The organism is Streptomyces sp. NK08204 (genome assembly GCF_020400585.1).
Classification (GTDB): domain Bacteria; phylum Actinomycetota; class Actinomycetes; order Streptomycetales; family Streptomycetaceae; genus Streptomyces.
In genome coordinates this window covers 115344-172798 of the sequence record NZ_JAINVF010000013.1, presented here as the reverse complement: position 1 = coordinate 172798, position 57455 = coordinate 115344, and the positions used below count along the sequence as shown (strand labels likewise).

Genomic DNA, 57455 nt, shown 5'->3' with positions numbered 1-57455 from the left:
CGACGCCGCCCGTGGTCGCCGGGTGGGGGCGGGAGTGGGTGGGGGCCGGCATGGTCGCCTCCGTGCGTCTTCGAGTGGTCCGTGACCGCCGTGACCGCCTGGCGCGGTCACCACTCGAAGCTACGGAAGACGGGGCCGCCAACCCATCCGGACATCCACCCACTTGACCCTGAGCCTGGCCCCCTAGGGGATGGGGGGCCAGCCCCACCATCCACCGCTGAGGCGGCCGGCGGGGTCACGGTGACGCGAGCGTCGCGATGACGGCGATGATCACGAAGATGGCCAGGAACGCGCCGAAGACGAGCAGCATCTTCTTCTGGCTGTTCTGCGGGTTCGGGTCGAGCACGGGCATGCCGCCCAGTCTCGCACCCTTCGCCCGCGCCGTGTCCGTCGGGGTCGGGCGGTCAGCGTGTCGCCGCCTCGTCCTCCACCGTGCGGTTCCGGCCGGCCAGGAAGCCCACCGCCATCTGCGGCACCATCAGCCCCGCCATGAGGGCGATGGGCAGCCCCCAGCCGCCGCTGTGCTGGTAGAGCACGCCCACCAGCAGCGGGCCGGGAATGGAGATCAGGTAGCCGGTGCTCTGCGCGAACGCGGAGAGCTGAGCCACGCCCGGCCCGCTGCTCGCCCGCATGCCGACCATCGTCAGGGCGAGCGGGAAGGCGCAGTTGGAGACGCCGAGCAGCAGGGCCCAGACCCAGGCGCCGGCGACCGGCGCGACGTACAGGCCGGCGTATCCGGCCAGGCCGCACACGCCCAGGGCCAGCGCGATCGGGCCCTGGTGGGGCAGCCGGGTGGCCAGGCGCGGAATGACGAAGGCCAGCGGCACGCCCATCACCATGGTGACGGCGAGCAGCAGTCCTGCCGTACCCGCCGGGACCCCGGCGTCCCGGAAGATCTGCGCCATCCAGCCCATGGTGACGTAGGCGCCGGTTGCCTGGAGGCCGAAGAAGACGGCGAGCGCCCACGCGGTCCGGCTGCGGGTGAGGCGCAAGGGGGCCCGCCGGTCCCGCTCGCCGCCGGGGTGCACCGGCGCGTGGACGGGGGCGGGAGCCGTGCCCCGGTCCCGTACCAGCGGCAGCCACGGCAGTACCGCGGCGACCGCGAGCGCGCCCCACACGGCGAGTCCTGCCCGCCAGCCGCCGCCCAGCGCGTCGGTCATGGGCACGGTGGCCGCGGCGGCGAGAGAGGTCCCGGTGGCGAGGGCCATCGAGTACAGGCCGGTCATGGGACCGACCTTCTCCGGGAACCAGCGCTTGACGACGACCGGCATCAGCACGTTGCTGACGGCGATGCCCATCAGCGCCAGCGCCGTGGCGGCGAGGAACCCGGCCGCGCTTCCGGCGTAGGGACGTATCAGCAGGCCCGCGGCGACGGCGCCCATACCGGCGCACAGGACGGCTGCCGGGCCGAAGCGACGGGCCAGGCGGGGGGCGGTGGCGCCGAAGAGGGCGAAGCAGAGCGGGGGCACTGAGGTGAGCAGACCGGCCACGCTGCCGCTCATGCCGAGCCCGTCGCGGACCTCTTCGAGGAGCGCGCCGAGGCTCGTGATGGCGGGGCGCAGATTCAGCGCGGCCAGCACGATGCCGGCGACGACCAGACGTGCCGCCCACGCGTGCGTGGGGGCCGTCGTCCGCGCCTTCGCCGCCTGCACCCCAGCTGCCCGGTCTCCCGCCTCCCGGTCGTCTTGCGTCTGACGATCGTCTTGCGTCTGACGATCGTCTTGTGTCTGACGATCGTCTTGTGTCTGACGATCGTTTTCCGTCTGCCGGTCTTCCGAGTTCCCGCCTTCCGTTGCCGTGTCGGTCGTCGTTGCCCGGGCTCCCTCGCTCACCATGGGCCTATCATAGAATCATGGGATGATTGGTCGTCCATCCCCAGGTGCAGCCCACCGGGGACTGTCGTGCGAAGGTGTGCCATGCCCCTGAGCCACCCGCGTCGTTCGGCGCTGTCCGAGCAGGTCATCACCGAACTGCGCAACCAGATCGCCTCCGGTGAGTGGCCGGTCGGCTCGCGCATCCCGACCGAGCCCGAGCTGGTCGAGCAGCTCGGCGTGGCCCGCAACACCGTCCGCGAGGCGGTCCGCGCCCTCGCGCACAACGGCCTGCTGGACATCCGGCAGGGATCCGGCACCTACGTCGTGGCGACGAGCGAACTGGCCGGCGTGATGCACCGGCGGTTCGCCGACGCCGACCCGCGGCACATCGCCGAGCTGCGTTCGACGCTGGAGTCCGCGGCGGCGAAGCTGGCCGCCGAGCGGCGCACCGAGAAGGACCTCAAACAGCTGGACGCGCTGCTGCTGCGGCGGGAGGAGGCCTGGCAGAGCGGGGAGGCGGAGGCCTTCGTGACGGCCGACGCGACCTTCCACCTGGCCGTGGTGGCCGCCTCCCACAACGACGTCATGACGGCGATGTACGCCGATCTCGGCGAGGTGCTGCGGGACTGGCTGCGCGCCGACGTCGGCGGGGAGCTGACCCCCGGGACGCACATGGACCACACCCGGCTGATGGAGGCGATCCGCGCGGGGGACGCGGAGACCGCCGCCCTGGAGGCCGCGAGCTATCCGTTCCTGTGCCGTCCGGACCGGTTCAGCGCCGCCTCTGGTGACTGACCCAGGCCGAGCCGACCTCCTGCCAGCACCGCCCGGTCAGCCGTACGGTCAGGGCGGGTCCGGCGTCCACGGGCGCGCTGTCGGTGTCGATGTCCCACCAGCGGGCGCACTCGATGTGCAGGCGTACGCGATCGGTGTCGACATAGGGATTGTGGCAGTAGGCCACCACGTGGGAGCCGCGGACGGCGGTACGGCAGGCGGCGCCGAACAGGTCGGGCGCGGACGGTTTGCCGTCGCCCACGCGCACGTGGGGCAGCGCGTCGTACGGCAGGCTCAGCACGAGGGCTACGGCCACGGTCACCGAGGCCAGGCTGCGGGACAGGCGCACAAGGGGACCTCCTCGCCCGGGCTACGGAGGGATGCGCGATGTGAACGCGTAATCCAGAGTGCGCCGTTGGGGTCCCGCCCCGCCCGGCTGACTACTCCGAACGAGTGACGCCCCGCTCCCCGCGCGGGCGGGAAACGGGGCGTCCGAGTCGTGCGGTTACGCGCCGATGGCGTGCAGACCGCCGTCGACGTGGATGATCTCGCCGGTGGTCTTCGGGAACCAGTCGCTCAGCAGGGCGACGATGCCCCGGCCGGCCGGCTCCGGGTCCTTCAGGTCCCACTCGAGCGGGGAGCGGCTGTCCCAGACCGAGGCCAGCGCGCTGAAGCCCGGGATGGACTTGGCGGCCATGGAGCCGAGCGGGCCCGCCGAGATCAGGTTGCAGCGGATGTTCTGCTTGCCGAGGTCGCGGGCGATGTAGCGGCTGGTGGCCTCCAGGGCGGCCTTGGCCGGGCCCATCCAGTCGTACTGCGGCCAGGCGAACTGCGCGTCGAAGGTGAGGCCGACGACGGAGCCGCCGTTCTGCATCAGCGGCAGGCAGGCCATGGTGAGCGACTTCAGGGAGTACGCCGACACGTGCATGGCGGTGGCGACCGACTCGAACGGCGTGTTCAGGAAGTTGCCGCCGAGCGCGTCCTGCGGGGCGAAGCCGATGGAGTGGACGACGCCGTCGAGGCCGCCCAGCTCCTCGCCGACGATGTCGGCCAGGCGGGCGAGGTGCTCGTCGTTGGTGACGTCCAGCTCGATGACCTTGGTGGGCTTCGGCAGCTTCTTGGCGATGCGCTCGGTCAGCGTGGGCCGCGGGAAGGCGGTGAGGATGATCTCGGCGCCCTGCTCCTGGGCGAGCTTCGCGGCGTGGAAGGCGATGGAGGACTCCGTCAGCACACCCGTGATCAGGATGCGCTTGCCCTCGAGGATTCCGCTCATGGTGATCAGTGACCCATTCCCAGTCCGCCGTCAACGGGGATGACGGCTCCAGTGATGTACGAAGCGTCGTCCGAGGCGAGGAACCGCACCGCCGCGGCGATCTCCTCCGGCTGCGCGTAACGGCCGAGCGGCACCTGGGACACGATGCCCGCGCGCTGCTCCTCGGTGAGCACGCGCGTCATGTCGGTGTCGACAAAGCCGGGCGCGACGACGTTGAAGGTGATGTTGCGCGAGCCCAGCTCACGGGCGAGGGAGCGCGCGAAGCCGACGAGGGCGGCCTTGGATGCGGCGTAGTTCGCCTGGCCCGCCGAGCCGAGCAGGCCGACGACGGAGGAGATCAGCACGACACGGCCCTTCTTGGCGCGCAGCATGCCGCGGTTGGCGCGCTTGACGACGCGGAAGGTGCCGGTGAGGTTGGTGTCGATGACCGAGGTGAAGTCCTCCTCGGACATGCGCATCAGGAGCTGGTCCTTGGTGATGCCGGCGTTGGCGACCAGGACCTCGACCGGACCATGCTGGTCCTCGATCTCCTTGTAGGCCTGCTCCACCTGCTCGGGGTCGGTGATGTCGCACCTGACGGCGAGGCACCCCGATTCCGTGAGGGCCGCCGGCGGCTCACCCGAGCGGTACGTGATCGCGACCTTGTCGCCGGCGTCGGCGAAAGCGCGGGCGATGGCGAGGCCGATGCCCCGGTTGCCTCCGGTGACGAGAACCGAGCGGCTCAACGGATCACCCTTTCGATAGCGGTCTGCAGATGTCCGACAACCCGCCCGAACAGCTTCCGAACAGCTTCAGGACAGGCGGCTTCATCGAAAACCTATCGGTAGCGCCGCGCTCACGGGCAAGCGGGCACCGACAGTGGCTCGCGGCCGTCACTGTCGGGTTCCTACAGTCGCCCTCGTATCCTTCCGGCGTTCACGCCGACGCAGGATTTCCGCAGCACTTCTTGTACTTGCGCTCCGAGCCGCACCAGCAGGGGCCGTTGCGGGGTGGGGGCCATGCGGTCGCCCGGCCGGTGAGGGAGAGCTCGGCCGCGTACGCGGACCGCAGGTCCGAGGCGTCGGGGGATCCGCCCATGCTCTCGGCGAACGCCTCCGCCTCGCTCACGGTCGCCCGGCCGACCGCCAGCCGCGGTTCACCCTCCTGCGAAAGGTCCCGCAAGGTCCGTTCGACCTGCCGCAGGTGCTCGGCGTGGTCGTCGCCGTAGACGTCGGCCGCCTTCGGCCAGCGCTCCAGCAATGCGGTGAACTCCTGTCGGGGCCAGTACAGGACGCACGCCGTCCGCAGCGCGGGTCGGCCGGCCTGGCCCCGGCCGGCCGGGCCGACGGCCGCCAGCCGGTCGGCCAGCTCGCCGAGCTCGTCCTCGAACGCTTCGGAACCCTGCTCGTCCAGCCGCTTGACCCAGAGCGGATCATGCAGTTCGTCCAGCGGCCGTACCCGGCCGGGAACGGAGGACGAACGCCGTTCATGCAGGGTGTCCGCCACCGCGTCCCAGTCGTCGTGCGGCTCGCCGAGCAGCCGCCGTACCCGGTGGCGGCCGACGAGGAGCATCTCGACGTCGTAGTGCTGCGGGTCCGCCTCCACCCGCTCCACCGTCACCGGCGCACCCACGCCGAGCGCATGCGTGACACCGGCCGTGTACCACTCGGCGGCCGTGGCCGTCTCGTCGAACGCTTCGACGGCCTCTGCGACGAAGTTCCAGGCCCCCGCGTGCCGGGGGTGACGCCTGCGGAACGCGGCAGCCGCCTCGCGGGCTTCCTCTGCCCGCCCGGCATCCCACAGCAGGCCGATCCGGAAGGCGTCCACCAGGTCCGGTTCCGCGCACCCCCCGCTCCCCGGGTCCAGCAGCCGCTCGTACACGGCGATCGCACGGTCGTACTCGCCCGCGTCGCCCCAGGCGTCGGCGGCCTCCAGGAGCAGTTCCTCGCGGTCCTCCGGATGGTGTGCCGCCAGCTCCTCGCATTCCTGGGCCTGCTGGACGCAGGTGACCGGGGACGGAGGGCTGCTCGAACGGAATGCGGAGGGCCGCTGATTCTTTCGCGGCCTGTTGCTGTTCTTGCCGCTCCTGCGGGCCGTGCGGCGCTTACTGGACATAGCACCACCGTAGTGCGGCCGTGGCCGGCTTCGCCGGTGATCCGACGGAGATCACCGGCGCGGGTCCGTGCCCCGCCGCTCAGTCGTCTGCCCGCGCAGGACGGCAGCGGCGTGCAGGGCTCGGACAGCGAATGAGCGGCCGGACTCAGTCCAGGCCGACCGGTGTGATCGGCGTGACAGGGGTGTCGTCCGGGGCGTTGGTCTGCACGAGCAGTAGGTCGCCGACCGTCGCGTCACGGCCGAGACCGAGGCTGGAGACCGGGACCGCTCCTGGGGCCTTGGCTGTACCGACGGGCTGGAGGTGCAGCTCGCCCTCTGCGCCTTGGAAGGCGAGCACCGCCCAGACCTCGTCGTGGCCGATCCGGGACACGACACTGCTCAGTCGGTCGGGTAGGACCGCACACACCACGGTGAGCCTTTGCTGCTCCGTCCGCGGGATCGCCGCGATGCGCTCCAGCACGCCGGGGAGGGCCAACGTGCCCTCCAACAGCCGCTGGACGGTCTCGCGCTCGTGGTCCCGGCCGTCCCCGGCACCGGCTGCGGTGAAGTTGACCAGGGGAAGGCCGTCATCCAGGGTCCGCTGCCACTTGGGCAGCATGAAGTCGATCGTCAGGGCCTCGTCGCGGGTGGGTGTGTGCACACCGTCGCCCTCGCCGAACTGGGCGAGCCACGCGTTGACATCTCCCCAACGCCACACCGGTGAACGTCCCGCGATCCCCTCCGGGTCCGGGAAGGGCAGTTTGTCCTGCCGCCGCTCGCCGCTCACCCACTGCTGCACGTTCTGCCGCGAGCGCCCGGCGCGCTCCGCGATGTCGGAGACGCCGACGAGGTCGGGGTCGATGCGCAGCAGGCGCAGGCCAGGAAGGGATTTCCGTAGCCGGACGACGATGCGGTGGGCGGCGTCGATCGCGTCGGCCCCGCTTTCGGCGACGTCCAGAAAGTGTCGGCCGCGATGGCGTGTCAGTAACCCGTCGAAGACGTCGTGGACGATTCCGACCGCATAGTCGTCGTCCACACTGATCCCGTCCACGACGAAGTGGAACTCGTACTCCATGACGCCCCAGCCCCCCATGCGCGTGTCCTGTCGCTCCTGGTTCCTGTATTCCTGCGCCTTTCACTCCAGGGAACGCCCCCCTGGCGCTAGCTTCGCCGAGGCCCGCACTGTTGTCAATTGACAACGCGAGGTCTCACCCGGCGGCACCGCCACGCAGGGCCGCCCGGGGGTCGTCCGGAGGCAACGGGCACCGCTTCGCCTGGCGCTGGATACGTCGGGCCGCCTGGCCGGGGTTCTTCGGCGTACCCCCGACGCGGATCACCGTGCAGTGGTCCGGGCACGGGCAGTACAGCGTGCCCCAGTGGGCCTCCGACCTGAGCACCCATCCGTCGGCGACGAGCCGCTTGAGGACCTCTCTGATCTCCTTGTCCGAATGGTCCGCCGCAGCGATCTCGCGTCCGACCACGTACGCCTCCACAAGCCGTTCGCCTGTCGAAGAGTTGACCGTCAACTCCAAGTAGCCGACAAGCCTACTCGGCACCGCTGACAACCGCCGAAGTCCAACTCGCTTGTGTCAGCGCGCTGTTGCGGAGGTGATCGTCAACCATGCCCGAACGGGAGAGGGGGCCCCGACAGCGTGCACTCCGCCCACACGGTCTTGCCCGGCCCCGTGCGCTCGTCGACGCCCCAGCGCGCGGCGACGGCTTCCACGAGGAGCAGGCCCCTGCCACCGTCGCCGTCCTCGGGGTCCGGCGCCGCCGGGGGCGCCGGCCGCCCCGGGTGGGTGTCGGCCACCTCGATCCGCACGACACCGGCGGCGCGGTCGCAGCGCAGCTTCAGCTCGAAGTCCCGCCCGGGGACGCGCCCGTGCAGAACGGCGTTGGCGCTGAGTTCGGCGACGACGAGGGCGACGGCTTCGCAGACCGGGCTGCCGTACGGCACGCCCCACAGGTCCAACTGGTGTACGGCCAGCCGGCGTGCGAGCCGGGCCCCGCGCCGCGTGGCGGAGAACCGCTGGACGAACACACTTACGGTAACGGCCTCTTGGGTGTGCGGTGTTGGCATGCCGCCCAGCGTTCCGATTCCTCCGACCCCGCCAACAGGCACGACACCCATACAGACGCGCTTGTACCAGTGCACACTCTGGACTGGGCGGGTAACTCGGCGTGACGCCGGGCGGGTGGGGTGGGTTGAGCGGGGACCGGCGAGAACGTGGGCAAGGAGGCGCGCGGTGATGACAGCGGAGCACGGCGGAGGCGGCGGCACGAACACCGAACCCGAACTCTCCGACAGCCTCAAGACCTTCGGCGCGGTCCTGAAGGCATTACGGGAGGCATCCGGGCTGACCCAGGAGGAGTTCGCCCTGCGGGTACGGTACTCCGCCGCCTACGTCGCCAAGATCGAGCAGGGCAAACGGTTCCCGCCGGCCGATCTGCCCACGCGGACGGAGGAGGTGCTGGGGCCGACCGCCGTGAAGGTCCTCAGCGCCGCTGCGAGGAGCCTGACGAGGAGGGCGGGGCTGGCTTCGTGGTTCCGGCAGTGGGCGGGGATCGAGGAGGAGGCGATCTCGCTCTACGCGTATGAATGCCGGGCGGTTCCGGGGTTGTTGCAGCCGGAGGGTTACATTCGGGCGATCTTCGACCGGCAGATTCCTCCTCTGTCGGAGGAACAGTTCGAGCGGCAAGTGGCTGCCCGGCAAGAGCGGCAGCGGCTCTTGGACGAGCGCCCGAACACGGCGTTCTCCTTCCTCATCGAGCAGGCTGTTCTGGAACGTCGGCTCGGGGGTCTCGAGGTGACGCGGGAAGTCATCAACAACCTCTTGGAGCAAGGCACCCGACGCAATGTAGAGATCCTTGTCATGCCTCTCCGGCAGGAGGATCACTCGGGCGTCGATGGGCAGATGTACCTCGCTGAACGCGACAACCACCAGTGGGTTGGGTACGTCGAGGGACACGACAGCAGCACTCTGCTCACCCACCCCAAATTGGTCAGTTCCATGCTTCAGCGCTATGGGAAGATGCGGTCACAGGCCCTGAGTCATATGGCCACTGTGGATCTGCTGGGAAAGATGCAAGGAGCGCTATGAGCACCGAGCTGGCCTGGTTCAAGAGCAGTTACAGCGGCAGTGGTGGCGGCAACTGCGTCGAGGTCGCCGTGCGCCCCGAGGCCGTCCACATCCGCGACTCCAAGGACACGGAGATCCGTCCTCTCGTCGTCACACCGGCCGCCTGGTCGGCGTTCACGGCGCTCGCCGTCAGCTCGTCGCTGGACGGCTGAGCAAGCTTCGTAGGCCATGGCACGGGCGGGTGCGGGAGTTGTTCCCGGCGCCCGCCCCCGCTGCGTCGTGCCCCGTCGACGCCCGACCGCACCGCGTCGAGGGAAATCCCGCATGTACGCAGGGTGTGCGGCGTGTTTGACTTCCGTATCGCCGATTCGGACGGTCCGAGCACCCGGACCTGGTGGCAACAGCGAAGGGAAACCCACCCGTGCCCCATGAAATCGATCAGTCGTTCTTGGCATTGCCCCTGAGGGCCCTGGCCGATGCCGCGCTGGCCCGTGCGCGGGCACTGGGGGTCGAGCACGCGGACTTCCGGTTCGAGCGGGTGCGCAGTGCCTCCTGGCGGCTCAGGGACGCCAAGCCCGCCGGATCGTCCGACACCACCGACCTCGGCTACGCGGTCCGGGTCGTGCACGGCGGTACATGGGGCTTCGCGTCCGGGGTGGATCTGACCCTGGACGCCGCCGCCAAGGTCGCCTCGCAGGCCGTGGCGATGGCGAAGCTCTCCGCCCAGGTGCTCAAGGCCGCCGGGTCGGACGAGCGCGTGGAGCTGGCCGCCGAGCCGGTGCACGCCGACAGGACGTGGGTCTCGTCGTACGAGGTCGACCCCTTCTCGGTGCCCGACGAGGAGAAGGTCGCGCTGCTGGCTCAGTGGAGCGCGCGGCTGCTGGCGGCACAGGGTGTCAGCCACGTGGACGCCTCGCTGCTCACCGTGCACGAGAACAAGTTCTACGCCGACACCGCCGGGACCGTGACCACCCAGCAGCGGGTGCGGCTGCATCCCGAGCTGACGGCCGTGTCCGTGGACGAGTCCAGCGGCGAGTTCGACTCCATGCGGACCATCGCGCCGCCGGTCGGACGCGGCTGGGAGTACCTGACCGGCACCGGCTGGGACTGGGACGCCGAGCTGGAGCGGATCCCGGAGCTGCTCGCCGAGAAGATGCGCGCGCCGAGCGTGGAGCCGGGTCTGTACGACCTGGTCGTCGACCCGTCCAACCTGTGGCTGACGATCCACGAGTCCATCGGGCACGCCACCGAGCTGGACCGCGCCCTCGGCTACGAGGCCGCCTACGCCGGCACCTCGTTCGCCACCTTCGACCAGCTGGGCAAGCTGAAGTACGGCTCCGAGCTGATGAACGTCACCGGTGACCGCACCGCCGAGCACGGCCTCGCGACGATCGGGTACGACGACGAGGGCGTCGAGGCCCAGTCCTGGGACCTGGTGAAGGACGGCACGCTCGTCGGCTACCAGCTGGACCGCAGGATCGCGAAGCTGACCGGGTTCGACCGGTCCAACGGCTGCGCGTACGCCGACTCCCCCGCCCATGTGCCGGTGCAGCGCATGGCGAACGTCTCGCTGCAGCCGGATCCGGCCGGCCTGTCCACGGAGGATCTGATCGGGGGCGTCGACCGGGGCATCTACGTCGTCGGCGACCGGTCCTGGTCGATCGACATGCAGCGCTACAACTTCCAGTTCACCGGCCAGCGCTTCTTCAGGATCGAGAACGGGCGGATCACCGGGCAGCTCAGGGACGTCGCCTACCAGGCCACGACCACCGACTTCTGGGGTTCCATGGCGGCCGTCGGCGGCCCGCAGACCTATGTCCTCGGCGGTGCCTTCAACTGCGGCAAGGCCCAGCCAGGACAGGTGGCCGCCGTGTCGCACGGGTGCCCCTCGGCCCTCTTCGAGGGCGTCAACATTCTGAACACCACCCAGGAGGCCGGCCGATGAGCGCCCGCACCAACAAGCCGCACGAGGTCGTCGAGCAGGCTCTCGCGCTGTCCCGGGCCGACGGCTGTGTCGTCATCGCCGACGAGCACTCCACCGCCAACCTGCGCTGGGCGGGCAACGCGCTCACCACGAACGGTGTGACGAGGGGCCGTACGCTCACGGTGATCGCGACCGTGGACGGCAAGGAGGGCACGGCCTCGGGGGTGGTGTCCCGGTCGGCCGTCACGGCGGACGAGCTGGAGCCCCTAGTGCGCGCCGCCGAGGCCGCCGCGCGCGGGGCCGGCCCTGCCGAGGACGCACAGCCGCTGGTCACCGGCGTGCCGCAGTCGCCGGACTTCACCGACGCGCCCGCCGAGACCTCCTCGGCCGTCTTCGCCGACTTCGCCCCAGCGCTCGGCGAGGCCTTCGCACGTGCGCGTGCGGGCGGCCGGGAACTGTACGGTTTCGCCAACCACGAGCTGGTGTCCACGTATGTGGGTACGTCCACGGGCCTGCGCCTGCGGCACGACCAGCCGACGGGCACGCTGGAGCTGAACGCCAAGTCCCCGGACCGTACCCGCTCGGCGTGGGCCGGCCGGGTCACGCGGGACTTCAAGGACGTCGACCCGGGTGCGCTGGACGCGGAGCTGGCCGTGCGCCTGGGCTGGGCCGAGCGGCGCGTGGAGCTGCCCGCGGGCCGGTACGAGACGCTGCTGCCGCCCGCGGCCGTCGCGGACCTGCTGATCTACCAGCTGTGGTCGGCGTCGGGCCGGGACGCGGCCGAGGGCCGGACGGTGTTCTCCCGTCCGGGCGGCGGCACACGCGTGGGCGAGAAGCTCTCCGAGCTGCCGCTGACGCTGCGCAGCGACCCCGATGAGCCCGGTCTGGAGTGCCCGCCGTTCGTGATCGCGCACTCCTCGGGCGGCGACCAGTCGGTGTTCGACAACGGGCTGCCCGCACACCCCACCGAGTGGATCAGCCGGGGTGAGCTGCAGCACCTGACGACCACCCGGCACAGCGCGGGCCTGACCGGGCTGCCCGTCGCCCCGGCGCCCGGGAACCTGATCCTGGACGGCGGCCAGGACCGCTCCCTGGAGGAGATGGTCGCGAGCACCGAGCGCGGGCTGCTGCTCACCTGCCTGTGGTACATCCGCGAGGTCGACCCGGCGACCCTGCTGCTCACGGGCCTGACCCGGGACGGCGTCTACCTCGTGGAGAACGGCGAGGTGACCGGCCAGGTGAACAACTTCCGGTTCAACGAGTCGCCGGTCGACCTGCTGGGGCGGGCCACGGAGGCCGGGCGGACGGAGAAGACGCTGCCGCGCGAGTGGAGCGACTGGTTCACCCGGACCGCGATGCCCGCGCTGCGCATCCCCGATTTCAATATGAGCTCTGTCAGCCAGGGCGTATAACCTCGTAGTCGGCTGTCACCCGACCGCCTTGGGATCATTGAGGAGACACGAGAACCGTGACGGACATCGTCGACGAGCTGAAGTGGCGAGGGCTGTTCGCCCTGTCCACCGACGAGGACGCTTTGCGTAAGGCGCTCGCGGACGGTCCCGTCACGTTCTATTGCGGTTTCGACCCGACCGCGCCGTCGCTGCACGTGGGGCACCTGGTGCAGGTGCTGACCGTGCGCCGGCTCCAGCAGGCCGGGCACCGGCCGCTGGCGCTGGTCGGCGGCGCGACGGGGCTGATCGGTGACCCGCGCCCGACCGCGGAGCGCACGCTGAACGACCCCGAGACGGTGGCCGGCTGGGTGGGCAAGCTCCGTGCCCAGATCGAGCCGTTCCTGTCCTTCGAGGGTGAGAACGCGGCCGTGATGGTCAACAACCTCGACTGGACCGCGGGGCTGTCCGCGATCGAGTTCCTGCGGGACATCGGCAAGCACTTCCGCGTCAACAAGATGCTGACCAAGGACTCCGTGGCCCGTCGCCTGGAGTCGGACCAGGGCATCAGCTACACGGAGTTCAGCTACCAGATCCTGCAGGGCATGGACTTCCTGCAGTTGTACCGGCGCTACGGCTGCACGCTCCAGCAGGGCGGCAGCGACCAGTGGGGCAACCTCACGGCCGGTCTGGACCTGATCCACAAGCTGGAACCGCACGCGGACGTGCACGCGCTGGCGACGCCGCTGATGACCAAGGCGGACGGCACCAAGTTCGGCAAGACCGAGGGCGGCGCCGTGTGGCTCGACCCGGAGATGACGACGCCGTACGCGTTCTACCAGTTCTGGCTGAACGTGGACGACCGGGACATCTCGACGTACATGCGCATCCTGTCCTTCAAGTCTCGCGAGGAGCTGGAGGAGCTGGAGCAGCAGACCGAGGAGCGCCCGCAGGCCCGGGCCGCCCAGCGTGCGCTGGCCGAGGAGCTGACGACGCTGGTGCACGGCGCCCAGCAGACGGCCGCCGTGATCGCCGCGTCCAAGGCGCTGTTCGGTCAGGGCGAGCTGGCGGACCTCGACGAGCGGACGCTGGCCGCGGCGCTGTCGGAACTGCCGCACATCACGGTCGCCGAGCCGGCCCCGGTGGTGGACCTGCTCGCCGAGGTCGGCCTGGTGGCCAGCAAGTCCGCCGCGCGCCGGACCGTGAAGGAGGGCGGGGCCTACGTGAACAACGTGAAGGTCACCGCGGAGGACGCGGTGCCCGCCAAGGAGGATCTGCTGCACGGGCGGTGGCTGGTGCTGCGGCGCGGGAAGAAGAACCTCGCGGCGGTCGAGGTCGCCTGAGACGCGCATGAGGGCGGCTTCCCCACCCGGGGGGGCCGCCCTTCGGCGTACCGTCGCTAGACCTGCTGCTGTCTCCTTCTGCCCAGCGTCGCCATGTAGAGCATGTCGACCGCGAAGACGATGACGACCGCGGCGACGACCTGGAAGGCGTGCCGGCTCCAGTCGATGCCGGGGGTCGCCGCCACACCGAGGGCGCGGGCGATCGCGTTGCCCGCGGCGGCGCCGAGCATGCCGCAGATGGTGGTCAGCCAGAGGGGGCTGTGCTGCTTGCCCGGGATGATCGCCTTCGCGATGAGGCCGAGTACGAATCCCACGATGATCGCCCACAACCAGCCCATGGCTGCCTCCTCGTGCCGCTCGACGTGAGTATTAGGGCCAGTCTGGGCCGCTGGAACATATGGCGCATGTCGGATTCCCCCGTATGCGCCGGGCGGCAGGTGGGCGCGCAGCCAGGAGGCGAGACCCGGTCTCGAACAGCCCGCGGACGCGGCGTAATGTGAGACGTGTCCCGGCCGGTTCCCGGCCGCGCGGGGACGAGGGTGGGGGCCGGGGGAGAAGTCCGATGCGGGCGGATGGTGGATTGTGAAGCGGAAGCGGCGCGACGACAGCGTTCAGGTTTTCCGGATCACCGGGGCCCGAACAGGGCTCGCCGAGGACGTACGGGGCCGGCAGCGGCGCTATGTCATCTCGATGTCGGTCCGCACCCTCTCGGTGATCCTCGCTGCGACGCTGTGGAACGTCGAACGGCACATCGCGGTCGTGGCCCTGGTGGCCGGTGCGCTGCTCCCCTATGTCGCCGTAGTGATCGCCAACGCGGGCCGGGAACGGCCGCCGTCCCTTCCGTCGACGTTCGTCCCGGCGCCGGTGCGGCCGATGATCATGCCTCCGCGCGCGCAGGAGACGCGGACGGAGTCCGGGCATGAGCACGGGGAACGCGCGGACACCGAACCGTGACCGCGTACCAAGCTCAAGAAAAGCTCAAATCAATCATGCAGTTCCAGTGCCGGGCGGTGGGTCTGCCGTGACATACTGCGTACGCGCTCCGCATCCCCCGTCGGAGCGACGGACCGACGCCGGGCAGCTCCCCCCGTGGCTGCTCGGCGTCGTCCTGTTTGCGCCTGTGCTGTGAGACGAACCTGTGAGTGACGAGATCCCCATCGCGCCCATCTGCTCCGCCAAGGGCTGCCGTGCCGCCGCCGTGTGGGTGCTGGCCTGGAACAATCCGAAGATCCACACTCCGGAGCGACGCAAGACATGGCTTGCCTGCGAGGAGCACCGGGAGCATCTGTCGCAGTTCCTCGGGATGCGGGGATTCCTCAAGGACGTGGTGAAGCTCGCCGACTGGGCGGCACCGGAAGGGCCTCGAGGGTCCACGGACGGATAGCCGAGATCCAGCCGGACACTGGCGCGTCAGTTCGGCACTGCGGGCCGCGACCGCACGCCGGGACACGGGCGGATCCGTGACCGCCGAGGCGGCAGACGATCGGTTCGACGAGGTAGCGGGCGTCTCGGTGCTGTGTTGGACTGAGCGCAGTGCTCGTCACCACGGCGCCGATCGACGCCGATCGGCCGCAGCACGGTACCGGCCGGACCCGGGTGCACGTCGCAAGCATGACGTTGAGGATGCGGAGGCGGCTCATGGCGAAGTCGCGGGACGACGAGCAACTCAGTCTGCGCCTGGCGGCCGTAGCGGCGTTGGGATTCGTGCTGATCGTTCCGCCGTTCCTGACGCGGTTCGATCACGTGGGCCAGGTCTTCGGCGTCCCGGTTCTCGCGGCTTACCTGTTTCTCGTCTGGGCGATCGTGATCGGTCTGGTTGCCGTGATCGGCGGCAGATCGAGGTAGACCGTGCTCCAGACGTGGTTCATCGTCGCTGTTTCGGCCGGATACCTCGGCCTGCTCTTCGCCGTGGCCTTCTACGGTGACCGGCGGGCGGATTCCGGTCGGAGCATCATCAACAACGCCACGGTCTACGCACTGTCCTTCGCCGTGTACGTCACCTCGTGGACGTACTACGGCAGCGTGGGCTGGGCCGCCACGGCTGGAGTCGGCTTCCTGCCGATCTATCTGGGGCCGACGCTCATGCTCGCTCTGGGCTGGCTGGTGCTCCGCAGAATCATCCGGATAAGCCACCGGCATCGGGTCACCTCACTGGCCGACTTCGTCTCCGCCCGCTACGGCAAGAGCACCGCGCTGGGTTGTCTGGTGACGATCATCGCCGTGGTGGGGGTTGTGCCCTACATCGCGCTGCAGCTCAAGGCGGTCTCCAACACCTTCTCGATCATTCGGCGGCACCCCGGGATCACGTCCGTCGCGGGGTCGAGCCATGTCCCGCTGTTCCAGGACACCGGGTTGTACGTGGCGCTGGTGCTCGCCGCGTTCACCATCGTCTTCGGCACCCGTCACCTGGACGCCACCGAACGCCACGAGGGCATGGTCGCCGCGATCGCCTTCGAATCCGTGGTGAAGCTCGTGGTGTTCCTCTCGGTCGGGATCTTTGTGACCTTCTGGATGTTCGGGGGTGTCCACCACCTGTTCTCCCAGGCCGCGGACGCCGGCCTCACCACGCTGTTCACCGTGGGGGAACAGACCGGCTACGGCACGTGGATCTGGCTCACGGTGCTGTCCATGCTGGCGATCGTGCTGCTGCCCCGGCAGTGGCAGATCAGCGTGGTGGAGAACGTCGACGAGAGGCACCTCAAACGGGCGATGTGGCTGTTCCCGCTGTACCTGCTCGCGATCAGCCTCTTCGTGCTCCCGATCGCGGCCGGCGGGCTCCTGCGGTTCGGGAAGGCCGCCGACGCCGACACCTATGTGCTGACCCTGCCGATGGCCGAAGGCCATCAGGCACTCGCCCTGCTCGTCTTCATCGGCGGCCTGAGCGCGGCCACCAGCATGGTCATCGTCGAGACGATCGCGCTCAGCACCATGGTGTCGAACTCACTCGTGCTGCCGCTGCTGCTGCGCAGCAAGTCCCGGCTGGCGCACCGAGACCATCTCGCCGGGCTGGTGCTGGGTATTCGCCGGGCGACCATCGTGCTGGTCCTGCTGCTCGGGTACGCGTACTTCCGGCTTGCAGGGGAGCAGGAGAGACTGGTCTCGATCGGCCTGGTGTCGTTCGCGGCTGTGGCGCAGTTCGCGCCCGCCATCCTGGGCGGCCTGTTCTGGAAGGGCGGCACCCGCCGGGGCGTGCTGGCCGGCCTGGTGGCGGGGTTCGCCGTGTGGACGTACACCCTGGTGCTGCCGAGCTTCGCCGACGCCGGGTTGCTGTCCGCTTCGTTCTTGGGGAAGGGTCCGCTCGGCATCGGGCTGCTCCGGCCACAGCACCTGTTCGACCTGGGGGGAATGGACCCGATCAGCCATGGGATGTTCTGGAGTGCGCTGCTGAATCTCGGCGGGTACGTCGCAGTCTCCCTCGCGGACCGGCCGGGGGCTGCCGAGCGGGCACAGGCGGTGCAGTTCGTCGAGATCCTCGAAGAGCCCGTCAGCGAGCGGCGCTGGCAGGTCCGTGCCACGGTCGGCGAGCTGCAGAGCCTGCTGGAGCGGTTCCTCGGGCGGGAGGGCGCCCAGCGGGCGTTGGGCTCCTACCCCGGCAGGAGACCCGACTCACCGGCAGCCAAAGCGCCCCCGGAGCTGGTCCATCACGCGGAGGCCCAGCTCGCTGGTTCGGTGGGAGCGGCGTCCGCGCGGCTTGCGCTCGCCGCGGTGGCCGGGGAGGAGGAGGTCGGCACCGACGAAGTGATGAAGATGATCGGCGAGGCGTCGCAGAGGGTCGAGCTGGTCCGGCGGCGGCTGAAACTGCTCTACGACGCGACCGGCGGCATCGGCACCACCCTCGACGTGACCCGTACAGCCGAAGAGCTGACGCAGGTCGTGGTTCCGCGCTTCGCCGACTACGTCACCGTCGACCTGGCCGAGTCCGTGCTGGGCGATGAAGAACCGGGGATGAACGACGTGAGCACCGGCAGCAAGCGGATGCGGCGCGTGGCCGTCAGCGGCATCCGCGACGACGCTCCCTTCGTCGCCGTCGGCGACCTGATCGCTTTCGTGCCGTCCTCGCCACAGGCCCGCAGCATCGAGAGCGGGCAGGCGGTCCTGGTGCCTCGTCTGCGTGATGCCACGGGATGGCAGGCGGTGGACCCCGAGCGGGCGCTCCGCATCATCGACTACGGCATCCATTCGCTCATCACGGCGCCGCTGTCCGCCCGCGGCGTGCTGCTGGGCGTCGTCTACTTCTGGCGCTCCGAGAAGCCCGAACCCTTCGAGCAGGACGATCTCTTCCTCGCGGCCGAACTGGCCACCCGAGCCGCCGTGTCCCTCGACAACGCACGCCGCTACACCCGCGAGCACGGCATGGCCGTGGCGCTGCAGCGGCGACTGCTGCCCCGCGCGCTGCCCGAACAGAGCGCCGTCGAGGTCGCTTCCCGTTACCTCCCCGCGCAGGAGGGGGTCGGCGGCGACTGGTTCGACGTCATCCCGTTGCCTGGCGCCAGGGTCGCGCTGGTCATGGGCGACATCGTCGGGCACGGACTGCATGCCGCGGCCACCATGGGGCAGTTGCGTACCGCCGTGCACAACTTCTCCACCCCTCTGGACCTGCCGCCCGACGAACTCCTCAGCCACCTCGACGAGTTGGTCACCCTCATCGACCAGGACGCGATCGCGGCCGGCGACAAGACCACCGTCACCGGGGCCACCTGCCTGTACGCGGTCTATGACTCCGTGTCCGGTCACTGTGCCATCGCCAGTGCCGGTCACCCGCCGCCCGCGCTCGTACACCCCGACGGGACGGTGGAGTTCCTGGAGGTGGCGTCCTGCCTTCCTCTCGGTATCGGCGGACTGCCCTTCGAGTCCGCCGAGTTCCGTCTGACCGAGGGCAGCAGGCTCGTCCTGTTCACCGACGGCCTCGTCGAGCGCCGCGACCTGGATCTCGACATCGGGCTCCGGATGCTCCGCGAGACGCTGGCGCACGCGGACCAGTCGCCCGAGGAGACCTGCGACGCCGTGCTCGACGCCCTGCTCCCGGAGGTTCAGCGGGACGACATCGCGCTGCTCGTCGCCCGTACTCACATCCTGGGGGCGGGGCAGGTCGCCGAGTGGGACGTGGAGCCCGACCCCGCCGCCGTTCGCCGCGCACGTGCTGCCGTCTCCGCCCGGCTCAGGGAGTGGGAGCTGGAGGATCTCGTGGACACCACGGAACTGATCTGCAGCGAACTGATCACCAACGCCATGCGTTACGGCGCAGGGCCCATCAAGGCGCGGTTGATCTTCGACCGTGCGCTCGTCTGCGAGGTCTCCGACCACAGCAGTACCTCGCCGCACATGCGCTATGCGGCCAGTACGGACGAGGGGGGGCGGGGCCTGTTCCTCGTGGCCCAGTTCGCCGAGCGCTGGGGCACGCGTTACACCAAGGACGGCAAGGTCATCTGGGCCGAGCAGGCGGTGCCGGGGACGCTCGGCGGCTGACCGGCGCCTTTGAACCGGTCGTGTGCGGAGGACGGGTCCAGCCGTGGTCTAGCCGCCGATCGCCGACATCGGCCGGTCCGGCTGGACGAACGACGGGTCGTCCAGGCCCGCGCCCGCCTTCTTGCCCCACATCGCCAGCCGCCAGATGCGGGCGATCTCCTCGTCGGCAACGCCGGAGCGCAGGGCGGCGCGGAGGTCGGTCTCCTCGGTGGCGAACAGGCAGGTGCGTATCTGGCCGTCGGCGGTCAGGCGGGTGCGGTCGCAGGCCGAGCAGAACGGACGGGTGACGGAGGCGATCACACCGACCCGGTGCGGTCCGCCGTCGACCAGCCAGCGCTCCGCGGGTGCCGAGCCGCGCTCCTGGGAGCCCTCGGCAGTGAGGTCGAAGCGGGCGCGCAGGGAGGCCAGGATGTCCCCGGCGGTGACCATGCCCTCGCGCTTCCAGCCGTGCTGGGCGTCCAAGGGCATCTGCTCGATGAAGCGCAGCTCGTAGTCGTGCGCCACGGCCCAGGCCAGCAGGTCCGGGGCCTCGTCGTCGTTCAGGCCCGGCATCAGCACCGAGTTGACCTTGACGGGGGTGAGGCCGGCGTCGCGGGCGGCCTCGAGGCCTTCGAGGACGTCCTTGTGGCGGTCGCGGCGGGTGAGGGCCTTGAAGACGTCGGCGCGGAGGGTGTCCAGGGAGACGTTGACCCGGTCCAGGCCCGCCGCCTTCAGAGCGGCGGCGGTGCGCTTGAGGCCGATGCCGTTGGTGGTCAGCGACATCTGGGGGCGCGGGGTGAGGGCCGCGACGCGCTCGACGATGCCGACCAGGCCAGGGCGCAGCAGAGGCTCGCCGCCGGTGAAGCGGACCTCCTCGATGCCGAGGAGCCGGACCGCGATGCCGATGAGCCGGACGATCTCGTCGTCCGTGAGCAGGTCGGGCTTGGCCAGCCACTGCAGCCCCTCCTCGGGCATGCAGTAGGTGCAGCGCAGGTTGCACCGGTCGGTGAGCGAGACCCTCAGATCGGTGGCCACGCGGCCGTAGGTGTCGATGAGCACGTGGGCCCCCTCCCTCGGTTCCGGACCATTCGCTTCTGTCGTCTGTTCCGTCACCTGGAGCCTACGCGAGACCACCGACATCGACAGCGACCGATCCCACGAGGTGGGACGGGGCCGCGTCGTAGGACCTAACAGTCCTGGACGACGCGGCCGTCCGCAGGATGCGTCCGTGCGGAGCTCAGTGCGCTCCGGTACCCGTCAGGGACCGCACCTCCAGCTCCGCGTACTTGGCGGCGTCCGGCACCTCCTTCGACAGCAGGGTGCCGACGGCGCCCAGCAGGAAGCCGACCGGGATGGAGATGATCCCGGGGTTCTCCAGCGGGAACCAGTGGAAGTCGACGTCGGGGAACATCGAGGTCTCCTTGCCGGAGACCACCGGCGAGAACAGCACCAGGCCGACCGCGGTGACCAGGCCGCCGTAGATCGACCACAGGGCACCCGCGGTGGTGAACCGCTTCCAGAAGAGGCTGTAGAGGATGGTGGGCAGGTTGGCGGAGGCGGCGACCGCGAACGCGAGGGCGACGAGGCCTGCCACGTTGATGTCGCGGGCGAGGGCGCCGAGGACGATCGACACGGCACCGATGCCGACGGTGGCCCAGCGGGCCGCGCCGATCTCCTGCTTCTCGGTGGCCTGGCCCTTCTTGATGACGTTCGCGTAGATGTCGTGCGCGAAGGACGAGGACGAGGCGAGCGTGAGCCCGGCGACGACCGCGAGGATCGTAGCGAAGGCGACCGCGGAGATGGTGGCGAGCAGGACGGCGCCCCAGTCGGAGTGCACGCCGCCCAGGTGCAGGGCGAGCAGCGGGGCCGCGGTGTTGCCCGCCTTGTTGGAGGTGATGATCTCGTCCGGTCGGATCAGTGCTGCGGCGCCGAAGCCGAGGGCGAGGGTCATCAGGTAGAAGGTGCCGATCAGGCCGATCGCCCAGATGACCGACTTACGGGCCGCCTTCGCCGTGGGCACCGTGTAGAAGCGGATCAGGATGTGCGGCAGTCCGGCGGTGCCGAGGACCAGGGCGATGCCGAGGGAGATGAAGTCCAGCTTGGTGGTGCCGGTGGCGCCGTACTTCAGGCCGGGCTTGAGGAACGCGGAGCCCTTGCCGCTGTTGTCGGCGGCCTTGCCGAGCAGGTCGGAGACGTTGAAGTGGAACTTCAGCAGCACCAGGAAGGTCAGCAGCAGGGCGCCCGCGATGAGCAGCACCGCCTTGACCATCTGGACCCAGGTGGTGCCCTTCATGCCGCCGATGGTGACGTACACGATCATCAGGACGCCGACCAGGGCGACGATGCCGATCTTGCCGCCGTCGCTGGTGATGCCCAGCAGCAGGGAGACCAGGACGCCGGCGCCCGCCATCTGGGCGAGCAGGTAGAAGATCGACACGACGATGGTGGAGGTGCCGGCGGCGGTGCGCACGGGCCGCTGGCGCATCCGGTACGCCAGGACGTCGCCCATGGTGTAGCGGCCTGAGTTGCGCAGCGGCTCGGCGACCAGGAGCAGCGCCACCAGCCAGGCCACGAGGAAGCCGATGGAGTACAGGAAGCCGTCGTAGCCGAAGAGGGCGATGGCGCCGGCGATGCCGAGGAAGGACGCGGCGGACATGTAGTCGCCGGAGACGGCGAGGCCGTTCTGGAAGCCGGTGAACTGCCGTCCGCCGGCGTAGAAGTCGGCGGCGTCCTTGGTCTGACGGCCCGCCCAGACCGTGATGACGAGGGTGGCGGCGACGAACACCGCGAACAGGGTGATGATCAGCGGCCGGTGCTCGCTCGCTTCGCCGGCGGCCAGCAGGGTGTGCGGTGCGGGGCTCATGCTCCGTCCTCCATCCGGGACTTGATGGCCTCGGCCCTGGGGTCGAGCGTGGCGGCGGCGCGGCGCGCGTACCACCAGGCGATGAGGAAGGTGGTGAGGAACTGGGCGAGGCCCAGGACGAGGGCCATGTTGACGTTCCCGGCGACCTTGGTGCCCATGAGCCCGTCCGCGTAGTTGGAGAGCAGGACGAACAGCAGGTACCAGGAGATGAACGCGATGGTCAGCGGGAAGGCGAACGAGCGGTGCGAGCGGCGCAGTTCACCGAACTCCGCGCTCTGCTGCACTGCGGTGAACTCCTCGGCGGAGGGTAGGGGGGCCTGCGCTCGGGAGGGGGGCGGTGTCTCGGTGGCCACGGGAGTCTCCTCGTGAGGCGGACGTGCGCTTTCTGGTGTCACAGGGCAGCGATCACATGACCAGGAGTGACTGACCGACTCCTGACGGTGATGACGGCGGGGGCCACGATCCTGCTGGGCCCCTCGCCCACGGTCACGGCGCCACGCGCGGAGCGGTTCAAGTCCGCCGTGCTCTTTCGTAGATCGCGTGGCGGAGATAGCTTCGGCCCTGCACCACTCGCCATGTACCTGCCCGTGCACCATCTGTGTCCGGGCTGTTCTCGTTCCGGATGATGTGGAGATCCCATGGCTCATCTGCGCTCCAGACGGCGGCTCGCCCTCGCCGTGCCGGTCGTGCTGTCGCTGACCGCCTCGCTCGGCTTCCTGCCGTCGCAGATCGCGGCGGCGGCACCCGTGGCCCCGGCAGCGACGGCGGACGGACCGAACCTCGCGTACGTCGTCAACACCAGCACGGACCAGCGCACGATCGAGTCGGTACAGCAGGCGATCACGCGCAACGGCGGCACCGTCGTGGCGAGTTACGACCGGATCGGTGTGATCGTCGTCCACTCGGCGAACCCGGACTTCGGCAAGCAGATGCGCGAGGTGCACGGGGTGCAGTCGGCGGGCGCCACCCGCACCGCGCCGCTGAGCGCGACGGGGACGACGGACGAGGGCGGGGTGCAGGTCCTGTCACAGGCGGAGGCCGCGAAGGCCGCCCAGGGTGCGGCTGGGGGCGAGGAGCCCCTGGAGGCCGACCAGTGGGACCTGCGGGCGATCGGCGCCGACAAGGCTGCGATGATCAACCCGGGCAGCCCGGACGTGACCGTGGGCGTCATCGACACGGGCGTGGACGACACGCATCCGGACATCGCCCCGAACTTCTCCGCCTCCCAGTCGGCGAACTGCGTGAGCGGCAAGGCGGACACGACCTACGGCGCGTGGCGGCCGGCGGATGCCAACCACTACCACGGGACGCATGTGGCGGGCGAGATAGCCGCGGCCCGCAACGGCATCGGCGTCGCGGGCGTCGCGCCCGGCGTGAAGGTCGCGAGCATCACCGTCGCCCAGCCCGACTCGACCCAGCTGTTCTACCCGGAGAGCGTCGTGTGCGCCTTCGTGTTCGCCGCCGACCACGGCATCGACATCACCAACAACAGCTACTACGTTGACCCGTGGCTGTACAACTGCATGGACGACCCCGATCAGCGTGCCATCGTTGACGCGGTCAACAGGGCCCAGCTGTACGCACAGAGCAAGGGCACGCTCAATGTGGCCTCGGCGGGCAACTCCAACGACGACCTCGGCTCGGACGCCCTCGTCGACGACTCCAGCCCCGACGACTCGACCGCGGTGACCCGGACGGTCGACCCGCACGAGTGCTTCGACGTCCCGACCCAGCTGCCGGGTGTGGTCACGGTGAGCGCGGTCGGCGTCAAGGGCGTCAAGTCGTACTACTCCAGCTATGGCGACGGCGTCGTGGACGTCGCCGGTCCGGGCGGCGACAAATACCAGATCCCGGACACGCCGTCGAAGAACGGCCGCATCCTGTCCACGCTGCCGAACGACAAGTACGGCTTCCTCCAGGGCACGTCGATGGCCTCCCCGCACGTGGCCGCGGTGGCCGCGCTGCTGAAGTCGACGCACCCGAACGCCACTCCGGCCGAGCTGCAGGCCCTGCTCAAGGCCCAGGCGGACAACCCCGGCTGCCCGAGCGGGCCTTACGACTACAACGGCGACGGGATCGTGGACGCGACCTGCACGGGCAGCCCGCGGGTCAACGGCTTCTACGGCTTCGGCGTCGTCAACGCGCTGCGCGCCGTCAAGTAGGCGCCTCGCACAGGGATGTCCGCGGCACGGGCGGACGGGCCGCGGGCCGGATGACCGGACCGGCCCGTTCCGCCCGCACGGCCCCATAGGTTGATTGAATCAATAATGCATAGTGCAGTCATGACAGATATCTCGGTTGCATGGACTGCACTGGGCGGCGATCCCGCCCTGCTCCCCCGCGTGACGACGGTCGAGCGTCCCGGCGCCCTGGAAGCCAGGCTCCCCGTGCGACAGTTGGCGCGGGCCTGCGTCGGCGCGTGCGCACTGGCCGCCGCCGAGCTGGGGGCACGCCGGACCGGCCGCGGGGAGGTGCCCGCGGTCCGGGTCGACGACGGCGCGGTCGCCACCGCCTTCCACAGCGAACGGCACCTGCTGGTCGACGGACGCCCCCCGGTCACCTTCGCACCGCTGTCCCGGTTCTGGCGGACCGCCGACGGCTGGGTGCGCACCCATGCCAACTACCCGCACCACCGGTCGCGGCTGCTCACCGCGCTGGGCCTGCCGGAGGACGCCTCGGCGGAGGAACTGGCCGGCCGGCTCGCCACCCGCTCGGCCCTGGACGTGGAGGAGAGCGTCTACCGCGCGGGCGGCCTCGCCGTGGCCCTGCGCACCCCGGGCGCGTGGGCCGCGCACGAGCAGGCCGCCGAGCTGGCCGCACGACCGCTGGTCGAGCGCGAGCGGCTGGACGCAGCACCCGCGCGCGTGCTGCCGCCGCTCGACCCCGCCACCACCGCCCTGCTGCCCGCAGCCGGGCTGCGCGTCCTGGACCTGACCCGGGTCCTGGCCGGCCCGGTCGCCACCCGCACCCTGGCCCTGCTGGGTGCGCAGGTACTGCGCGTGGACTCCCCCGGCCTGCCCGAACTGCCCGACCAGCATGCCGACACCGGCTTCGGGAAGGCGTCCACGACCCTCGACCTCAGCACCGACCGGGACACCTTCGAGGCACTGCTCGCCACCGCGGACGTCGTGGTCACCGGCTACCGGCCGGGGGCCCTGGACCGGTTCGGGCTCTCCCCGCGGGCACTGGCCGAGCGGCGCCCCGGCCTGGTCGTGGCGCAGGTGTCGGCGTGGGGCGCGTACGGGCCCTGGGCCGGGCGGCGCGGCTTCGACAGCCTGGTGCAGGTCGCCACCGGCATCGCCGCGACCGAGGGCACGGCCGGACAGCCCGGCACGCTGCCCGCGCAGGCCCTGGACCACGGCAGCGGCTATCTGCTGGCGGCGGCCGTGCTGCGGGCGCTGACCGAGCAGTCGTACGACGGTGGCGGCAGGCTCGTCCGGCTGGCGCTCGCCCGCACCGCCCGCTGGCTGACGGACGAGATCCGCCCGGGCACGGGCATGACCGCGGGCGATCCCCACCCTGGCCCGGAGGCGTGGCTCACCGAGACGGACGGCCCGCTCGGACGGCTGCGGCACGCCCTGCCCCCGGTGTCCTTCACGGGCGGCCCCGCCGGCTGGGCGCAGCCGCCCGTGCCGTGGGGGTCGGACGCCGCCCGCTGGAGGTGACCGGCTCCCTGCTCTCAGCCGTTGGTGACGAGCACCTTGAGCGCGGTTCGCTCGTCCATCGCCTTGTAGCCCTCGGGCACGCCCTCGATGCCGACGGTCATGTCGAACACCGGTGAGGGATCGATCGTGCCGTCGAGGACGTCGGGCAGCAGGTCCGGGATGTAGGCGCGGACCGGGGCGACGCCGCCGCGCAGGGCGATGTTCCGGTCGAACATGACCCCGAGGTCCAGGCCGGTGCCGCTGCCGTGGGGCACGCCCACGAAGCCGATCGCGCCGCCGTCACGGGTGATGTTCACGGCCGTCCGCATGGACTGCTCGGTGCCGACCGCCTCGACCACGGCGTGCGCGCCCTGGCCGCGGGTCAGTTCGCGGACCGCGTCGACGGCCGCGTCCCCGCGCTCGGCTACGACGTCGGTGGCGCCGAAGCGGCGCGCGATGTCGGTACGGACCTCGTGCCGGCCCAGCGCGATGATCCGCTCGGCACCGAGTCGCCTGGCGGCCAGCACGGCGCACAGGCCGACCGCGCCGTCCCCGACGACAGCGACGGTGGCACCCGGACGGGCGCCCGCGCCGAGGGCGGCGTGGTGGCCGGTGCCGAGGACGTCGGAGAGGGTGAGCAGGGCGGACAGCAGGCGCTCGTCGGAGGCCGCGTCCTTGGGCAGCCCGACGAGGGTGCCGTCGGCGAACGGCACGCGCACGGCCTCGCCCTGGCCGCCGTCGTAGCCGACGGAGCCCCAGAAGCCGCCGTGTTCGCAGGACGTGGTCAGGCCCTCGCGGCAGTAGTCGCACACGCCGTCGGACCACATGAACGGCGCGACCACCAGATCACCGCGCCGGACGGTGCTCACCTCGGAGCCGGTCTCCTCCACGACGCCGAGGAACTCGTGGCCGATCCGCTGACCCGGCTGCCGGGCCGCCTCACCGCGGTAGGCCCACAGGTCGCTGCCGCAGATGCACGCGCGCAGTACCCGCACCACGGCGTCGGTGGGCAACTGCACCACGGGCTCGGGCACGTCCTCCACGCGCATGTCGTACGGGCCGTGGATGGTGGTGGCGCGCATGGCGACGGTCCTTCTCGTGCGGGGGTGTGCGGGAGCGTGTCGGGTTCTGCGGGGCGCTCGAGGAGTGGTGAGCACTTTCACCGTACGCCGTCACCGATACCGGCCGCTCATCACGGTGTCCCCGGTGTCTCCTACACCCCCGCCGCCCCCAGCAGGCTGCCCGCCGCATACGTCACGCCCATCGCGAGCGCCCCGCCCATCACGTTGCGCACCACCGCCGGCCGCGGGGCCGCCGCGCCCAGCCGGGCGCTGGTCCACCCGGTGAGGACCAGAGCGGCGAGCACGGAGACGACCGTGACCGGTACCCGCCAGGCGGTCGGCGGCAGGACGATGGCCAGCAGGGGCAGCAGCGCGCCGACCGTGAAGGCCAGGAAACTCGCCCAGGCCGCGTGCCAGGGGTTGGCCAGTTCGTCGGGGTCGATGCCCAGTTCCACGCGCGCGTGGGCCCTGAGCGCGTCCCGCTCGGTGAGCTGCTCGGCAGCCTCCCGGGCGACCTGCCGGGACAGGCCGCGCCGCTCCAGCAGCTCGGTCAGCTCCACCAGCTCGGCCTCCGGCTGATCCCGCAGTTCCCGTCTCTCCATGGCCAGTGCGGCCCGCTCGGAGTCGCGCTGGGTGGACACGGAGACGTACTCCCCCGCCGCCATGGACATCGACCCGGCGAGCAGCCCGGCCAGTCCGGCGGTGAGCAGGGCGGAGCGGGCCTGGGTCGCGCCGGCCACGCCGACGACGAGTCCCGCGGTGGAGACGATGCCGTCGTTCGCGCCCAGCACGGCCGCCCGGAGCCAGTTCAGGCGGGAGCCCAGCGCCCCGCCGTGGGCCTCCTCATGGGTTGGTTCCATCACAGCACGGAGGATCGCACCCCGAGGCGCACCGGTGAGGCACCGACGCTCTCCGACGTGGCGTCACCACCACCGGGAGGCCCCGTTCCGGCCTCGCGCAGAAAAATCGATTGGCACGGGCTCGCGAGCTGGCTACCGTTCCTGATCGCGGGGGCGGCTCCGCAGGCGTGCTTCCTTCTCTCCCTTTCCATGGAATCGCAGCGCGCCCACTCTCCGCCTCCGCCTCGATCGTCTTCTTTCTCCGGGGGATTCCGCTTGTCCGTACAGGCGTCCGTGCTGCTCCGCCGCCTTCGTACCGTCTACGTCGACCAGGCCGGACCACGCCCGGGCGACCCGTCCACGGCAAAGGGCCTCGTCGCCCTCGAAGCCGAGCTGCTCGACCGGGGTTTCGTGCCCACGGCGCAGCTGCGCACGGCACTCGCCTGGCTCGGCCCCAGGGGGCTCGCGGACGCCGGCCGGCAGCTGATCGGACACCTGGACGCCGAACTGGGCGCGGACCGCACCCACATGCCGCTGTTCCGCAGCTTCCCGGCCTCCGTGCCCGACGACACCTTCCAGCTGTACGTCGACCGGGTCTTCACCCTGCTGTTGCAGTGGCCCGCTCAGCCCTGCGTGCTGTGCGGCACCGTGGGCAGCGTGCACCCGGTGGCGCCGTGCGCGCACCTGGTGTGCCGCGCCTGCTGGGACGGCGCGGACTACGCCGGCTGCCCGCTGTGCCACCGCCGGATCGACCCGGCGGACCCCTTCCTGGTTCCGCGCGAGCCCCGCCGCCCACGTGAGGTGCCGGTGGGTCCGCTGAAGCCGCTCGCGCTCGGCACCGACGTCTCGGCCGACACCGTGAAGGCGCTGCGGGCCCTGCTGGCCCGGCGCACTCCGCTGCCGCCGCAGGACCGTGACGACCTGAAGGTGCTGCTGGACCACGCGCCCACCGCCCTCGACTGGTTCCCGGACGACATCCCGGTCCGCGAGACCAAGGCCCTGGTGCTCGGCACACTGCTGCGCGACCGGCGCACGCGCGCGACGGCCACCAGGCTGCTCGGCACACACCTGACCACCGCGACGGACGTGCTGCGGCTGCTGTGCGTGTGGTCCGGCGGCGCGGCGGACCTGCTGGCGCCGCCGCGGCTGCGGTCGCTGCCCCGCGCGCTGCGCGGCCGGCTGCTCGCCCTGCTGGACTCCTACGCGGTGCCCTCGCTCGTGGAGGACGTGCTGCACCACCCGGGCCCGTGGAAGAGGGCCGCGGAAATCCTTCACCCCTTCGAGCACCATGCCCGCCACCCGCGCGCGGCCCTCGCCTTCGCCGTGCTGCGCGGCACGCCGGTCGGGCACGGCAGCACGGCCGACGCCCTGTGCGAGACCCTGCTGCACGCGGCGGCCGACCACCCGGAGGCCGTGCGGGTCAGCGGCGGCCGGATCAAGGCGGCCGGCTGGGGCGCGCGCGTGGAGCAGGCGCTGGCCGAGCGAGACGCGGACACCGCCCTGGCCCTGCTCGCCCAGCGGCCGGGCGAGCTGTTGCGCCGGCTGGACCATCTGCTGCGGCTGCGCGAACTCGACGCGCTGCCGGAGGAGTTCGCGAACGTCCTGCGGCGCGCGCTGCCCAAGGCGGGGCCCGGTCCGCTGCTCGCCGCGCTGGGCCGCCTGCGGATCCGGCATCTGCCCGGCGAGCGGCGGGTGTTCTTCCCGCGCGGGCAGGTGACGCGCGCGTACGCGGTCGAGGACACGCGGGCGCCGCTGGCCGAGGCGGTCACCAGGCGCGCGTGTGCGCTGCTGGAGGCGGAGGCGCTGCGCCGCCTCGCCGAAAGCCCCCGGTTCGAGCTGGCCGTGCTCGACGCGGCGCTCGCCGGTCTCGCGGTGCCGTCCGCCGAGCGCACCGCCGCCAAGGCGCTGGTGTCGGTGCCGCGCGGCAGCACCCAGCCGCTGCCCGAGGGCGAGGTGCTGCGGCTGTTCCTGCACTGGACCCAGCCCGCGCGCCAGCGCGTGGACCTGGACCTGTCGGTGGCGTTGTACGACGAGGACTGGGAGTTCGCCGGGCTGTGCGACTACACGAACCTCGTGTACGGCGACCGGTGGGCCGTCCACTCCGGCGACCTCACCTCGGCACCCGCGCCGGACGGCGCGACCGAGTACGTCGACCTGGACCTCACCGCGCTCGGCGAGCTGGGGGTGCGCTACGCGGTGCCGGTCGTCTTCAGCTTCAACAACATCCCGTTCGAGGAACTGCTCGACGCGTTCGCCGGTTTCATGGCGCTCCCGTCGGCCGCCGAGGGGGCGCGCGGCGCGGGGTACCACCCGCGTACGGTGCGGCAGCGCTACGACCTGGAGGGCGACTCGCGCATCCATGTGCCCATGCTGGTCGACCTGCGCCGCCGTACGTTCCTGTGGGCGGACCTGCACCTGCCGTCGGCGGACGGGTACCACAACGTGTACCGGCACAGCGCCGACCTGGGCTGTGCCGCCCGGGACCTGTTCCAGTACTTCGCGCACGGCCGTGCGACCCTGTGGGACCTGGCGGTGTGGCACGCGGCCGCACGGAGCGACGACGTGCTCGTCGTCCGGCGCGCGGACGGCGCGGACGCCGGCGACGAGCTGTGGCGCTACCGGCGGCACGCGGGGGAGCCGGACACCGCGTTCGCCGCGCGGGTGCGCGCGCTGGCGGAGCCGGAGCACCGGGAACCCGCGCGGGACGCGGCGGACGCGGACATGCGGGCGGCCGAAGCGGCGGCCGAGAAGCACGTGTTGCTCGCCATGGTGCACGGCGGGGTGGCGCCGCAGCGCGCGACCGGCGCGCTGTACCGCCTGCTGCCGGGCCCGGCCGACGGCTGTGGCCTGGACCAGCTGACGGCGGGGGACTTGGTCGCGGCGCTGGGGTGACAACGCCGCAGTGACCTGCGGCACGCACGCGTGTGCGGTGTCCGAGCGGCGGGCCGGGTGCGCGGGCGACGGGCGGCACCTGCGGGACGGCGCTGTCAGTCGTGGCCCGTATCCTCAGTGACCATGCTCGAAGACCGTGCGACCGCAGTGTCCTCCCCCGCCCCGTGGCCGGCCGCGTATCCGAACGGATACGCGGTCGTTGACGTGGAGACCACCGGCCTGGCCCGGGACGACCGGATCGTCTCGGCGGCCGTCTACCGGCTGGACGCGCGCGGCGAGGTCGAGGACCACTGGTACACGCTCGTCAACCCGGAGCGCGATCCGGGACCCGTGTGGATACACGGTCTGACGAGCGAGGTGCTGGAAGGAGCGCCGCTGTTCGCGGACATCGCCGAGGATTTCGCCGCCCGCCTCGACGGCCGGGTGCTCGTCGCCCACAACGCCGTCTTCGACTGGCAGATGATCGCGCGGGAGTACGCGCGCGCGAGGCGCGAGGCGCCGGTGCGGCAGCGGCTGTGCACCATCGCGCTCTCCAAGGAGCTGGGGCTGCCGTTGCCCAACCACAAGCTGGAGTCGCTCGCCGCGCACTTCGGGGTCGTCCAGCAGCGGGCGCACCACGCGCTGGACGACGCGCGCGTGCTCGCGGAGGCGTTCCGGCCCAGTCTGCGAGCCGCGGCGGCGGGCGGCGTACGGCTGCCGCTGCTGGAGTGCCGGCCGCTGAGGGAGTGGTCGGACTCCCCGCGGATCGGCCGGCAGGCGAGCGGCGGCTACGGCGATTACCGGCAGACCGGTTGGCGCCCGTCCCGCAAGCGGCCCGCGTGTCCCTACCCCAACCCCGGCCGCTACGAGGACGGCAAGCGCCTGAAGCAGGGCATGCGGGTGGCGTTCTCCGGAGACACCTCCGTCGACCGGGAACTGCTGGAGGACCGGGCCACGGAGGCGGGGCTGCACGTGGCCTCCAGCATCTCCCGGCTGACCAGCCTGCTGGTCACCAACGACCCCGACTCGGGCACCTCCAAGGTGGTCAAGGCGCGGCAGTACGGCACGCCGATGGTGGACGAGGCGGCCTTCGGGCAGCTCCTGCGCGATGTGGAGCCGGCCGGGGAACAGTGACCGTACGGACGGGTGATTGCCGCACGACTCGCCCGGCGCCCGCTCGCCGGGAGGGCGGCGACGGCTCACCCTGTGGCGCATGGCTAATTGCGAAGTTTGCGGCAATGACTACGGTATGACCTTCGAGGTCCACGCACAGGGTGCCGTCCATGTGTTCGACTGCTTCTCCTGTGCGATCCACCGCATGGCCCCCATCTGCGAGCACTGCAGGGTCTCCATCATCGGCCAGGGCATGGAGGCGGACGGCAAGTTCTACTGCGGCGCCCACTGCGCCCGCGAGGACGGAAAGGTGGGACTCGTCGACCGGGTGTGACCCGGTACCCGCCTGAATGCACCCCACGGCTCAGAGGTACCGTCGTGGGGTGCACCGCTACCGCTTCCTGCTGACCCGCCAGTGGGTGATCCTCACCCTCGTCGCGATCGCCCTGATCCCGACGATGATCAGGCTCGGCTTCTGGCAGCAGCACCGGTACGAGGAGCGCTCGGCCCGCAACGACCTGGTCTCCGCGGCACTGCACGCCAAGCCGGTGCCCGTGGAACGGCTGACCTCCCCCGCTCACGCCGTGACCCGCACCGAGAAGTACCGCACGGTCAGCGCGACCGGCCGCTTCGACACCGCCCGGGAGGTCGTGGTCCGGCGCCGGACCAACGCCGACGGCGAGGTCGGCTTCCACGTCCTGACCCCGCTCGTGCTGACGGACGGCAAGGTGGTGCTGGTCAACCGGGGCTGGATCCCCGCCGACGGCTCGCAGACCGCCTTCCCGAAGATCCCCGCCCCGCCGGCCGGCCAGGTCACGATCACCGGGCGGCTGAAGGCCGACGAGACGACAGCGGCGAGCGGCATCAAGAACGTCCGGGGGCTGCCGGACCGGCAGATCATGCTGATCAACAGCGAACAGCAGGCGCGGCGGCTGGGCGCGCAGGTGCTGGGCGGCTACATCGAGCAGACGGCACCCGAGCCGAAGGGCGGCTCGCCGGAGCAGATCTCCGACCCGGGCCGCGAGGACGCTCCGCTGAACTACGCGTACATGATCCAGTGGTGGCTGTTCGCCGCGGCCGTCCCGGTCGGCTGGTGGGTCCTGGTCCGGCGCGAGACGCGCGAGCGGGAAGCGGTCGCGGCCGAGGAGCGCGCGGAGAACACCGAACCGGCCACCGCCTGACCGCCCACCGGAACGGCCTCCCCCGACCAACCGTCCCCCGACGAACGGCCTTCCCTGACGGACCGTCCCCCGGCGGACGGCCTTCCCCCACGGACCGTCCCCCGGCGGACGACCTTCCCCGACGGGCAGCGGGGTCCCACGGCGACGGGCGCCCCTGCGACGGACTCCCTACGGCAGGCCCCCGACCGCGGGCACACGGGGGTGGGCTCCTCCGGCGGCGGGCACCCGACGACAGGCCCAGCAGCGCACGCCCGGCGGCGGGCCGCGCCGATCACGGACACCCGACCACAGGCCCCCAACACACCCCGAGCCGGCACACACCCGACCACAGGCACCCGACAACAGCCCCGACCCGCACGGCCCGAGCCCGCAGCCTCGCCGACCGCGAACGCCCGGCAGCAGACCCCGACACGCCCCGAGCCCGCAGACAACCGACACACTCCCGACAAGGCACGCCCAGCAGCGCACGCCCGGCGGCGGGCCGCGCCGATCACGGACACCCGACCACAGGCCCCCAACACACCCCGAGCCCGCAGACACCCGACCACAGGCACCCGACAACAGCCCCGACCCGCACGGCCCGAGCCCGCAGCCTCGCCGACCGCGAACGCCCGGCAGCAGACCCCGACACGCCCCGAGCCCAACAGACACCCGACACACTCCCGACAAGGCACGCCCAGCAGCCCCCGACGGACGCCCGACGCAGCTCCCCACCCGCGTGGCCCGAGCCCGCAGGCACCCCGTAGGACGCTCGCCACCGCTGCACGACCGCGGCGGCAGGCTCGTCGTCGAAACATCACTCCGCCGGCGCACCACCTGATTGGCCCCCTCACCGTCCGGGAAACCGGATCCCGTGAAGCCGCGCATCGAGGACTACGCCGTGATCGGGGACGAGCAGACCGCCGCGCTGGTCGGCCGGGACGGCTCCATCGACTGGCTGTGCCTGCCCCGCTTCGACTCCGCCGCCTGCTTCGCCAGACTGCTCGGGGACGAGGACAACGGCCACTGGCGGATCGCGCCGAAGAACGCGGGCACCTGCACCCGCCGCGCCTACCGGCCCGACACGCTCGTCCTCGACACCGAGTGGGACACCGACGAGGGCACGCTGCGCGTCACCGACCTGATGCCACAGCGTGAGCACGCCCCCGACGTCGTGCGCATCGTCGAGGGCGTCAGCGGCCGGGTCACGGTGCGCAGCACGCTCCGGCTCCGTTTCGACTACGGCTCGATCGTGCCGTGGATGCGCCGTGCGCAGGGCCACCGCGTGGCCGTCGCCGGCCCGGACTCGGTCTGGCTGCGCGCCGAGCCGCCCGTACGCACCTGGGGCGAGGACTTCAGCACGCACTCGGAGTTCACCCTCGCCGAGGGCGACCGGGTCGCGTTCGTCCTCACCTGGCACCCCTCGCACGAGCCGCGCCCCCCGCTCATCGACCCGTACGAGGCACTGAGCAGCAGCGTCACCGACTGGCGGCACTGGACGTCCCTGTGCCGTTACACCGGCCCCCACCGGGACGCCGTCGTCCGCTCCCTGATCACCCTCAAGGCGCTCACCTACAGCCCGACCGGCGGGATCGTCGCGGCGGCCACCAGTTCGCTGCCCGAGCAGCTGGGCGGCGTGCGCAACTGGGACTACCGGTACTGCTGGTTGCGCGACTCCACCCTCACCCTCGGCGCGCTGCTGGCCGCGGGCTACCACGATGAGGCCGAGGCCTGGCGCGACTGGCTGCTGCGCGCGGTCGCGGGCGACCCGGCCGACCTGCAGATCATGTACGGCGTCGCGGGCGAGCGGCGGCTGGCGGAGGTCGAGCTGCCCTGGCTGTCCGGCTTCGCCGGCTCCACGCCCGTACGGACCGGCAACGGCGCCGTCGACCAGCTCCAGCTGGACGTGTACGGGGAGGTGCTGGACTCGCTGTTCCTGGCCCGCAGGTCGGGTCTTCCCGCCAGACCGCACATGTGGGCCATCCAGCGCTCGCTGATGGAGTGGCTGCGGTCGTCGTGGCGGCAGCCGGACGAGGGCCTGTGGGAGGTGCGGGGCGGCCGGCGCCAGTTCGTGCACTCCAAGGTGATGGTGTGGGTGGCCGCCGACCGCGCCGTGCGGACCCTGGAGGAGCACCCGGACCTGCGCGGAGACATGGAAGGCTGGCGCAGGCTGCGCGACGAGGTGCACCAGGAGGTGTGCGAGAAGGGCTACGACGCCGAACGCAACACCTTCACCCAGTACTACGGCTCCCGGGAGCTCGACGCGGCGCTCCTGCTCATCCCGCGCGTCGGATTCCTGCCGCCCGACGATCCGCGGGTCGTCGGCACCGTCGACTCGATCCGCGACGAGCTGGGTCACGGCGGCTTCGTGCGCCGCTACGACACCGGGGACTCGAGGATCGACGGGCTGCCGAGCGGCGAGGGCGCCTTCCTGGCCTGCTCGTTCTGGCTGGCCGACGCCCTGCACATGACGGGCCGTACCGAAGAGGCCAGGGAGCTGTTCGAGCGACTGCTGGGCCTCGTCAACGACGTGGGGCTGCTCGCCGAGGAGTACGACCCGGTGGAAGGCTGCCATCTGGGCAACTTCCCGCAGGCGTTCAGCCACATCGCCCTGGTGAACACCGCCCTCACCCTGTTCGGGAGCGACGAGGCAGGATAGGGGCCATGGATCTTGGACTGAAGGACCGGGTGTACGTCGTCACCGGAGCCACGCGCGGGCTGGGCAACGCAACCGCGCGCGAACTCCTCGCCGACGGGGCGAAGGTGGTCGTCACCGGGCGGGACGGCGAGCGGGTCGCCGAGGCCGCCGCCGAGCTGGGCGAGGGCGCGGTGGGGGTGGCGGCGGACAATGCCGACCCCGAGGCGCCCGAGCGGCTGATCGCCGCCGCCCGCGAGCACTTCGGTGGCTTCGACGGCGTGCTGGTGAGCGTGGGTGGACCGCCGCCCGGGTTCGTCGCGGACAACACCGACGAGCAGTGGCGCGACGCGTTCGAGTCGGTGTTCCTCGGCGCGGTGCGGTTCGCCCGGGCGGCAGCGGCGGAGCTGGAGGACGGCGGGGTCATCGCGTTCGTGCTGTCCGGATCGGTGCACGAACCGATTCCCGGGCTGACCGTGTCCAACGGGCTGCGGCCGGGGCTCGCGGGATTCGCCAAGTCGCTCGCCGACGAGCTGGGACCGCGCGGGATCCGGGTGGTGGGGCTGCTGCCGTCCCGTATCGACACGGACCGCGTGCGCGAGCTGGACGGGTTGTCCGCGGATCCGCAGGCCACGCGGGCCGCCAACGAGTCGCGGATTCCGCTGCGGAGGTACGGCCGGCCGGAGGAGTTCGGGAAGGCCGCGGCGTTCCTGCTGTCTCCGGCCGCCTCGTATCTGACGGGCATCATGCTGCCCGTGGACGGCGGGATGCGGCACGGGTTCTGAGAGGCGCCGCAAACCCCGGCCCCTCAGCCGGACCCCCGGCCTCAAGTGGCCCCCTGCGCCGGGCGCCTGACCGGAACCGGACACCGGCCCGGTGACGGCCCTGGACGTCTTCACCCTCAGGCGTCGAGGCCCGCGCGGGAGTCCACGCCGGCGGCGGTCGCCTCCGGTGGAAGTACGCCTGCGACCCCCGGGGTTGCCCTGCTGACCCTGCCGCGCCGGCGCGTGCGTGCGGAACTGGCGGCGAGCGCGGCCCACCGGGCCGGTGGAGGTGGCCCGACGGGTCCGCGAGGCGGTGCGCGCGGCGTGGGGGGTCAGCCGGCGGTGGCCGTCCCGGTCACGGCAGTGGAGTGGAAGCGGGAGCCTCTGACCGCTGCTCGCTGTACCCGTCCGGTGCACGGCTCATTCGCCGACGCCCGCCAGGTCCCGCAGCCGCCGGGCCTGCGCAGCCCGCTCGGCGGCACGCTGCTCCTCGTACGTACGGCCGGTCGCACCACGCAGCAACGCCTTGGTCTCCACCACCGCATCCCGTGGCGCGGCCAGCAGCGCCGCCGCCAGGTCCCGGGCGGCCGCGTCGAGTTCGGCGGCCGGCACGGCGAGGTTGGCCAGGCCGCAGGCGACCGCCTCGTCGGCCTGGACGAACCGTCCGGTCACGCACATCTCGAGCGCCCGGGCGTAACCGACGAGACCGACCAGCGGGTGCGTGCCGGCCAGGTCGGGGACGATGCCGAGGCTGGTCTCGCGCATGGAGAACTGCACGTCGTCCGCGACGACGCGCAGGTCGCAGGCGAGCGCGAGCTGGAACCCGGCCCCGATGGCGTGCCCCTGGACGGCGGCGACGGACACGATGTCGTTACGCCGCCACCAGGTGAACGCCTCCTGGAACTCGGCGATAGCCGCGTCGAGCCCGGCGTCGTCACGACGCGCGAGATCGGTGAAGGACAGCTCGCCCGGGATCCCCTCCGGGGTGAACATCTGCAGGTCCAGCCCGGCGGAGAACGACTTGCCCTCGCCGCGCAGCACCACGACACGGACGGAGCCCGGCAGCAGCCGGCCGGCCTCGGTGAGCGCCCGCCACAGGGCGGGGCTCTGCGCGTTGCGCTTGGCCGGGTTGGCCAGCGTCACCGTGGCGAGTGCGTCGTCGACGGTGAGCCGTACACCGTCCTTGTCGAGTACAGGAGCGAGGTCCTGGTCGGGCGAAACCATGGGGCGCCTCCGATGGGTGCAGTCGTCACGCATGCCGTGGGGCACGCTCAAGTGACTGCACAGTAACCACCCGGCCGGTCGGTCCGCCGACCGGGTGGCCACCATCGAAGCCGGTGGGCCGCCCGCGTCAGGACGTCGCGGCCTTCTTGCCTCGGGTCGCTCCGCCACGCCCACGCAGCGTGACGCCCGACTCGCTGAGCATCCGGTGTACGAAGCCATACGAGCGGCCGGTCTCCTCGGCCAGCGCCCGGATGCTCGCACCGGAGTCGTACTTCTTCTTCAGGTCTGCCGCGAGCTTGTCGCGCGCGGCGCCGGTCACCCGGCTGCCCTTCTTCAGAGTCTCGGCCACCCGTGCCTCCTCATGGGAAGTGCGCTCTGGTCTCCTCATGATCACCCCTTCGCGGCGTGATGGCCACCCATTCGGCAAGGTCGGTGAGACATCGTTGTGACGACAGGAGCGCGTCCCCACATACGGAATCCGCTGTTCCATGGGGTGGCGCCCATGGGGCTGAACGAGTGGATTCGCGAAGCAGCAGGTCAGGGACGCGAAGCGGCCGATCCCTTGGCAACGCCGGGACCGGCCGCGAAATCGGTGTACGACACACGCCGATACGAGGAGATCTCACACAGATGATGGATCACGGATCGGCCGAATGATCCATACCCAGTGGATCAGGCTTTCGATCAAGCCAGGGCGACGAGATCCGCGTAGTCGGCGCCCCACAGGTCCTCCACGCCGTCCGGCAGCAGGATGATCCGCTCCGGCTGGAGCGCCTCCACGGCGCCCTCGTCGTGGGTGACGAGGACGACCGCGCCCTTGTAGGTGCGCAGGGCGCCGAGGATCTCCTCGCGGCTGGCGGGGTCGAGGTTGTTGGTCGGCTCGTCGAGCAGCAGGACGTTCGCGGAGGAGACGACCAGCGTGGCGAGAGCGAGCCGGGTCTTCTCGCCGCCGGAGAGGACCCCGGCCGGCTTGTCGACGTCGTCGCCGGAGAACAGGAACGAGCCCAGCACCTTGCGCACCTCGACCAGGTCCATGTCGGGGGCGGCCGAGCGCATGTTCTCCAGGACCGTGCGGTCCGGGTCGAGGGTCTCGTGCTCCTGGGCGTAGTAGCCGAGCTTGAGGCCGTGACCGGGGACGACCCGGCCGGTGTCGGGCTCCTCCACCCCGCCCAGCAGCCGCAGCAGGGTGGTCTTGCCGGCGCCGTTGAGGCCGAGGATGACGACCCGCGACCCCTTGTCGATGGCCAGGTCGACGCCCGTGAAGATCTCCAGCGAGCCGTAGGACTTCGACAGGTCCTCGGCCATCAGCGGCGTCCTGCCGCAGGGCGCGGGCTCGGGGAAGCGCAGTTTGGCCACCTTGTCGGACATCCGGACCTCTTCGAGGCCGGCGAGCAGCTTCTCGGCGCGGCGGGCCATGTTCTGCGCGGCGACCGTCTTGGTGGCCTTGGCGCGCATCTTGTCGGCCTGCGCGTTCAGCGCGGCGGCCTTCTTCTCGGCGTTGGCGCGCTCCCGCTTGCGGCGCTTCTCGTCGGCCTCGCGCTGCTGCTGGTACAGCTTCCAGCCCATGTTGTAGATGTCGATCGTGGAGCGGTTGGCGTCCAGGTAGAACACCTTGTTGACGACGGTCTCGACCAGGTCGACGTCGTGGGAGATGACGATGAACCCGCCGCGGTAGGTCTTCAGGTAGTCCCGCAGCCAGATGATCGAGTCCGCGTCGAGGTGGTTCGTCGGCTCGTCCAGCAGCAGTGTGTCGGCGTCCGAGAACAGGATGCGGGCCAGCTCGACACGGCGGCGCTGACCGCCGGAGAGGGTGTGCAGGGGCTGGCCGAGGACCCGGTCGGGCAGGTTGAGCGCGGCGGCGATCGTGGCGGCCTCGGCCTCGGCGGCGTAGCCGCCCTTGGTGAGGAACTCGGTCTCCTGGCGCTCGTACTGCTTGAGGGCCTTTTCGCGGGTGGAGCCCTTGCCGTTGGCGATGCGCTGCTCGTTCTCGCGCATCTTGCGGATCAGCAGGTCGAGGCCGCGCGCGGAGAGGATGCGGTCGCGGGCGAGGACGTCGAGGTCGCCGGTGCGGGGGTCCTGCGGGAGGTAGCCGACCTCGCCGGAGCGGGCGATCTGGCCGGCGGCCGGGATGCCCTCGCCGGCCAGGCACTTGGTGAGGGTGGTCTTGCCGGCGCCGTTGCGGCCGACGAGTCCGATGCGGTCACCCTTGGCGACACGGAAGGTGGCGTTCTCGATGAGGATGCGCGCACCGGCGCGCAGCTCGATACCGGAGGCGGAGATCAAGGACAGACTCCAGGGCGTACAGGATGGGCGGGTGGGCGGCTGAGGACGTTCCCGCCGTCTAATGCGCGAGGAGAATGGCCATGCGGCAATTCTAACGGGGCTGTGCAAGCGGTTTTTCTGGGTCCGCGCGTACGGCGTTCCTCACCCTCGGGCCACCACAGCGCCGGTGCGGGCGGAACGGGCAGCACCCAGCCCGCGGGACGAGCCCGTCCTCCGGAGCGCGGCTGCTCTGCATGGCGGGCACGGGCGGCGGACGGCCGGGCATCTGCCCGACGGCGCCGTACGAGGGGGCGCGGGCGGCGATCGAGCAGCTCACCGAGGCCCCGGGTTTCACCGAGCTGTCGGTGTACGCGACCGAGGACGGCATGGTGATGCACGCCGAGCCGGTCCAGGGCAGCGGCGTGGTGGTGATCGGCTCCAAGGGCCGCGGCGGCCTCTTCGACGCGGGGATGGAGGACGCGGGCCCCGCCGGGGTGTACGTCGTCGTGGACGTCGCCGACGCCCACCACCGGCGGGCGGTGGAGCACGGGGTGGAGAACTGACGCCTGGGCGCCCGAGCCTCCTATCCCCCGGTGTGCACCTGGAACGCGGCCCGGCGCACCGCCTTGGCCAGGGCCGGGTCGGGGTGGGCGGCGGCCAGCGCGACCAGCACCTGCACGGTGCGCGGATGGCCGACGGCACGGACCTCCTCCAGCAGCGCGGGGACGGTGGGCTGCACCGCGGACTCCAGGTGCCGAACCAGCATCGGCGCCTCGCCGTGGTCGGCGACGGCGGCGGCGGTGTCCACCCACAGCCAGGTGGCCTCCTCCCGGGTGAGGACCTCATGGGCGTCCTCGGGGTCGACCCCGTCGTGCTCGGCCAGCCAGAGCAGGGCGTACGGCCGCAGGGCGGGCTCGTCCACGACCGCGCGCACATCGGGCTCGGCGGGAGCGCCGACCACGCGCAGCGCCTCGAAGGCGAGACCGCGCAGCAGGGCGTCGTCGCCGCGTGCGGCGTCGACGAGTTCACCGACGGCGCTGCCCACGGGACGGGCGGCGAGCCAGGCGCGGTACTCGGCTCGGGCCGCGTTGGGGCGGAGCTGGGCGCAGCCGCGGAGCATGTCCTCGGCGGACTGCTCGATGTTGCCGGCCGGACTCTGCGCGGCCACGCAGATCTGCTCCAGCTTGACCCACACCGCCCAGCTGCCCAGCGGCGTGAGCGTGGCCTGGCCGGCGCCGTAGGTCAGGGCGCCTACGGAGGCGAGGGCCCTCAGGGCCCAGTCGAGCAGGGGGGCGAGCCGGGTGCCGACGGCGGGCGCGGGTTCCGCCGGGCGCGGGCGCGTGCCGGTCTCCTCGGTCCGGGGCCCGTAGGACACCTCGCAGCGTTCGGTGCGCAGCTCGGTGACGCGCTGCTGGAGCAGGTCGAGCAGCTGCTCGACCGGGACGGGGCCGGCGGAGAGCTGGAGGAAGGAGAGCACCTGGGGCATGGCCGAGACGACCTCGGCGACCGCGGCGGGCTCGTGGTCGGCCGGTTCCGGGTAGGCGAGCGACCAGGCGTCGAAGAGGGCGACCCAGCCGCGCAGTACGGCGCTGTCGTCCCGGTCCCAGGCGCGCAGCCGCCAGCCGGGGCGCGCGCTGCCGCCGTGCACCTCGACGAGTCCGGCGAGGCGGGCGATGTCCCAGTCGCTGCGGACCTGGGCGGTGGGCAGGCCCAGGTCGGCGGCGGCGCGCTCGGCGGTGGTGTCCGAGAGCGTGGCCTTGCCGTCGGCGCTGTCGCGGCCGGGACCGAGGGCGGTGTCGGCCCAGCGGGCGACGCGGACCGCGCCGGCCAGGCCGGTGCGTGCCATCCGGGCCAGTTCGGCGGGGGCCGGGGTGCCCTCGGGCGGCCGGGGCGCGGGGCGGCGTGGGCGCCGCTGGTTCACAGCTCTGGGGGCGGCGGCCAGGGGTCGCGGTCGGACAAGTCGGAGCCTGGAGTCGCGCGGGATACGGGACGTCACGGGTGCAGTCTTCCGGTTGACGGTCCGAAAACCCAAACGGAATGTCACGGGGGGCGACGGGGCTGGCCAAGGCACAGGGCGGCACAGGGCGCGGTCGTGGGAGAGGACCCGTGGACGGCCCCGGTCCCGCGGCCTCAAACGGAACGCCGCGGCGGAAGTGCGGAGGGGGTCACATCAGCGGGGTCAGGAACCGGCGCAGGCGTTCCTCGTACGCCTCGGGGTCGGCGTTCCACATCGCGGCGTGCGGGGCGTGCCGCACGGTGTTCAGGGCGACCCGGTCGGGGTGGCGGGCGGCGAGGCGGCGGGAGTACCGCCACGGGGCCACGGTGTCGTCCGGGCCGTGCATGATCAGGGTGGGCGCGGCGACGCTGCCGGAACCGGCGAGTCCGGCGACCTGGTCGGCGTGGAGTCCGGCCCGGCCCTGCGCGGCCCGCACCGCGAGCGGCAGCAGCGGTTCAGGGGTGCCCCGGGCGTGCGCGAGGGCGCGCAGCGTGGCCTCCCAGCTGAGCACCGGCGAGTCCAGGACCAGCCCGGCGACGCGCTCGCGCACCGGGGAGTGCTCGGCGGCGCGCAGGGCCATGGTGGCGCCGGTGGACCAGCCGAGCAGGACGACACGGCGGGCGCCGTAGCGGACGGCGTAGCGGATCGCCGCGTCCACGTCGCGCCACTCGCTCTCGCCGAGATGGTTGAGCCCGTCCGGCGGGCGCGGGGCGCCGAGGTCCCCGCGGTAGGCGAGCGCGAGCACCGGCAGGCGGCGCTCGTGCAGGAAGCCCATGAGGTTCATGGCGTGCTCGCGGGTGGTGCCCAGGCCGTGCACCGCGATCACCCAGGTGTCCCGCTGGCCGGGCACGAACCAGGCGGGCAGGGTGCCGAGTTCGCCGGGCACGTCGATGTCGGCGTGGTCGAGGCCGAGCGCGGTGCCCGGGTTGCCGACGTACACGTTCGGGGTGAGCCACACCGCGTCGCCGGGGGCGAGCGTGCCGTGCGTGACGCGTTCGAGGCGGCGTACGACGGTGTCGGCGGTGTGCTGGGCCGCCGTCAGCACGGGGCCGACGACCGCGTGCGAGCCGTCACCGGCGAGGCCGTAGCGGCCGGGGCGCAGGGAGGCCAGGTCGCGGGTGAGTGCGATCTGGCCGGCCGCCGTGGCGTGCACGGTCAGCCGGGGCTCGGTGGGCAGGGGGCGGCCCGCGGGCGCCTTCAGGGCGGCGTCGCTGGCGAGCCGGCCGGCGGCCACGGATGCCGCGCCGGCGGCCAGCACCGCGGTCACCGCGGCGGCGGTCGCTTTGACTGGGTGCACGGATCCAGTGTCGTGGCGCTCGGCGGCACCGGCCAGTGGAGGGCGGGGCGAGGCGGTGTCCGTCGTGGTGGGCGGCGTTGGGACACCACCGGGAACCCAGGCCGTGGCCGGGCGCCGGCGCGGCGGACGGAAAGCGGCGCGGACCCACGGGGAGGACGGGCCCGCCGGGCGGCGGACGGACCGCGGCGACGGTCGCCTTCACGGGCCGGGAGGCTTCACCTCCGCTGCCCGTACCCCTTGAGGCGTTCCGCCACCTCCGCAAGCTGTTCCTCGGTCAGCAGGGACGGGGTGAGGCCCGGGACCGAGGACGCCGTCAGCCACAGGCGGCACATCCACTCCAGCTGGGCGGTGCGGTCGTAGGCCTGGTCGAGGGTGCTGCCGTAGGTGATGGTGCCGTGGTTCTGCAGGAGGCAGCCGGAGCGGCCGTCCAGCGCGCGGAGCATGTTGTCGGCCAGCTCGTCCGTGCCGTAGGCGGCGTAGGGGGCGACGCGGACACCGCCGCCGAGGGCGCTGGTCATGTAGTGGATCGGCGGCAGCTCGGGCACGAGGGTGGAGACGGCGGTGGCGTGCACGGCGTGGGTGTGGACGACGGCACGTGCGTCGGTGGTGCGGTGGACGGCGAGATGCATGGGCAGCTCGCTGGTCGGCACCAGCGTGCCGAGGACCTGCCGTCCCGTGAGGTCGACGCCGGTGATGTCGTGCTCGGTGAGCCGGTCGTAGGGCACGCCCGACGGCGTCACCAGCACGATGTCCCCGACGCGGGCGGAGACGTTCCCGGACGTGCCGACGACCAGCCCGTCGGCGACGGTCCGGCGGGCGGTCGCGACCAGCGCCGCCCAGGCGCTCGCCAGTTCTGTTTCCTCTTGCGGCCCTGCCGCTTCTTCCGCGTGCCGGCGCTGTTCGGTCATGCGGTGATCCTGCCAGTCGTACCGCCGAACGGGCGGACGCGGCGGTGACACGCCCGTGACCAGCGCCGGCCGGTCCGTCGAAGAGCATTCAATGATCTTTCCTGCCCGCCGGACGGGGTCCGCCCGTCCGCTGGACCCCGGAGAGACCCATGGCTCGTGACCGCACCCTCTTCCGCCGTGGTGCCGCAGTCCTCGTGGCAGCCACGGCCGCATTCGCCCTCACGGGCACCGCGACCGCGGCCAGGGGGCCGTCGGCGGCGGTGACCGGCCTGCCCCGGGGGCACGACGTGTCGTCCCACCAGGAGCAGGTGGACTGGCCGGAGGCGAGGTCCAGGGGGGCGCGGTTCGTCTACGTGAAGGCGACCGAGTCCACGGGCTACGTCAACCCCTACTTCGCCCGGCAGTACGAGGGGGCGCGCGCGTCGGGTCTGATCCGGGGCGCGTACCACTTCGCGCGGCCGGACAGGTCCTCGGGCGACCGGCAGGCCGCGTACTTCGTGCAGCACGGCGGTGCATGGCGGGCGGACGGCTGGACGCTGCCGCCCGCGCTCGACATCGAGTACAACCCGTACGACAGCAAGCACGAGTGCTACGGGCTGAGCAGCACGCGGATGGTCGACTGGATCCGGTCCTTCAGCGACGAGGTCCGGCGGGAGACCGGCCGCCGGCCGGTGATCTACACGACGGCCCACTGGTGGCGGAGCTGCACCGGCGACAGCCGTGCCTTCGCCGGCGACCACGCGCTGTGGATCGCCCGTCACGGCACCTCGGGGCCGGGGGCACTGCCGGGCGGGTGGCAGGGATGGACGTTCTGGCAGTACGGCGCCGACGGCGGGCTCCCGGGTGACCAGAATCTCTTTCACGGGTCGGCGGCCCGGCTGAGGGCGTTCGCACTCGGCCTGTCCCCAACGGGCGCCTGGGGTGCACGGCCCGACCGGAACCCCGATCCCCTGTTGTAGCCACCATGACGCCCGCTTGAGTTCACCTTCCGTTCACCCAGGTTGCCTACGGTCCAACAGCCAATGACCTCGAACGATTGCCTGGGTAAATGGAAAACTTCTCGCTGATCCTCGCGATTGTGGTGGTGACCGCACTCGCGTTCGATTTCACGAACGGTTTCCACGACACCGCCAACGCGATGGCTACGACCATCTCGACCGGTGCGCTCAAGCCCAAGGTCGCGGTGGCCATGTCCGCCGTGCTCAACCTTGTGGGCGCTTTCCTCTCCGTGGAGGTCGCCAACACGATCTCCAAGGGTCTCGTCGACGAGGGCGGTATCCGTCCCGAGGTCATCTTCGCCGCCCTGGTCGGCGCGATCCTCTGGAACCTGCTGACCTGGCTGGTCGGGCTCCCCTCCAGCTCGTCGCACGCCCTGATGGGCGGGCTGATCGGCGCCACCGTCGCCTCCGCCGGCTTCGGCGCCGTCCACGGTGACGTCCTGGTCACCAAGGTGCTGCTCCCCGCGGTCGCCGCCCCGGTGGTGGCCGGCCTCGCCGCGATGCTCGCCACCCGCTTCTCCTACGGCATCAGCAGGAACGCCGACGCCGAGGCCACCCGCAAGGGCTACCGCGTCGGCCAGATCGCCTCCGCCGGCCTGGTCTCCCTCGCGCACGGCACCAACGACGCGCAGAAGACGATGGGTGTCATCACCCTCGCGCTGATCGCGGGCGGTTCCATCGCCCCCGGCTCCAACCCTCCCACCTGGGTGATCCTCTCCGCGGGCCTGGCCATCGCGCTCGGCACCTACATCGGCGGCTGGCGCATCATCCGCACCATGGGCAAGGGCCTGACCGACCTGGCGCCGCAGCAGGGCTTCGCCGCCCAGACCAGCGCCGCCACCGCCATCCTGGCCTCCTCCCACCTCGGCTTCTCCCTCTCCACCACCCACGTCGTCTCCGGCTCGGTGATGGGCGCGGGCCTGGGCCGCAAGGGCGGTGTGGTCCGCTGGTCCACCGCGACCCGCATGGCCGTCGCCTGGGTGCTCACCCTCCCGGCCGCCGCGCTGGTCGGCGCGGGCGCCGAGTCCGTCACCGACCTCGGTGACTGGGGCACCGCCGTCGTCGCCGTCTTCCTGGTCGCAGCGAGCGCCGCGATCTGGAAGTACTCCCGCCGCGAGGTCATCGACCACAGCAACGTCAACGAGGTCGACACCGCTGCGGAGCCGGCCGGCGTGGTGACCACCGCCATCGCCGCCGTGACCCCGCCCCCGGCGGGCACGGTCGCCGAGGGCCTGACGGCCGGCCTCCCCACCCAGGCCGCCGAACCCGCCGCCTCCGCCGCCCCGGCGACCCCGCCGGCCGCCGCGGTCTGACCTCGAGCACCCGGTTACTGAAGGAAGCATCATGAAGATCGACTGGGCGGCCCTCGGCTCCGTCTTCGGCGTCAGCCTCGTATTCACCGTCGGCCTGGTGACCCTGTTCACCCTGGGCGTCAACGGCCTGTCCCGCCGGGAGAAGGCCGCGGCGCAGGGCGGCTCCGCCACCCTGGCCGTCACCGGCGCCTACGTCTGCTTCGCGGCCTGCGCGGCGGCGGTGGCCTACGGCATCCACCTGATCGTGGCCAAGGCCTGACCGACCCCAGGCCTGGGTCCGACCGACCGTTGGAAGGCTCCCTTCCGGTGTGCTCCGGAGGGGAGCCTTTCGCATGCCCGGACACCGTCCATGTGGGCCTCAGCACACTCTCCCCGCGCAGGTCAACAGCAAGTTGACGGCCCTTCCGGGCACGTGGTGGACTGCCCAGGCCATGTACGGCGGCGCGAGAGGAAGCCGGTGCGAATCCGGCGCGGTCCCGCCACTGTCACCGGGGAAGAACTCCCCGGGAGCCAGGAACTCTCACCGCCGGATCTCGTCGAACCAGGGCGTGGACACCCTGAGTGAGGACACGTATCGCGATGCTCGGCTGCCGATCGAGAACCACCGCCAGGACCGCCGCCGCTCCCGTGGCCGGCTGAACCGATGGGCGCCGATCGCTCTCGCGCACACGGCCGCTCCTACGCCTACGGCGCCGCCGCCGGCCTCCTCGGTGATCTGCTCCTCGGCGATCCGCGCCGCGGGCATCCGGTCGCCGCGTTCGGCCGGGCGGCAACAACCGTGGAACGCGTGCTGTGGCGCGACCACCGCGGCTGGGGCGCGCTGCACACCGCCGTCTGCGCGGGCGGCGCCGTCGCGCTCGGCGCCGCGGCCGAGCACGCCGTACGCCGCTCCCCCGCCGCCACCGTCGCGCTGACCGCCGCCGCCACCTGGGCCGTGCTCGGAGGCACCTCGCTGACCCGGGAGGCCCGGACCATCGGGCGCGCCCTCCAGGCCGGGGACGTCGAGGCGGCGCGGGCGCGGCTGCCGCATCTGTGCGGCCGGGATCCGCAGGCCCTCGACGCCGACGGGATCGCGCGCGCGGTGGTCGAGTCGGTCGCCGAGAACACCTCCGACGCGGTCGTGGGCGCCCTGGTGTGGGGTGCCGTGGGCGGAGTGCCGGGGCTGCTGGGGTTCCGGGCCGTCAACACCCTGGACGCGATGGTCGGTCACAAGTCGCCCCGGCTGCGCCGCTTCGGCTGGGCCTCCGCCCGCCTCGACGACCTCGCCGGCTGGCCGGGCGCCCGGCTGACCGCCGCACTCGCGACCGTCGCCGGACCCGACCCGCGCGGCGCCGTCCGGGCGTGGCGGGCGGACGCGCACCGGCACCCGAGTCCCAACGCCGGGCCCGTGGAGGCCTCGTTCGCGGGGGCGCTCGGCGTGCGCCTCGGCGGGACGCTCTCCTACGGCGGACGCGTCGAGCACCGGCCCGTGCTCAACGGGGACACCGGGCGCGCTGTGAAGGTCACCGACATCGACCGGGCCGTACGGCTCTCCCGCCGCGTCGGTCTGCTCGCGCTCGGCGCCACGGTCGCCGGGCGCCTTCTCCTGAAGGGACGTGGGAAATGAGCGGTGGTGGACTCCTCGTCGCCGGCACCACCTCCGACGCGGGCAAGAGCGTCGTGACGGCCGGGATCTGCCGGTGGCTGGTGCGCCAGGGCGTCAAGGTCGCGCCCTTCAAGGCGCAGAACATGTCCCTCAACTCCTTCGTGACCCGCGAGGGCGCGGAGATCGGGCGGGCGCAGGCCATGCAGGCCCAGGCGTGCCGGATCGAGCCGACCGCGCTGATGAACCCCGTCCTGCTCAAGCCCGGTGGTGAACAGAGCAGCCAGGTGGTGCTGCTGGGCAGGCCGGTGGGCGAGATGAGCGCACGCGGGTACCACGGCGGGCGCCAGCAGCGGCTGCTCGGCACGGTCCTGGACTGCCTGGCCGAGTTGCGGGGCACGTATGACGCGGTGATCTGCGAGGGGGCCGGTTCGCCCGCCGAGATCAATCTGCGGCGGACCGACATCGTCAACATGGGGATCGCGCGGGGCGCGCGACTGCCCGTGCTCGTCGTCGGCGACATCGACCGCGGCGGCGTCTTCGCCTCCTTCTTCGGCACTCTCGCCCTGCTCTCGCCCGAGGACCAGGAGCTGGTCGCCGGGTTCCTGGTGAACAAGTTCCGCGGCGACGTGAGCCTGCTGGAGCCGGGGCTGGACATGCTGCACGGGCTGACCGGGCGGCCCGCCTACGGGGTGCTGCCGTTCCGGCACGGACTCGGCATCGACGAGGAGGACGGACTCCGGGTGTCCCTGCGCGGGACCGTGCGGGAGTCGAACGTCGCCCCGCCCGTAGGCGAGGACGTCCTGCGGGTGGCCGTGTGCGCGGTTCCGCTGATGTCCAATTTCACGGACGTGGACGCGCTCGCCGCCGAACCGGGCGTCGTGGTGCGGTTCGTGGACCGGCCGGAGGAACTGGCCGACGCCGACCTGGTGGTCGTGCCGGGCACGCGCGGCACCGTACGGGCCCTGGAGTGGCTGCGGGAGCGGCGGCTGGCGGAGGCGCTCGTCGACCGGGCGGCCGAGGGGCGGCCGATCCTCGGCATCTGCGGCGGCTTCCAGGTCCTCGGCGAGCACATCGAGGACGACGTCGAGTCGCGCGCCGGGCAGGTACCGGGCCTCGGGGTGCTCCCGGTGCGCGTGCGGTTCGCCCGCGAGAAGACCCTCACCCGGCCGGTGGGGGAAGCCCTCGGCGAGCACGTCGAGGGGTACGAGATCCATCACGGGGTCGCCACGATCGAGGGCGGCAACCCCTTCCTGGACGGCTGCCGCGTCGGCCAGACCTGGGGCACCCACTGGCACGGCTCACTGGAGTCGGACGGATTCCGGCGGGCCTTCCTGCGCGAGGTGGCCGCCGCCGCGGGCCGCCGCTTCGTACCGGCCCCCGACACCTCGTTCGCCGCGCTGCGCGAGGAGCAGCTCGACCGGCTCGGCGACCTGATCGAACAGCACGCGGACACGGACGCGCTCTGGCGGCTCATCGAGTCGGGCGCGCCACAAGGACTGCCTTTCATTCCACCGGGAGCGCCCGCATGAGCACAGTGTTGTTGTTGTCGACCGCCGACACCGATCTGCTGGCGGCCCGGGCCTCCGGCGCCGCGTACCGCATCGGCAACCCGACCCGGGTCGACGTGACCGCCGAACTGCCGGAACTGATCGAGGGCGCGGACCTCGCCGTCGTACGGCTGCTGGGCGGCAAGCGCGCCTGGGAGGACGGGCTGGCCGCGCTGCGGGCCTCCGGCATCCCGACCGTGCTGCTGGGCGGCGAGGCCGTGCCGGACGCCGAGCTGATGGCCGAGTCGTCCGTCCCGGCGGGCGTCGTGGCGGAGGCGCTGAAGTACCTGGTCGAGGGCGGCCCCGCGAACCTGGCCGAACTGGCCCGGTTCCTCTCCGACACCGTTCTGCTGACCGGCGAGGGCTTCGAGGAGCCGCGCACGATGCCGGAGTACGGCGTGCACGGCTCGTACGAGATCAGGGCCGGCCGTCCCACCGTCGGTGTGCTCTTCTACCGGGCGCACGAGCTGAGCGGCAACACCGCCTTCGTGGACACGCTGTGCGAGGCGATCGAGGCGCACGGCGCCAACGCCCTTCCCGTCTACTGCGGTTCGCTGCGCGGCGCGGACGCCGGGCTGTACGAGATCCTCGGCCGGACCGACGCCCTGGTCGCCACCGTCCTCGCCGCCGGCGGCACGCACGCCTCGCAGGCCTCGGCGGGCGGTGACGAGGAGGCCTGGGACATCGGGGCGCTGGCCGACCTCGACGTGCCGGTGCTGCAAGGGCTCTGCCTGACCTCCTCCCAGAGCGCCTGGGAGGAGTCCGACGCCGCCGTGTCCCCCATGGACGCGGCGATGCAGGTGGCGATCCCCGAGTTCGACGGACGGATCATCACCGTGCCGTTCTCCTTCAAGGAGCAGGGGCCGGACGACGTGCCGGTGTACGTCGCCGACCCCGAGCGGGCCGGGCGCGTCGCCGGAATCGCCGTACGTCACGCGCGGCTGAAGCACAAGGCGAACGCGGACAAGAAGCTGGCGCTCGTCTTCACCGCCTACCCGACCAAGCACTCCCGGGTCGGCAACGCGGTGGGCCTGGACACGCCCGCCTCGGCGGTCCGTGTCCTGGACGCCCTCAGGGACGCCGGCTACGGCCTCACCGCCTACCCCGACAACGGCGACGAGCTGATCCACCGGCTCATCGAGGCCGGCGGCCACGACGTCGAGTGGCTCACCGAGGAGCAGCTGGCGGCGGCGCCCGCGCGGGTGCCGCTGGCCGACTACCGGGCGTGGTTCGACACGCTCGACCCCGAGCTGCGCGACGCCATGCTTCAGGCGTGGGGCGAGCCGCCGGGCAGCCTCTACGTGGACGGCGACGACATCGTCCTCGCCTCGCTGCAGTTCGGGAACGTCGTCGTGATGATCCAGCCGCCGCGCGGCTTCGGCGAGAACCCGATCGCGATCTACCACGACCCCGACATGCCGCCCTCGCACCACTACATGGCGGCGTACCGGTGGCTGGAGAACAGCTTCGGCGCCGACGCGATCGTGCACATGGGCAAGCACGGCACGATGGAGTGGCTGCCGGGCAAGGGCCTGGGGCTGTCGCGCGGCTGCGCGCCGGACGCCGTCCTCGGCGACCTCCCGCTCATCTACCCGTTCATCGTCAACGACCCCGGTGAGGGCACCCAGGCCAAGCGCCGCGGCCACGCCACCGTCGTCGACCACCTGGTGCCGCCCATGGCGCGCGCCGACACCTACGGCGACCTGGCCAAGCTGGAGCAGCTGCTGGACGAGTACGCGCTCGTCTCCGACCTGGACCCGGCCAAGGCCCCGGCCGTCCGCGCCCAGATCTGGACCCTGGTCAAGGCTGCCGAACTGCACCACGACCTGCACGTGGACGAGCAGCCGGACGACGACGAGTTCGACGAGTTCGTCATGCACATCGACGGCTACCTGTGCGAGATCAAGGACGTGCAGATCCGTGACGGCCTGCACATCCTCGGCGGCGGTCCGGTCGCCGAGCCGCGCGTGAACCTGGTCCTCGCCGTGCTGCGCGCCTCCCAGGTGTGGGGCGGGCAGGCGAACGCGCTGCCGGGGCTGCGGGCCACGCTGGCCGAGCACTTCGGGCTCGTGGAGAAGGAACTGCTGGCCGAGCCGGGCGCGCCGGTGAAGGTGCCGGTGGAGCTGACGGACCTGGTCGAGGGCCCGTCCCGGACGGCCGCCGACGCGATCGACCTGCTGGAGCAGCTGTGCCGGCGGATCGCCGAGGGCATGGAGGCCCGCGACTGGGCGATCGCCGAGGCCGCGCCGCTGGTCCGCGAGGTCCTGAGTGTCGAACTGCCGGACGCGGTGGCCGTGCTGGAGTTCGCCTGCACCGAGGTGGTCCCGCGGCTCGCGCGGACGACCGACGAGATCGGCCACATCCTCAAGGCTCTGGACGGCGGTTACGTCCCGGCCGGCCCCTCCGGCTCGCCGACCCGCGGTCTGGTCAACGTGCTGCCGACCGGCCGGAACTTCTACTCGGTCGACCCCAAGGCCATCCCCTCCCGGCTGAGCTGGGAGGTCGGCCAGTCGCTCGCCGACTCGCTGGTGCAGCGGTACCTCCAGGACACGGGCGAGTACCCGCAGTCCGTCGGCCTCACGGTGTGGGGTACGTCCGCCATGCGCACCCAGGGCGACGACATCGCCGAGATCCTGGCCCTGCTGGGCTGCCGCCCGGTGTGGGACGACGCCTCGCGGCGGGTGACGGGCTTCGAGGTGATCCCCCTGGCGGAGCTGGGCCGGCCGCGCATCGACGTCACGGTCCGTATCTCCGGCTTCTTCCGGGACGCCTTCCCGCACGTCGTCGGGCTGATCGACGACGCGGTGCGGGCGGTGGCCGAGCTGGACGAGCCGGCCGAGCAGAACTTCGTGCGGGCGCACGCCGACGAGGACACCGCCGAGCACGGCGACCGGCGGCGCGCCACGGCCCGTATCTTCGGCTCCAAGCCCGGCGCGTACGGCGCGGGTCTGCTGCCGCTGATCGACGCCCGCAACTGGCGCAGCGACGCCGACCTCGCCGAGGTGTACGCGGTGTGGGGCGGTTACGCGTACGGACGCGGGCTCGACGGGCGGGCGGCGCGCGGCGACATGGAGACGGCGTTCCGGCGGATCGCGGTGGCGGCGAAGAATGTCGACACCAGAGAACATGACATCGCGGATGCCGACGACTACTTCCAGTACCACGGCGGCATGGTCGCCATGGTCCGGCATCTGACCGGTGCCAACCCGGAAGCGTACGTAGGTGATTCGGCCGTGCCGGATCAGGTGAGGACGCGGACGCTGGGCGAAGAGACGCACCGCGTCTTCCGTGCCCGTGTCGTCAACCCGCGCTGGATGGCGGCCATGCGCCGGCACGGCTACAAGGGCGCCTTCGAGATGGCGGCGACCGTGGACTACCTGTTCGGCTACGACGCGACGGCGGGTGTGGTCGACGACTGGATGTACGAGAAGCTGGCCGGCGAGTACGTCTTCGCCCCGGAGAACCGCGAGTTCATGAAGCGCTCGAACCCATGGGCGCTGAGGGGCATCACCGAGCGTCTCCTGGAGGCGGCGGACCGCGGGCTCTGGGCGGAGCCGGACCAGGAAACGCTGGACCAGCTCCGGGCGACCTACCTCGAACTTGAGGGAGATCTGGAGGGCGACCAGTGAGCGCCCCTGAGAGCCCCGCATCGGCGGGGAGCAGCCGACCAGCTCGTGTTCCCGAGTGTCGACGTTCGGACCACCCCCGCGTCGGCGGGGACCAGGCTCCGACCGTGACAGCTGGGCAGCCGCAGTGCATGCCGCTGCGGCACGAAGCACCCGAAGGAGTGATTGCCGCGTGACCACCCCGTTTCCGTTCACGGCCGTCGTCGGTCAGGACGACCTGCGGCTCGCGCTGCTGCTGAACGCCGTGTCCCCGGCGGTCGGCGGTGTGCTCGTGCGCGGCGAGAAGGGCACCGCGAAGAGCACGGCTGTGCGCGCTCTCTCCGCACTGCTGCCCGAGGTGGCCGTCGTGCCCGGGTGCCGGTTCTCCTGCGACCCGGCGGCTCCCGACGGGGCATGTCCAGACGGTCCGCACGAGCCGGGATCCGGTACTCGAAGGGCCGCCCGTATGGTCGAACTGCCCGTCGGCGCCTCCGAGGACCGACTGGTCGGCGCGCTCGACATCGAGCGGGCGCTCGCCGAGGGTGTGAAGTCCTTCGAACCGGGCCTCCTGGCCGATGCCCACCGCGGGATCCTGTACGTGGACGAGGTCAACCTCCTCCACGACCACCTGGTCGACCTGCTGCTGGACGCCGCCGCGATGGGCGCGTCGTACGTGGAGCGCGAGGGCGTCTCCGTGCGGCATGCCTCGAGGTTCCTGCTCGTCGGCACGATGAACCCCGAAGAGGGCGAACTGCGGCCCCAGCTGCTGGACCGGTTCGGGCTGACCGTGGAGGTCGCGGCCTCCCGGGAGCCGGATCAGCGGGTGGAGGTCGTCAGGCGGCGCCTCGCCTACGACGACGACCCGGCCGGCTTCGCCGCGCGCTGGGCCGGCGAGGAGGCCGCCGTACGGCAACGGATCGTGGCGGCACGTCAGTTGCTGCCGCAGGTACGGCTGGGCGACGGTGCGCTGCGGCAGATCGCGGCGACCTGCGCGGCCTTCGAGGTGGACGGCATGCGGGCCGACATCGTGATGGCGCGTACGGCGACCGCGCTGGCCGCGTGGGCCGGGCGGACGGACGTGCTCGCGGAGGACGTCCGGCAGGCCGCGCTGCTCGCGCTGCCGCACCGGCGGCGGCGGAACCCGTTCGACGCGCCGGGGCTGGACGAGGACAAGCTGGACGACACGCTGGAGCAGTTCTCCGGGGACGACGGGGACGGCGACGACGACCCCGAGGGCCCCGGCGGTGGCGGCGGTGGGCAGCCCGCGCCCGACAGCGGCCCCCAGGGCGACGGCGGCACCGCCGCGCAGCCCGAGGCCGGTGAGGGCGGGCAGCCGCAGGCGTCCGGCGGGCAGGAGCAGGCGCCGGTGCGGGCCGCCGAGCCGTTCCGTGCGAAGGTGCTGAGCGTGCCCGGCATCGGTGAGGGGGCGGCGGGCCGGCGTTCCCGCGCCCGCACCGAGCACGGGCGGACCACCGGGGCCCGGCGGCCCCGGGGAGCGCTGTCCAAGCTGCACCTGGCGGCCACCGTGCAGGCCGCCGCCCCGCACCAGCGGGCGCGGGGGCGGTCGGGGCCGGGGCTGGTGATCCGGCGGGACGATCTGCGGCAGGCGACGCGGGAGGGCCGCGAGGGCAACCTGGTGCTCTTCGTCGTGGACGCCTCCGGTTCGATGGCGGCCCGGCAGCGGATGAGCGCCGTCAAGGGTGCCGTGCTGTCCCTGCTGCTGGACGCCTACCAGCGGCGGGACAAGGTGGGGCTGGTGACCTTCCGGGGCGCCTCGGCGGACGTCGCCCTGCCGCCGACCTCGTCCGTGGACGCGGCGGCGGCCCGGCTGGAGCAGCTGCCCACCGGCGGCCGGACGCCGCTCGCCGCCGGGCTGCTGAAGGCGCACGAGGTGCTGCGCGTGGAGCGGCTGCGGGATCCGGCGCGGCGGGCGCTGCTGGTCGTGGTGACCGACGGACGGGCCACCGGCGGGCCGGAGCCCGTCGCCCTGGCCGGGCGTGCGGCTCGGCTGTTCGCGACGGAGGGGGTCGCCTCCGTGGTCGTGGACTGCGAGTCGGGGCCGGTGCGGCTGGGGCTCGCCGGACAGCTCGCGGGTGAGCTGGGCGGTACGGCGGTGACGCTGGACGAGCTGCGGGCGGATTCGATCGCCGGGCTGGTCAGGGATGTTCAGGGGACTTCGAGGAGGGCCGCGTAATGCCGCAGGGACAGCCGAGTGTGGTTCCGGACGACGGTCTGACGACCCGGCAGCGGCGCAACCGCCCGCTGGTCGTCGTCCACACGGGTATCGGCAAGGGCAAGTCGACCGCCGCGTTCGGGCTCGCGCTGCGCGCCTGGAACCAGGGCTGGCCGATCGGGGTGTTCCAGTTCGTCAAGTCGGCGAAGTGGCGGGTCGGCGAGGAGAACGCGCTCCGGGTGCTCGGCGCCTCCGGCGAGGGCGGCACCGTCGACTGGCACAAGATGGGCGAGGGCTGGTCCTGGGTCCAGCGGGACGCGCAGATGGACAACGAGGAGAAGGCCCGGGAGGGCTGGGAGCAGGTCAAGCGGGACCTGGCGGCCGAGACGTACCGGCTGTACGTGCTGGACGAGTTCGCGTACCCGATGCACTGGGGATGGGTGGACACCGACGAGGTCGTCGAGGTGCTGCGCAACCGGCCCGGCACCCAGCACGTGGTGATCACCGGCCGTAACGCGCCCGGGAAGCTGGTGGACTTCGCCGACCTCGTCACCGACATGTCCAAGGTCAAGCACCCCATGGACGTGGGGCAGAAGGGCCAGAAGGGCATCGAGTGGTGATGTCGTCGGTGCCTCGGCTGGTCATCGCCGCGCCCTCCTCGGGCAGCGGCAAGACCACCGTTGCCACGGGGCTGATGGCCGCGTTCGCCGCGCGGGGGCTCGCCGTGTCCCCGCACAAGGTCGGGCCGGACTACATCGACCCGGGGTACCACGCGCTCGCGACCGGGCGGGTGGGGCGCAACCTCGACGCGTACCTGTGCGGGCCGGAGCTGGTCGCTCCGCTGTTCCTGCACGGTGCGCGAGGGTGTGACCTCGCCGTCGTCGAGGGCGTGATGGGGCTGTACGACGGGGCGGCGGGCGAGGGGGAGCTGGCCTCCACCGCGCATGTCGCCAAGCTGCTGGCGGCGCCGGTGGTGCTGGTCGTGGACGCGTCGTCGCAGTCGCGGTCCGTGGCGGCGCTGGTGCACGGGTTCGCGTCCTGGGATCCGCAGGTGCGCATCGGCGGGGTGATCCTCAACAAGGTGGGATCCGACCGGCACGAGCAGCTGCTCCGGGAGGCGCTGGACTCCTCCGGGGTGCCTGTGCTGGGTGTGCTGCGGCGGGTCTCCCAGGTGGACACGCCGTCCCGGCATCTGGGGCTGGTGCCGGTCGCCGAGCGGCGGAGCGACGCCGTGGACGCGGTGGCGGCGATGGCCGCCCAGGTGGAGCGAGGATGCGATCTCGAAGCGTTGCTGGCACTGGCACGCAGTGCGGGAGCGTTGTCGTCCCGTCCCTGGGCGCCTGCTGTCACCACGACACCGAAGCGTGAGGTGGTGGCGGTGGCCGGTGGTCCCGCCTTCACCTTCTCCTATGCCGAGCACACCGAGCTGCTCACCGCCGCCGGGGCCGAGGTCGTCACCTTCGATCCGCTGCGGGACGAGCGACTGCCCGAGGGCACTGCCGGGTTGGTCGTGGGCGGCGGGTTCCCCGAGGTGTACGCCGCCGAGCTGTCCGCCAACGAGCCGCTCCGCAGGGCCGTCGCCGAACTGGCACGGAGCGGTGCGCCCGTGGCCGCCGAGTGTGCCGGGCTGCTCTATCTGTGCCGGGAGCTGGACGGGCAGCCCATGTGCGGGGTGCTGGACGCCACCGCGCGGATGAGTGAACGACTGACCCTCGGCTACCGGGACGCCGTGGCCGTCGGCGACAGCGTGCTGGCGGTCGCCGGGACGCGGATGCGCGGGCACGAGTTCCACCGCACCGTCGTCGAGCCCGGGGCCGGTGCGGCTCCCGCCTGGGGCCTGCTGGCCCCGGTGCGGCGGGTCGAAGGTTTTGTACAGCAGGGCGTGCACGCGAGTTATCTGCACACGCACTGGGCGGCCGAGCCCGGTGTGGCCCGTCGGTTCGTGGAGAGGTGCCGGACGTCATGAGCAACAGGCTGGTCGGGGTCGGGGTCGGTCCCGGTGATCCGGAGCTGGTGACCGTCAAGGGGGTCAACGCGCTGCGCGCGGCCGACGTCGTCGTCGTACCGGTGATGGACAGCGGTGAACGGGGCCGGGCCGAGGCGACCGTGTTGCACTACGTGCCCGGGGACAGGGTCGTCCGGGTGGTGTTCGCGCTGAACGAGCGGACCGACCGGGCGCGTCGGGAGGCTGCCTGGGACGCGGCGGGCGAGCGGGTCGCGGAGCTGCTGCGGCAGCACGGGTCCGTCGCCTTCGCGACCATCGGCGATCCGAACGTGTACTCGACGTTCACGTATCTCGCGCAGACCATCGTGGAGCTGGTGCCAGGCGTCGTGGTGGAGACCGTGCCGGGCATCACCGCCATGCAGGATCTCGCGGCGCGCTCCGGTGCCGTGCTCACCGAGGGCACCGAGCCGCTGACGCTGGTACCGGTGACGGCGGGCTCCGGTGCGCTCAAGGAGGCGCTGGCCGGGCCGGGCACGGT

General features: G+C 72.0%; 50 protein-coding genes, 1 pseudogene and 1 riboswitch (2 of these 52 cut by a window edge). Of the genes and pseudogenes, 29 read left to right on the top strand and 22 right to left on the bottom strand.

Annotated elements, in window-relative coordinates; genetic code table 11:
* The 3 genes from K7G59_RS21165 to K7G59_RS21160 all read right to left on the bottom strand — a co-directional run.
* Positions 1 to 52 carry the start of a hypothetical protein gene (locus tag K7G59_RS21165; protein WP_225836501.1) on the bottom strand. Its footprint begins 155 nt before the window's first position, so 52 of the gene's 207 nt are visible here — the first part of the coding sequence; its start codon is at positions 50 to 52; its stop codon lies off the left edge, out of view.
* A gap of 183 nt (positions 53 to 235) precedes the next feature.
* Positions 236 to 352 carry an SGM_5486 family transporter-associated protein gene (locus K7G59_RS34755; protein WP_263976568.1) on the bottom strand — a complete coding sequence of 39 codons (117 nt, stop codon included), beginning with the start codon at positions 350 to 352 and terminating at the stop codon, positions 236 to 238.
* 52 nt (positions 353 to 404) lie between these two features.
* Positions 405 to 1652: a CynX/NimT family MFS transporter gene (locus K7G59_RS21160; protein WP_225836499.1), complete on the bottom strand. Its 1248-nt coding sequence runs from the start codon at positions 1650 to 1652 to the stop codon at positions 405 to 407.
* 264 nt (positions 1653 to 1916) lie between these two features.
* Here K7G59_RS21160 and K7G59_RS21155 point away from each other — a divergent pair, with 264 nt between their 5' ends.
* The gene (locus K7G59_RS21155) at positions 1917 to 2609 is read left to right on the top strand and encodes a FadR/GntR family transcriptional regulator (protein WP_225836497.1); all 693 of its coding nucleotides are present in this window, start codon (positions 1917 to 1919) and stop codon (positions 2607 to 2609) included.
* Here the strand turns inward: K7G59_RS21155 and K7G59_RS21150 are convergent.
* From K7G59_RS21150 to K7G59_RS21120, 7 genes are all read right to left on the bottom strand, one after another.
* Positions 2587 to 2937, bottom strand: coding sequence for a hypothetical protein (locus K7G59_RS21150; protein ID WP_225836495.1), 351 nt, complete (start codon positions 2935 to 2937; stop codon positions 2587 to 2589). The two genes, K7G59_RS21155 and K7G59_RS21150, sit on opposite strands and share 23 nt — an antisense overlap.
* A 156-nt stretch (positions 2938 to 3093) precedes the next feature.
* Positions 3094 to 3861 carry an enoyl-ACP reductase FabI gene (gene fabI / locus K7G59_RS21145; protein ID WP_225836493.1) on the bottom strand — a complete coding sequence of 256 codons (768 nt, stop codon included), beginning with the start codon at positions 3859 to 3861 and terminating at the stop codon, positions 3094 to 3096.
* Positions 3862 to 3866: 5 nt separating this feature from the next.
* The gene (gene fabG, locus K7G59_RS21140; RefSeq protein WP_225836491.1) at positions 3867 to 4586 is read right to left on the bottom strand and encodes a 3-oxoacyl-[acyl-carrier-protein] reductase; all 720 of its coding nucleotides are present in this window, start codon (positions 4584 to 4586) and stop codon (positions 3867 to 3869) included.
* A gap of 190 nt (positions 4587 to 4776) precedes the next feature.
* Entirely contained in the window at positions 4777 to 5955 is a 1179-nt protein-coding gene (locus K7G59_RS21135; protein WP_225836489.1) for an SEC-C domain-containing protein, read from the bottom strand.
* Positions 5956 to 6100: 145 nt separating this feature from the next.
* On the bottom strand, positions 6101 to 7027 hold the full coding sequence (locus tag K7G59_RS21130) for an AlpA family transcriptional regulator (RefSeq protein WP_225836487.1): 927 nt from the start codon (positions 7025 to 7027) through the stop codon (positions 6101 to 6103).
* Positions 7028 to 7142: 115 nt separating this feature from the next.
* Positions 7143 to 7415 carry a hypothetical protein gene (locus K7G59_RS21125; protein ID WP_225836485.1) on the bottom strand — a complete coding sequence of 91 codons (273 nt, stop codon included), beginning with the start codon at positions 7413 to 7415 and terminating at the stop codon, positions 7143 to 7145.
* 134 nt (positions 7416 to 7549) lie between these two features.
* On the bottom strand, positions 7550 to 8014 hold the full coding sequence (locus K7G59_RS21120) for an ATP-binding protein (protein WP_225836483.1): 465 nt from the start codon (positions 8012 to 8014) through the stop codon (positions 7550 to 7552).
* 169 nt (positions 8015 to 8183) lie between these two features.
* Between K7G59_RS21120 and K7G59_RS21115 the strand changes: the two genes are divergently transcribed.
* The 5 genes from K7G59_RS21115 to tyrS all read left to right on the top strand — a co-directional run bounded on the left by K7G59_RS21115 (position 8184) and on the right by tyrS (position 13669).
* Positions 8184 to 9035, top strand: coding sequence for a helix-turn-helix transcriptional regulator (locus K7G59_RS21115; RefSeq protein ID WP_225836481.1), 852 nt, complete (start codon positions 8184 to 8186; stop codon positions 9033 to 9035).
* Complete coding sequence (locus tag K7G59_RS21110; RefSeq protein ID WP_225836479.1) at positions 9032 to 9226, top strand: DUF397 domain-containing protein; 195 nt, start codon at positions 9032 to 9034, stop codon at positions 9224 to 9226. The genes K7G59_RS21115 and K7G59_RS21110 overlap by 4 nt, the downstream gene beginning before the upstream one ends.
* Positions 9227 to 9435: 209 nt before the next feature.
* Positions 9436 to 10959: a TldD/PmbA family protein gene (locus K7G59_RS21105; RefSeq protein WP_225836477.1), complete on the top strand. Its 1524-nt coding sequence runs from the start codon at positions 9436 to 9438 to the stop codon at positions 10957 to 10959.
* Positions 10956 to 12350, top strand: a complete 1395-nt coding sequence (locus tag K7G59_RS21100; RefSeq protein WP_225836475.1) for a TldD/PmbA family protein — start codon at positions 10956 to 10958, stop codon at positions 12348 to 12350. Before K7G59_RS21105 ends, K7G59_RS21100 begins: the two co-directional genes overlap by 4 nt.
* 56 nt (positions 12351 to 12406) lie before the next feature.
* Entirely contained in the window at positions 12407 to 13669 is a 1263-nt protein-coding gene (tyrS, locus tag K7G59_RS21095; protein ID WP_225836473.1) for a tyrosine--tRNA ligase, read from the top strand.
* Between the two features lie 56 nt (positions 13670 to 13725).
* Here tyrS and K7G59_RS21090 read toward each other — a convergent pair whose 3' ends face one another.
* Positions 13726 to 14007, bottom strand: coding sequence for a GlsB/YeaQ/YmgE family stress response membrane protein (locus K7G59_RS21090; RefSeq protein WP_225836465.1), 282 nt, complete (start codon positions 14005 to 14007; stop codon positions 13726 to 13728).
* Between the two features lie 244 nt (positions 14008 to 14251).
* Here K7G59_RS21090 and K7G59_RS21085 point away from each other — a divergent pair, with 244 nt between their 5' ends.
* The 4 genes from K7G59_RS21085 to K7G59_RS35090 all read left to right on the top strand — a co-directional run bounded on the left by K7G59_RS21085 (position 14252) and on the right by K7G59_RS35090 (position 19135).
* The gene (locus K7G59_RS21085) at positions 14252 to 14623 is read left to right on the top strand and encodes a DUF3099 domain-containing protein (protein WP_225836463.1); all 372 of its coding nucleotides are present in this window, start codon (positions 14252 to 14254) and stop codon (positions 14621 to 14623) included.
* Between the two features lie 184 nt (positions 14624 to 14807).
* Positions 14808 to 15053 (top strand): hypothetical protein, encoded by a 246-nt coding sequence (locus tag K7G59_RS21080; protein WP_225836461.1) that lies wholly within the window; start codon positions 14808 to 14810, stop codon positions 15051 to 15053.
* Between the two features lie 149 nt (positions 15054 to 15202).
* Complete coding sequence (locus K7G59_RS21075) at positions 15203 to 15514, top strand: hypothetical protein (RefSeq protein WP_225836458.1); 312 nt, start codon at positions 15203 to 15205, stop codon at positions 15512 to 15514.
* 3 nt (positions 15515 to 15517) lie between these two features.
* Complete coding sequence (locus K7G59_RS35090; protein WP_308295067.1) at positions 15518 to 19135, top strand: SpoIIE family protein phosphatase; 3618 nt, start codon at positions 15518 to 15520, stop codon at positions 19133 to 19135.
* 48 nt (positions 19136 to 19183) lie between these two features.
* Here K7G59_RS35090 and moaA read toward each other — a convergent pair whose 3' ends face one another.
* The 3 genes from moaA to K7G59_RS21055 all read right to left on the bottom strand — a co-directional run bounded on the left by moaA (position 19184) and on the right by K7G59_RS21055 (position 22330).
* The gene (moaA, locus tag K7G59_RS21065; RefSeq protein WP_225836456.1) at positions 19184 to 20173 is read right to left on the bottom strand and encodes a GTP 3',8-cyclase MoaA; all 990 of its coding nucleotides are present in this window, start codon (positions 20171 to 20173) and stop codon (positions 19184 to 19186) included.
* 178 nt (positions 20174 to 20351) lie between these two features.
* The gene (locus K7G59_RS21060) at positions 20352 to 21977 is read right to left on the bottom strand and encodes a cation acetate symporter (protein WP_225836454.1); all 1626 of its coding nucleotides are present in this window, start codon (positions 21975 to 21977) and stop codon (positions 20352 to 20354) included.
* Positions 21974 to 22330 (bottom strand): DUF485 domain-containing protein, encoded by a 357-nt coding sequence (locus K7G59_RS21055; RefSeq protein ID WP_225836452.1) that lies wholly within the window; start codon positions 22328 to 22330, stop codon positions 21974 to 21976. Before K7G59_RS21055 ends, K7G59_RS21060 begins: the two co-directional genes overlap by 4 nt.
* A gap of 285 nt (positions 22331 to 22615) precedes the next feature.
* Here K7G59_RS21055 and K7G59_RS21050 point away from each other — a divergent pair, with 285 nt between their 5' ends.
* A complete protein-coding gene (locus K7G59_RS21050; RefSeq protein ID WP_225836450.1) occupies positions 22616 to 24139 on the top strand; it encodes a S8 family serine peptidase in 1524 nt (507 codons plus the stop codon).
* 120 nt (positions 24140 to 24259) lie between these two features.
* On the top strand, positions 24260 to 25642 hold the full coding sequence (locus K7G59_RS21045; RefSeq protein WP_225836449.1) for a CoA transferase: 1383 nt from the start codon (positions 24260 to 24262) through the stop codon (positions 25640 to 25642).
* Positions 25643 to 25656: 14 nt separating this feature from the next.
* Here K7G59_RS21045 and K7G59_RS21040 read toward each other — a convergent pair whose 3' ends face one another.
* The gene (locus tag K7G59_RS21040; protein ID WP_225836448.1) at positions 25657 to 26703 is read right to left on the bottom strand and encodes a zinc-dependent alcohol dehydrogenase family protein; all 1047 of its coding nucleotides are present in this window, start codon (positions 26701 to 26703) and stop codon (positions 25657 to 25659) included.
* Between the two features lie 131 nt (positions 26704 to 26834).
* Positions 26835 to 27545, bottom strand: coding sequence for a VIT family protein (locus K7G59_RS21035; RefSeq protein ID WP_225836447.1), 711 nt, complete (start codon positions 27543 to 27545; stop codon positions 26835 to 26837).
* Between the two features lie 252 nt (positions 27546 to 27797).
* Here K7G59_RS21035 and K7G59_RS21030 point away from each other — a divergent pair, with 252 nt between their 5' ends.
* From K7G59_RS21030 to K7G59_RS21005, 6 genes are all read left to right on the top strand, one after another.
* Positions 27798 to 30413: an MXAN_6230/SCO0854 family RING domain-containing protein gene (locus K7G59_RS21030; protein ID WP_225836445.1), complete on the top strand. Its 2616-nt coding sequence runs from the start codon at positions 27798 to 27800 to the stop codon at positions 30411 to 30413.
* Between the two features lie 123 nt (positions 30414 to 30536).
* A complete protein-coding gene (locus tag K7G59_RS21025) occupies positions 30537 to 31526 on the top strand; it encodes a DEDDh family exonuclease (RefSeq protein ID WP_225836444.1) in 990 nt (329 codons plus the stop codon).
* Positions 31527 to 31605: 79 nt separating this feature from the next.
* Entirely contained in the window at positions 31606 to 31839 is a 234-nt protein-coding gene (locus K7G59_RS21020; protein ID WP_225836442.1) for a hypothetical protein, read from the top strand.
* A 16-nt stretch (positions 31840 to 31855) separates the two neighbouring features.
* On the top strand, positions 31856 to 32686 hold the full coding sequence (locus K7G59_RS21015; protein ID WP_225836441.1) for an SURF1 family protein: 831 nt from the start codon (positions 31856 to 31858) through the stop codon (positions 32684 to 32686).
* An 853-nt stretch (positions 32687 to 33539) separates the two neighbouring features.
* Entirely contained in the window at positions 33540 to 35324 is a 1785-nt protein-coding gene (locus tag K7G59_RS21010) for a glycoside hydrolase family 15 protein (RefSeq protein ID WP_225836439.1), read from the top strand.
* Positions 35325 to 35329: 5 nt separating this feature from the next.
* Positions 35330 to 36085 (top strand): SDR family oxidoreductase, encoded by a 756-nt coding sequence (locus K7G59_RS21005; protein WP_225836437.1) that lies wholly within the window; start codon positions 35330 to 35332, stop codon positions 36083 to 36085.
* A 399-nt stretch (positions 36086 to 36484) separates the two neighbouring features.
* On the opposite strand, the gene K7G59_RS21000 is transcribed toward K7G59_RS21005, so the two are convergent.
* From K7G59_RS21000 to abc-f, 3 genes are all read right to left on the bottom strand, one after another.
* Entirely contained in the window at positions 36485 to 37288 is an 804-nt protein-coding gene (locus K7G59_RS21000; protein WP_225836436.1) for an enoyl-CoA hydratase/isomerase family protein, read from the bottom strand.
* Between the two features lie 127 nt (positions 37289 to 37415).
* The gene (locus K7G59_RS20995) at positions 37416 to 37637 is read right to left on the bottom strand and encodes a helix-turn-helix domain-containing protein (RefSeq protein ID WP_010355597.1); all 222 of its coding nucleotides are present in this window, start codon (positions 37635 to 37637) and stop codon (positions 37416 to 37418) included.
* A 335-nt stretch (positions 37638 to 37972) separates the two neighbouring features.
* Positions 37973 to 39571, bottom strand: a complete 1599-nt coding sequence (gene abc-f / locus K7G59_RS20990; protein ID WP_225836434.1) for a ribosomal protection-like ABC-F family protein — start codon at positions 39569 to 39571, stop codon at positions 37973 to 37975.
* Between the two features lie 233 nt (positions 39572 to 39804).
* Between abc-f and K7G59_RS20985 the strand changes: the two are divergent.
* A pseudogene (locus tag K7G59_RS20985) lies at positions 39805 to 40107 on the top strand (extradiol dioxygenase); the annotation flags it as partial.
* Between the two features lie 26 nt (positions 40108 to 40133).
* On the opposite strand, the gene K7G59_RS20980 reads toward K7G59_RS20985, so the two are convergent.
* The 3 genes from K7G59_RS20980 to K7G59_RS20970 form a co-directional block, all read right to left on the bottom strand.
* Complete coding sequence (locus tag K7G59_RS20980; RefSeq protein WP_225836432.1) at positions 40134 to 41546, bottom strand: hypothetical protein; 1413 nt, start codon at positions 41544 to 41546, stop codon at positions 40134 to 40136.
* A 169-nt stretch (positions 41547 to 41715) separates the two neighbouring features.
* Positions 41716 to 42843 carry an alpha/beta hydrolase gene (locus K7G59_RS20975; protein ID WP_225836430.1) on the bottom strand — a complete coding sequence of 376 codons (1128 nt, stop codon included), beginning with the start codon at positions 42841 to 42843 and terminating at the stop codon, positions 41716 to 41718.
* Positions 42844 to 43058: 215 nt separating this feature from the next.
* Positions 43059 to 43751 carry a class II aldolase/adducin family protein gene (locus K7G59_RS20970; protein WP_225836428.1) on the bottom strand — a complete coding sequence of 231 codons (693 nt, stop codon included), beginning with the start codon at positions 43749 to 43751 and terminating at the stop codon, positions 43059 to 43061.
* 149 nt (positions 43752 to 43900) lie between these two features.
* Between K7G59_RS20970 and K7G59_RS20965 the strand changes: the two genes are divergently transcribed.
* The 10 genes from K7G59_RS20965 to cobI form a co-directional block, all read left to right on the top strand.
* Entirely contained in the window at positions 43901 to 44710 is an 810-nt protein-coding gene (locus tag K7G59_RS20965) for a lysozyme (protein WP_225836426.1), read from the top strand.
* An 89-nt stretch (positions 44711 to 44799) separates the two neighbouring features.
* Entirely contained in the window at positions 44800 to 46062 is a 1263-nt protein-coding gene (locus K7G59_RS20960) for an inorganic phosphate transporter (RefSeq protein WP_225836424.1), read from the top strand.
* 31 nt (positions 46063 to 46093) lie between these two features.
* Positions 46094 to 46321: a hypothetical protein gene (locus K7G59_RS20955; protein WP_225836423.1), complete on the top strand. Its 228-nt coding sequence runs from the start codon at positions 46094 to 46096 to the stop codon at positions 46319 to 46321.
* 140 nt (positions 46322 to 46461) lie between these two features.
* Positions 46462 to 46605: riboswitch (cobalamin riboswitch) on the top strand.
* A gap of 100 nt (positions 46606 to 46705) precedes the next feature.
* A complete protein-coding gene (locus K7G59_RS20950; RefSeq protein ID WP_225836412.1) occupies positions 46706 to 47668 on the top strand; it encodes a cobalamin biosynthesis protein in 963 nt (320 codons plus the stop codon).
* Positions 47665 to 49176: a cobyric acid synthase gene (locus K7G59_RS20945; RefSeq protein ID WP_225836410.1), complete on the top strand. Its 1512-nt coding sequence runs from the start codon at positions 47665 to 47667 to the stop codon at positions 49174 to 49176. The genes K7G59_RS20950 and K7G59_RS20945 overlap by 4 nt, the downstream gene beginning before the upstream one ends.
* Positions 49173 to 52823, top strand: a complete 3651-nt coding sequence (gene cobN / locus K7G59_RS20940; protein ID WP_225836408.1) for a cobaltochelatase subunit CobN — start codon at positions 49173 to 49175, stop codon at positions 52821 to 52823. Before K7G59_RS20945 ends, cobN begins: the two co-directional genes overlap by 4 nt.
* 169 nt (positions 52824 to 52992) lie before the next feature.
* The gene (locus K7G59_RS20935) at positions 52993 to 54993 is read left to right on the top strand and encodes a putative cobaltochelatase (RefSeq protein ID WP_225836406.1); all 2001 of its coding nucleotides are present in this window, start codon (positions 52993 to 52995) and stop codon (positions 54991 to 54993) included.
* On the top strand, positions 54993 to 55592 hold the full coding sequence (cobO, locus tag K7G59_RS20930) for a cob(I)yrinic acid a,c-diamide adenosyltransferase (protein WP_225836403.1): 600 nt from the start codon (positions 54993 to 54995) through the stop codon (positions 55590 to 55592). Before K7G59_RS20935 ends, cobO begins: the two co-directional genes overlap by 1 nt.
* The gene (locus tag K7G59_RS20925) at positions 55592 to 56938 is read left to right on the top strand and encodes a cobyrinate a,c-diamide synthase (protein WP_225836401.1); all 1347 of its coding nucleotides are present in this window, start codon (positions 55592 to 55594) and stop codon (positions 56936 to 56938) included. The genes cobO and K7G59_RS20925 overlap by 1 nt, the downstream gene beginning before the upstream one ends.
* Positions 56935 to 57455, top strand: the 5' portion of a protein-coding gene (gene cobI, locus K7G59_RS20920; RefSeq protein ID WP_225836399.1) for a precorrin-2 C(20)-methyltransferase. The gene runs 211 nt beyond the window's last position; only the first 521 of its 732 coding nucleotides appear in the window; the start codon lies at positions 56935 to 56937; the stop codon falls past the right edge of the window. Before K7G59_RS20925 ends, cobI begins: the two co-directional genes overlap by 4 nt.

Coding starts and splice junctions, on each gene's coding strand:
- K7G59_RS21155 (WP_225836497.1), top strand. CDS start 1,917: ATGCCCCTGAGCCACCCGCGTCGTTCGGCGCTGTCCGAGCAGGTCATC.
- K7G59_RS21110 (WP_225836479.1), top strand. CDS start 9,032: ATGAGCACCGAGCTGGCCTGGTTCAAGAGCAGTTACAGCGGCAGTGGT.
- K7G59_RS20945 (WP_225836410.1), top strand. CDS start 47,665: ATGAGCGGTGGTGGACTCCTCGTCGCCGGCACCACCTCCGACGCGGGC.
- K7G59_RS21025 (WP_225836444.1), top strand. CDS start 30,537: ATGCTCGAAGACCGTGCGACCGCAGTGTCCTCCCCCGCCCCGTGGCCG.
- K7G59_RS20955 (WP_225836423.1), top strand. CDS start 46,094: ATGAAGATCGACTGGGCGGCCCTCGGCTCCGTCTTCGGCGTCAGCCTC.
- K7G59_RS21060 (WP_225836454.1), bottom strand. CDS start 21,977: ATGAGCCCCGCACCGCACACCCTGCTGGCCGCCGGCGAAGCGAGCGAG.
- K7G59_RS20970 (WP_225836428.1), bottom strand. CDS start 43,751: ATGACCGAACAGCGCCGGCACGCGGAAGAAGCGGCAGGGCCGCAAGAG.
- K7G59_RS21040 (WP_225836448.1), bottom strand. CDS start 26,703: ATGCGCGCCACCACCATCCACGGCCCGTACGACATGCGCGTGGAGGAC.
- cobN (WP_225836408.1), top strand. CDS start 49,173: ATGAGCACAGTGTTGTTGTTGTCGACCGCCGACACCGATCTGCTGGCG.
- K7G59_RS34755 (WP_263976568.1), bottom strand. CDS start 352: ATGCCCGTGCTCGACCCGAACCCGCAGAACAGCCAGAAGAAGATGCTG.
- K7G59_RS21130 (WP_225836487.1), bottom strand. CDS start 7,027: ATGGGGGGCTGGGGCGTCATGGAGTACGAGTTCCACTTCGTCGTGGAC.
- cobO (WP_225836403.1), top strand. CDS start 54,993: ATGCCGCAGGGACAGCCGAGTGTGGTTCCGGACGACGGTCTGACGACC.
- K7G59_RS20925 (WP_225836401.1), top strand. CDS start 55,592: ATGTCGTCGGTGCCTCGGCTGGTCATCGCCGCGCCCTCCTCGGGCAGC.
- K7G59_RS21120 (WP_225836483.1), bottom strand. CDS start 8,014: ATGCCAACACCGCACACCCAAGAGGCCGTTACCGTAAGTGTGTTCGTC.
- K7G59_RS21090 (WP_225836465.1), bottom strand. CDS start 14,007: ATGGGCTGGTTGTGGGCGATCATCGTGGGATTCGTACTCGGCCTCATC.
- K7G59_RS21115 (WP_225836481.1), top strand. CDS start 8,184: ATGACAGCGGAGCACGGCGGAGGCGGCGGCACGAACACCGAACCCGAA.
- K7G59_RS20960 (WP_225836424.1), top strand. CDS start 44,800: ATGGAAAACTTCTCGCTGATCCTCGCGATTGTGGTGGTGACCGCACTC.
- K7G59_RS21135 (WP_225836489.1), bottom strand. CDS start 5,955: ATGTCCAGTAAGCGCCGCACGGCCCGCAGGAGCGGCAAGAACAGCAAC.
- K7G59_RS20965 (WP_225836426.1), top strand. CDS start 43,901: ATGGCTCGTGACCGCACCCTCTTCCGCCGTGGTGCCGCAGTCCTCGTG.
- K7G59_RS21005 (WP_225836437.1), top strand. CDS start 35,330: ATGGATCTTGGACTGAAGGACCGGGTGTACGTCGTCACCGGAGCCACG.
- K7G59_RS20950 (WP_225836412.1), top strand. CDS start 46,706: ATGGGCGCCGATCGCTCTCGCGCACACGGCCGCTCCTACGCCTACGGC.
- K7G59_RS21100 (WP_225836475.1), top strand. CDS start 10,956: ATGAGCGCCCGCACCAACAAGCCGCACGAGGTCGTCGAGCAGGCTCTC.
- fabI (WP_225836493.1), bottom strand. CDS start 3,861: ATGAGCGGAATCCTCGAGGGCAAGCGCATCCTGATCACGGGTGTGCTG.
- K7G59_RS21045 (WP_225836449.1), top strand. CDS start 24,260: ATGACAGATATCTCGGTTGCATGGACTGCACTGGGCGGCGATCCCGCC.
- K7G59_RS21050 (WP_225836450.1), top strand. CDS start 22,616: ATGGCTCATCTGCGCTCCAGACGGCGGCTCGCCCTCGCCGTGCCGGTC.
- K7G59_RS21000 (WP_225836436.1), bottom strand. CDS start 37,288: ATGGTTTCGCCCGACCAGGACCTCGCTCCTGTACTCGACAAGGACGGT.
- K7G59_RS21015 (WP_225836441.1), top strand. CDS start 31,856: ATGCACCCCACGGCTCAGAGGTACCGTCGTGGGGTGCACCGCTACCGC.
- K7G59_RS21020 (WP_225836442.1), top strand. CDS start 31,606: ATGGCTAATTGCGAAGTTTGCGGCAATGACTACGGTATGACCTTCGAG.